This is a genomic window from Streptomyces sp. NPDC085932 (assembly GCF_044540525.1).
GTDB classification, from domain to species: domain Bacteria; phylum Actinomycetota; class Actinomycetes; order Streptomycetales; family Streptomycetaceae; genus Streptomyces; species Streptomyces levis.
The window spans coordinates 745,026-801,889 of record NZ_JBITSJ010000001.1; the positions used below are offsets into that span (position 1 = coordinate 745,026).

48 protein-coding genes (2 of these 48 cut by a window edge) are annotated in these 56,864 nt (G+C 72.5%); 29 read left to right on the forward strand and 19 right to left on the reverse strand.

Translation table 11 applies throughout. The features are described 5' to 3' along the window. Positions 1-939, forward strand: the 3' portion of a protein-coding gene (locus ACIGAQ_RS02945; protein WP_399778701.1) for an MBL fold metallo-hydrolase. 129 nt of this gene lie to the left of the window's left edge; the window shows 939 of its 1,068 coding nt (coding positions 130-1,068); the start codon falls outside the window, past its left edge; its stop codon occupies positions 937-939. A 105-nt stretch (positions 940-1,044) separates the two neighbouring features. On the opposite strand, the gene ACIGAQ_RS02950 is transcribed toward ACIGAQ_RS02945, so the two are convergent. Together ACIGAQ_RS02950 and ACIGAQ_RS02955 are read right to left on the reverse strand one after the other, a co-directional pair. Then, positions 1,045-1,665 carry a DedA family protein gene (locus tag ACIGAQ_RS02950; protein ID WP_399780638.1) on the reverse strand — a complete coding sequence of 207 codons (621 nt, stop codon included), beginning with the start codon at positions 1,663-1,665 and terminating at the stop codon, positions 1,045-1,047. A 29-nt stretch (positions 1,666-1,694) separates the two neighbouring features. Further along, on the reverse strand, positions 1,695-2,468 hold the full coding sequence (locus tag ACIGAQ_RS02955; RefSeq protein WP_311680967.1) for an MBL fold metallo-hydrolase: 774 nt from the start codon (positions 2,466-2,468) through the stop codon (positions 1,695-1,697). An 83-nt stretch (positions 2,469-2,551) separates the two neighbouring features. On the opposite strand from ACIGAQ_RS02955, the gene ACIGAQ_RS02960 reads away from it, so the two are divergent. The 8 genes from ACIGAQ_RS02960 (at position 2,552) to dnaK (ending at position 13,002) form a co-directional block, all read left to right on the forward strand. Next, entirely contained in the window at positions 2,552-2,953 is a 402-nt protein-coding gene (locus ACIGAQ_RS02960; RefSeq protein WP_362279452.1) for a hypothetical protein, read from the forward strand. A 110-nt stretch (positions 2,954-3,063) separates the two neighbouring features. After that, entirely contained in the window at positions 3,064-5,139 is a 2,076-nt protein-coding gene (locus ACIGAQ_RS02965) for a phage holin family protein (protein ID WP_399778704.1), read from the forward strand. Positions 5,140-5,237: 98 nt separating this feature from the next. After that, positions 5,238-6,299: an ATP-binding protein gene (locus ACIGAQ_RS02970; protein ID WP_399778706.1), complete on the forward strand. Its 1,062-nt coding sequence runs from the start codon at positions 5,238-5,240 to the stop codon at positions 6,297-6,299. A gap of 68 nt (positions 6,300-6,367) precedes the next feature. After that, positions 6,368-8,098 carry a hypothetical protein gene (locus ACIGAQ_RS02975; protein ID WP_399780641.1) on the forward strand — a complete coding sequence of 577 codons (1,731 nt, stop codon included), beginning with the start codon at positions 6,368-6,370 and terminating at the stop codon, positions 8,096-8,098. A gap of 73 nt (positions 8,099-8,171) precedes the next feature. Continuing rightward, entirely contained in the window at positions 8,172-8,600 is a 429-nt protein-coding gene (locus ACIGAQ_RS02980; protein WP_309094191.1) for an OsmC family peroxiredoxin, read from the forward strand. Positions 8,601-8,929: 329 nt separating this feature from the next. After that, positions 8,930-10,315 carry a hypothetical protein gene (locus ACIGAQ_RS02985; RefSeq protein WP_399778708.1) on the forward strand — a complete coding sequence of 462 codons (1,386 nt, stop codon included), beginning with the start codon at positions 8,930-8,932 and terminating at the stop codon, positions 10,313-10,315. Continuing rightward, complete coding sequence (locus ACIGAQ_RS02990) at positions 10,312-11,052, forward strand: glycerophosphodiester phosphodiesterase family protein (RefSeq protein WP_399778710.1); 741 nt, start codon at positions 10,312-10,314, stop codon at positions 11,050-11,052. The genes ACIGAQ_RS02985 and ACIGAQ_RS02990 overlap by 4 nt, the downstream gene beginning before the upstream one ends. A gap of 69 nt (positions 11,053-11,121) precedes the next feature. Next, the gene (gene dnaK / locus ACIGAQ_RS02995) at positions 11,122-13,002 is read left to right on the forward strand and encodes a molecular chaperone DnaK (protein WP_399778712.1); all 1,881 of its coding nucleotides are present in this window, start codon (positions 11,122-11,124) and stop codon (positions 13,000-13,002) included. Here the strand turns inward: dnaK and ACIGAQ_RS03000 are convergent. Together ACIGAQ_RS03000 and ACIGAQ_RS03005 are read right to left on the reverse strand one after the other, a co-directional pair. Then, complete coding sequence (locus ACIGAQ_RS03000; RefSeq protein ID WP_311680976.1) at positions 12,999-13,466, reverse strand: molecular chaperone TorD family protein; 468 nt, start codon at positions 13,464-13,466, stop codon at positions 12,999-13,001. The genes dnaK and ACIGAQ_RS03000 overlap by 4 nt on opposite strands. Before the next feature lie 152 nt (positions 13,467-13,618). Beyond that, positions 13,619-14,482: a helix-turn-helix transcriptional regulator gene (locus ACIGAQ_RS03005; protein WP_311680977.1), complete on the reverse strand. Its 864-nt coding sequence runs from the start codon at positions 14,480-14,482 to the stop codon at positions 13,619-13,621. Between the two features lie 305 nt (positions 14,483-14,787). Between ACIGAQ_RS03005 and ACIGAQ_RS03010 the strand changes: the two genes are divergently transcribed. Next, complete coding sequence (locus ACIGAQ_RS03010; RefSeq protein WP_399778714.1) at positions 14,788-15,213, forward strand: hypothetical protein; 426 nt, start codon at positions 14,788-14,790, stop codon at positions 15,211-15,213. Here ACIGAQ_RS03010 and ACIGAQ_RS03015 read toward each other — a convergent pair. Continuing rightward, a complete protein-coding gene (locus ACIGAQ_RS03015) occupies positions 15,195-16,001 on the reverse strand; it encodes a helix-turn-helix domain-containing protein (protein WP_399778716.1) in 807 nt (268 codons plus the stop codon). The two genes, ACIGAQ_RS03010 and ACIGAQ_RS03015, sit on opposite strands and share 19 nt — an antisense overlap. 128 nt (positions 16,002-16,129) lie before the next feature. On the opposite strand from ACIGAQ_RS03015, the gene ACIGAQ_RS03020 reads away from it, so the two are divergent. Together ACIGAQ_RS03020 and ACIGAQ_RS03025 are read left to right on the forward strand one after the other, a co-directional pair. After that, on the forward strand, positions 16,130-16,435 hold the full coding sequence (locus ACIGAQ_RS03020) for a 4a-hydroxytetrahydrobiopterin dehydratase (RefSeq protein ID WP_311680981.1): 306 nt from the start codon (positions 16,130-16,132) through the stop codon (positions 16,433-16,435). A 4-nt stretch (positions 16,436-16,439) separates the two neighbouring features. Next, positions 16,440-17,183 carry a class I SAM-dependent methyltransferase gene (locus ACIGAQ_RS03025; RefSeq protein WP_311680982.1) on the forward strand — a complete coding sequence of 248 codons (744 nt, stop codon included), beginning with the start codon at positions 16,440-16,442 and terminating at the stop codon, positions 17,181-17,183. A gap of 206 nt (positions 17,184-17,389) precedes the next feature. Here the strand turns inward: ACIGAQ_RS03025 and ACIGAQ_RS03030 are convergent, their stop codons facing one another. Further along, complete coding sequence (locus ACIGAQ_RS03030; protein ID WP_399778719.1) at positions 17,390-17,869, reverse strand: hypothetical protein; 480 nt, start codon at positions 17,867-17,869, stop codon at positions 17,390-17,392. A gap of 39 nt (positions 17,870-17,908) precedes the next feature. Between ACIGAQ_RS03030 and ACIGAQ_RS03035 the strand changes: the two genes are divergently transcribed. Continuing rightward, positions 17,909-18,907, forward strand: a complete 999-nt coding sequence (locus tag ACIGAQ_RS03035) for a helix-turn-helix transcriptional regulator (protein WP_399778720.1) — start codon at positions 17,909-17,911, stop codon at positions 18,905-18,907. Here the strand turns inward: ACIGAQ_RS03035 and ACIGAQ_RS03040 are convergent. Together ACIGAQ_RS03040 and ACIGAQ_RS03045 are read right to left on the reverse strand one after the other, a co-directional pair. Further along, on the reverse strand, positions 18,900-21,548 hold the full coding sequence (locus ACIGAQ_RS03040) for a cellulose binding domain-containing protein (protein WP_399778722.1): 2,649 nt from the start codon (positions 21,546-21,548) through the stop codon (positions 18,900-18,902). The genes ACIGAQ_RS03035 and ACIGAQ_RS03040 overlap by 8 nt on opposite strands. Before the next feature lie 238 nt (positions 21,549-21,786). After that, positions 21,787-24,705 (reverse strand): glycoside hydrolase family 48 protein, encoded by a 2,919-nt coding sequence (locus ACIGAQ_RS03045; protein WP_399778724.1) that lies wholly within the window; start codon positions 24,703-24,705, stop codon positions 21,787-21,789. A gap of 398 nt (positions 24,706-25,103) precedes the next feature. Between ACIGAQ_RS03045 and ACIGAQ_RS03050 the strand changes: the two genes are divergently transcribed. From ACIGAQ_RS03050 to ACIGAQ_RS03060, 3 genes are all read left to right on the forward strand, one after another. Then, entirely contained in the window at positions 25,104-26,825 is a 1,722-nt protein-coding gene (locus ACIGAQ_RS03050) for a glycoside hydrolase family 6 protein (protein ID WP_399778726.1), read from the forward strand. Positions 26,826-26,971: 146 nt separating this feature from the next. Further along, entirely contained in the window at positions 26,972-27,877 is a 906-nt protein-coding gene (locus ACIGAQ_RS03055; RefSeq protein WP_399778728.1) for a class I SAM-dependent methyltransferase, read from the forward strand. An 85-nt stretch (positions 27,878-27,962) separates the two neighbouring features. Next, entirely contained in the window at positions 27,963-28,664 is a 702-nt protein-coding gene (locus tag ACIGAQ_RS03060; protein ID WP_311680990.1) for an SDR family oxidoreductase, read from the forward strand. A gap of 89 nt (positions 28,665-28,753) precedes the next feature. Here the strand turns inward: ACIGAQ_RS03060 and ACIGAQ_RS03065 are convergent, their stop codons facing one another. The 3 genes from ACIGAQ_RS03065 to ACIGAQ_RS03075 all read right to left on the reverse strand — a co-directional run bounded on the left by ACIGAQ_RS03065 (position 28,754) and on the right by ACIGAQ_RS03075 (position 32,710). Beyond that, complete coding sequence (locus ACIGAQ_RS03065) at positions 28,754-29,545, reverse strand: aldo/keto reductase (RefSeq protein ID WP_399780644.1); 792 nt, start codon at positions 29,543-29,545, stop codon at positions 28,754-28,756. Positions 29,546-29,703: 158 nt separating this feature from the next. Then, a complete protein-coding gene (locus ACIGAQ_RS03070; RefSeq protein ID WP_399778730.1) occupies positions 29,704-31,530 on the reverse strand; it encodes an AMP-dependent synthetase/ligase in 1,827 nt (608 codons plus the stop codon). 301 nt (positions 31,531-31,831) lie between these two features. After that, a complete protein-coding gene (locus tag ACIGAQ_RS03075; protein ID WP_311680992.1) occupies positions 31,832-32,710 on the reverse strand; it encodes a LysR substrate-binding domain-containing protein in 879 nt (292 codons plus the stop codon). 172 nt (positions 32,711-32,882) lie between these two features. Between ACIGAQ_RS03075 and ACIGAQ_RS03080 the strand changes: the two genes are divergently transcribed. Continuing rightward, positions 32,883-33,899: a bile acid:sodium symporter family protein gene (locus ACIGAQ_RS03080; protein WP_399780647.1), complete on the forward strand. Its 1,017-nt coding sequence runs from the start codon at positions 32,883-32,885 to the stop codon at positions 33,897-33,899. Here the strand turns inward: ACIGAQ_RS03080 and ACIGAQ_RS03085 are convergent. From ACIGAQ_RS03085 to ACIGAQ_RS03095, 3 genes are all read right to left on the reverse strand, one after another. Next, on the reverse strand, positions 33,835-35,076 hold the full coding sequence (locus tag ACIGAQ_RS03085; RefSeq protein WP_399778732.1) for a DUF4185 domain-containing protein: 1,242 nt from the start codon (positions 35,074-35,076) through the stop codon (positions 33,835-33,837). The two genes, ACIGAQ_RS03080 and ACIGAQ_RS03085, sit on opposite strands and share 65 nt — an antisense overlap. Positions 35,077-35,087: 11 nt before the next feature. Beyond that, positions 35,088-36,959, reverse strand: a complete 1,872-nt coding sequence (locus ACIGAQ_RS03090; protein WP_399778734.1) for an exo-alpha-sialidase — start codon at positions 36,957-36,959, stop codon at positions 35,088-35,090. Between the two features lie 139 nt (positions 36,960-37,098). Further along, positions 37,099-38,016, reverse strand: coding sequence for a zinc-binding alcohol dehydrogenase family protein (locus ACIGAQ_RS03095; protein ID WP_399780650.1), 918 nt, complete (start codon positions 38,014-38,016; stop codon positions 37,099-37,101). A gap of 122 nt (positions 38,017-38,138) precedes the next feature. On the opposite strand from ACIGAQ_RS03095, the gene ACIGAQ_RS03100 reads away from it, so the two are divergent. Continuing rightward, positions 38,139-38,576, forward strand: a complete 438-nt coding sequence (locus ACIGAQ_RS03100; protein WP_311680996.1) for a MarR family winged helix-turn-helix transcriptional regulator — start codon at positions 38,139-38,141, stop codon at positions 38,574-38,576. 164 nt (positions 38,577-38,740) lie between these two features. On the opposite strand, the gene fdhD is transcribed toward ACIGAQ_RS03100, so the two are convergent. The 5 genes from fdhD to ACIGAQ_RS03125 are packed head-to-tail and all read right to left on the reverse strand — an operon-like array spanning position 38,741 to position 45,180. Further along, a complete protein-coding gene (gene fdhD, locus ACIGAQ_RS03105; RefSeq protein ID WP_399778736.1) occupies positions 38,741-39,589 on the reverse strand; it encodes a formate dehydrogenase accessory sulfurtransferase FdhD in 849 nt (282 codons plus the stop codon). Positions 39,590-39,596: 7 nt separating this feature from the next. Continuing rightward, complete coding sequence (locus ACIGAQ_RS03110) at positions 39,597-40,457, reverse strand: 2Fe-2S iron-sulfur cluster-binding protein (protein WP_362279249.1); 861 nt, start codon at positions 40,455-40,457, stop codon at positions 39,597-39,599. Next, positions 40,454-42,286, reverse strand: a complete 1,833-nt coding sequence (locus ACIGAQ_RS03115; protein ID WP_399778739.1) for an NAD(P)H-dependent oxidoreductase subunit E — start codon at positions 42,284-42,286, stop codon at positions 40,454-40,456. Before ACIGAQ_RS03115 ends, ACIGAQ_RS03110 begins: the two co-directional genes overlap by 4 nt. 6 nt (positions 42,287-42,292) lie before the next feature. Next, on the reverse strand, positions 42,293-44,212 hold the full coding sequence (locus ACIGAQ_RS03120; RefSeq protein WP_311681001.1) for a molybdopterin-dependent oxidoreductase: 1,920 nt from the start codon (positions 44,210-44,212) through the stop codon (positions 42,293-42,295). Continuing rightward, positions 44,209-45,180, reverse strand: coding sequence for a 2-dehydropantoate 2-reductase (locus ACIGAQ_RS03125; protein WP_399778741.1), 972 nt, complete (start codon positions 45,178-45,180; stop codon positions 44,209-44,211). Before ACIGAQ_RS03125 ends, ACIGAQ_RS03120 begins: the two co-directional genes overlap by 4 nt. A gap of 196 nt (positions 45,181-45,376) precedes the next feature. Here ACIGAQ_RS03125 and ACIGAQ_RS03130 point away from each other — a divergent pair, with 196 nt between their 5' ends. From ACIGAQ_RS03130 to ACIGAQ_RS03180, 11 genes are all read left to right on the forward strand, one after another. Beyond that, entirely contained in the window at positions 45,377-46,714 is a 1,338-nt protein-coding gene (locus tag ACIGAQ_RS03130; RefSeq protein WP_311681003.1) for an OFA family MFS transporter, read from the forward strand. Further along, positions 46,683-46,823 carry a hypothetical protein gene (locus tag ACIGAQ_RS03135; RefSeq protein ID WP_179272410.1) on the forward strand — a complete coding sequence of 47 codons (141 nt, stop codon included), beginning with the start codon at positions 46,683-46,685 and terminating at the stop codon, positions 46,821-46,823. The genes ACIGAQ_RS03130 and ACIGAQ_RS03135 overlap by 32 nt, the downstream gene beginning before the upstream one ends. Positions 46,824-46,972: 149 nt before the next feature. Next, a complete protein-coding gene (locus ACIGAQ_RS03140; protein ID WP_362279240.1) occupies positions 46,973-47,911 on the forward strand; it encodes a beta-ketoacyl-ACP synthase III in 939 nt (312 codons plus the stop codon). Positions 47,912-48,066: 155 nt separating this feature from the next. Next, positions 48,067-48,744, forward strand: coding sequence for a GntR family transcriptional regulator (locus tag ACIGAQ_RS03145; protein WP_311681005.1), 678 nt, complete (start codon positions 48,067-48,069; stop codon positions 48,742-48,744). Between the two features lie 400 nt (positions 48,745-49,144). Further along, entirely contained in the window at positions 49,145-50,326 is a 1,182-nt protein-coding gene (locus tag ACIGAQ_RS03150) for an ROK family transcriptional regulator (protein ID WP_362279239.1), read from the forward strand. A gap of 86 nt (positions 50,327-50,412) precedes the next feature. Continuing rightward, positions 50,413-51,930 carry a sugar ABC transporter ATP-binding protein gene (locus tag ACIGAQ_RS03155; protein ID WP_311681008.1) on the forward strand — a complete coding sequence of 506 codons (1,518 nt, stop codon included), beginning with the start codon at positions 50,413-50,415 and terminating at the stop codon, positions 51,928-51,930. Continuing rightward, positions 51,927-52,946, forward strand: a complete 1,020-nt coding sequence (locus ACIGAQ_RS03160) for an ABC transporter permease (protein WP_094053647.1) — start codon at positions 51,927-51,929, stop codon at positions 52,944-52,946. Before ACIGAQ_RS03155 ends, ACIGAQ_RS03160 begins: the two co-directional genes overlap by 4 nt. A 17-nt stretch (positions 52,947-52,963) precedes the next feature. Next, the gene (locus ACIGAQ_RS03165) at positions 52,964-54,010 is read left to right on the forward strand and encodes a substrate-binding domain-containing protein (protein WP_094053648.1); all 1,047 of its coding nucleotides are present in this window, start codon (positions 52,964-52,966) and stop codon (positions 54,008-54,010) included. 55 nt (positions 54,011-54,065) lie between these two features. Further along, positions 54,066-55,277 (forward strand): Gfo/Idh/MocA family oxidoreductase, encoded by a 1,212-nt coding sequence (locus ACIGAQ_RS03170; protein ID WP_311681009.1) that lies wholly within the window; start codon positions 54,066-54,068, stop codon positions 55,275-55,277. Positions 55,278-55,291: 14 nt separating this feature from the next. Continuing rightward, positions 55,292-56,290, forward strand: coding sequence for a sugar phosphate isomerase/epimerase family protein (locus ACIGAQ_RS03175; protein WP_311681010.1), 999 nt, complete (start codon positions 55,292-55,294; stop codon positions 56,288-56,290). 263 nt (positions 56,291-56,553) lie between these two features. Continuing rightward, a protein-coding gene (locus ACIGAQ_RS03180) for a ThuA domain-containing protein (RefSeq protein ID WP_399778746.1) crosses the window boundary here: on the forward strand, positions 56,554-56,864 show its 5' portion. Its footprint extends 3,412 nt past the window's final position; only the first 311 of its 3,723 coding nucleotides appear in the window; the start codon lies at positions 56,554-56,556; its stop codon lies beyond the right edge, outside the window.

Below are 56,864 nucleotides of genomic sequence, written 5' to 3' on the forward strand. Positions count from 1 at the left end.
GCCGAGCACCGGGTGTGGCCGCGCACCTTCCACGACCGGCTGACCGCCCCGCTCCCCGGACTGAAGGCCATGGCCCGCTTCGCCCGCGAAGGCGCCGTGAGACCCGGCCCCGAAGGCCTGGCCGACATCCCCCGCCTGCCCTACGCCCCGGCCCCGCTGCCCCGGGTCGACGCCCGCACGGTCGCGGTCACCTGGGCGGGACACGCCAGTTGGATCCTGCGCATCGGCGGGCTCACGGTCCTCACCGACCCGGTCTGGTCCCGCCGCATCCTGGGCACCCCGGCCCGCATCACGCCCGTCGGCGTCCCCTGGGAGGACCTGCCGCGCGTCGACGCCGTCGTCATCAGCCACAACCACTACGACCACCTGGACGCCCCCACCCTGCGCCGACTCCCGCGCGACACCCCCGTGTTCGTCCCGGCCGGGCTCGCCCGCTGGTTCCACCGCCGCCGCTTCACCCGCGTCACCGAACTCGACTGGTGGGAGGCGGCCGAACTGGACGGCGTCCGCTTCGACTTCGTCCCGTCCCACCACTGGTCCAAGCGCACCCTCACCGACACCTGCCACAGCCTGTGGGGCGGCTGGGTCCTCACCGACCGGGACGGCCGGCGCGTCTACTTCGCGGGTGACACGGGCTACGGCCACTGGTTCTCCCGTATCGGCCGCCGCTACCCCGGCATCGATCTCGCGCTCCTGCCCATCGGCGCCTACGACCCCCGCTGGTGGCTCCGCGACGTCCACTGCGACCCCGAGGAAGCCGTCCGTGCCGCCCGGGACCTGGGAGCGGCCCGGATGGCCCCCATGCACTGGGCGACGTTCGTCCTGTCCGCCGAGCCGGTCCTGGAACCCCTCGTCCGCGTGCGGGCGGCCTGGGAGAAGACGGGCCTGCCCCGCGAGAACCTGTGGGACATGCCGGTGGGCGCTTCAAGGGTGCTGTAGGGAAAGGCGCCCCCGAAGGGGCGCGGGGAACCGCGCGAGCAACCACCCCGACCCGCTCCCGGCGCACCCCGGGCGCTCCCACGGACGCCGGGGCCGGACGGAGCCCTACCGCACCCGCCGCACCACACTCGGCACCACACTGATCAGCACGGTCAGCCCGATCGCCGCCACGACACCCTCCCACGGCTCGTCGAACAGCGACCCGCCGAGGATCCCGATCAGCTGATACGTCACGGCCCAGGCCAGACAGGCCGGGAAGTTCCCCCGGGAGAACCGCCGCAGCGGCCACTTCGCCAGCAGGCACGCCAGCATCACCGGGATCCGCCCGGCCGGCACCAGGCGGGACAGCACCAGCACGGCGACCCCGTGCCCGGCCAGCTTCTCCTGCGCCTGCTCCAGCCGGTCCTCCGGCGCCCGGGCGCGCAGTGCCTCCAGCCACCTCGACCCGTTCTTCGACTTCAGCCCGCGCCGCCCCAGCCAGTACAGCGCCGCGTCCCCGAGGAACGCGGCCAGCGACGCCGTCACGAACACCATCGCCAGCGAGAAGGGGGCCGTCTGGTGGAACGCCACCACCGCGGCCGAACTCACCAGCGCCCCCGTCGGGATCACCGGCACCAGCGCCCCGGCCAGCACCAGCAGGAAGAGCGTCGGATACCCGATCGCCTGCTGCGTCGCCTCCGGCAGCACGGACGCCGGTGTGACGGCAGGCGCGGCGAGCAGGGGCAGCCCGGCCAGTGCCGCGGGCGCGGACCAGGTCACCGCGCCGCCTCCAGCCGCACGCTCTCGCCGTGCCCGAGCCGGTGCACGGCCGCCTCGGGCGCGTGCCGGGCCGCCAGCCGTACGAACTCGTCCCCCGGCGTGTGGAACTCGTGCGGGCGCACGGCGTCCATTCCGATCGGCCAGTACGTGCCGTAGTGCACCGGCACGGCACTGCGCGCCCCCAGGCGCGCCAGCGCCTGGGCCGCCCGGCCCGCGTCCAGGTGTCCCTCGCCCAGGTACGGCCCCCAGCCGCCGACCGGCAGCAGCGCCACCTCGACGGGTCCGACCTCCTTGGCCATCTCGTCGAACAGGCCCGTGTCCCCGGCGAAGTACGTGCGGGCCTCGCCGGATATGACGTAGCCGAGGGCGGGGGAGCGGTGCGGTCCCAGCGGCAGCCGCCGCCCGTCGTGCCGCGCCGGCACGGCCCGCACGACGACGTCGCCGACCGCGGTCTCGTCGCCGGGCGCCACCTCGCTGACCCGCAGGTGCGTGAGCCGGCGCAGCGCGGGCACCGCCCGGCGCGCGCCCCGGGGCACGAGGAGGCGTGTGCCCGGCGCGAGCCGCATCAGCGACGGCACGTGCAGGTGGTCCGCGTGCAGATGCGACACCAGCGCGACATCCGCGCGATGGGCGCCGGGGGGCGGCAGGGCCCCGCGCCGGCGCCGCAGGTGCGCGAGCCGGCGCGCGAACAACGGGTCGGTGAGCACGCGCACGTTCGAGTCCTCCACGGTGCAAGTGGCGTGACCCCACCAGGTGATCTCCACCGGCACTTCTTTGCCTCCTTCGCGCGACTCCCCGAAGCCTACGTGCAGGAGTAGGGTCGGCGGCGAAACCGGAGGTGAGGGGGGACGCCATGGTGCCGGTGCGGGTCACGGCGATCGCGAGTCTGACGCCGCTGGAGGAGCTGGACGAGGACCCGTTCCTGGTCGACTCCCGCAGCCAGCACGCGATGTGCGCCCGCTGGGCCGCCGAGCGGGGCTACACGGTCAACCGCGAGCTGCTGGTACGGGGACTGCGGCCCGACCACGGCGCCCTGTGGGACGGCGTCCGGCCCGGCCACGACGTGTTCGTGGCACCCAGCCGGCGGGTCCTGGAGAGCGCGCTGGCCTCCGTCGAGGAGTTCACCGCGGAGTGCGCGCGGCGCGGCGTCCGGGTCGAGACGGTGGGGCACGCGGAGCCGGCCTACGACGCGGCGATGAAGGCGTGCGTGCACCGCCGGCTGTCGATGCCGACGGCCGGGTACGACGGCCGCTGAAGTTCCCGGCGAGGGGTATGCGCCGGGGACGAAGGAGCCCTCCCGGGCGTTGTGACAGGGTGGGGGAGGGCCCGTGGACGGCGGCGGGCCGGGACGTGAGGTGGCTGGGCGTGCGGGGCGTGTGGTGGCGGCGGGCCGCCAGTCAGGTCGGGCGGAGCGTCGCCGTGTGGGCGGTCTCCACCGTCACCATGCTCGTGCTCGCCGGGATCCTGCCGGACTTCCGGCTCCGTTCGGCGGACGGTGACAGCGCCACCGACATCGCCGTCACCGCCGCGTTCGGCGCCGGCGCCTTCGGCGTGCTGTCGGCCGTGGTGTGGCCGCTGCTCGTACGGCTGCTGCTGCTGGTGCCGGCGCTCGTGCTGGGCCTGCTGGTGTTCTTCCTGAACGGGGCGCTGCTGCTGCTCGCCCTGAACCTCAACCCCGCCGAGCGCGGCGCCGCCGCCCCGGAGACCGCCGTCGTGGTCGCCGCCGTGATGTCGGCCGTGGCGTCCGCGACCGGCGCCGCCCTGGCCGTCCGCGACGACGACGCCTACCGCCGCCGGCTGTACCGCCTCTCCGACCGCCGCCGCCGGTCCGGACCCCCCTGCCCGCCGAGCCCGGGCACGGTCTTCCTGCAACTGGACGGTGTCGGCCACGACACGCTGCTCGACGCGGTCGGCGAGGGCCTGATGCCCACCGTCGCCCGCTGGCTCGACCCGGGCCCCGGCGGCCGCCCCAGCCACCGGCTCACCCCCTGGCGCACCGACTGGTCCAGCCAGACCGGCGCCAGCCAGCTCGGCATCCTGCACGGCAGCAACCACGACGTCCCCGCCTTCCGCTGGTACGAGAAGGACACCCGCGAGGTCGTCGTCTGCAACCGCCCCACCAGCGCCGCCGAACTCCAGCGCCGCGCCGTCGCCCACGCCGGGCACGGCGGCCTGCTCACCGTCGACGGCGCGAGCCGCGGCAACCTCTTCAGCGGCGGCGCCGACGAACAGGCCCTGGTGCTGTCCATCGCCACCCGCCGCCGCAGCCGCGAGAACCGCTCCCGGGACGGCTACTTCGCCTACTTCTCCGACCCGGCCAACGCCGTGCGCACGGCCCTGTCGTTCCTCGCCGAGGTCGGCCGGGAGATCGGCCAGTCCACCCGCGCCCGCCTGCACAAGCAGCGGCCACGCGTCTCCCGCGGCGGCCTCTACCCGCTCGTCCGGGCCTTCGCGACGGTCGTCGAGCGGGACGTCGTCGTCTCCGCCGTCACCGGCGACATGCTCGCCGGACGCACCGCCGTCTACGCCGACCTCGTGGCCTACGACGAGGTCGCCCACCACTCCGGCCCGGCGAGCCGCGACGCGCGCAAGGTCCTCCAGCGCCTCGACCGCTGCCTCGCCCTGATCGAGAACGTCGCCGAGCACGCCCCGCGCCCGTACCGGATCGTCGTGCTGTCCGACCACGGCCAGAGCCCCGGTGAGACGTTCCGCTCCCGCTACGGCCTCACCCTCGGCGACCTGGTCCGGGCCGGCTGCGGCCTGCCCGTGCCGCGCCGCGCGGAGCGCACCCGCAGCGGGGCCGAGGCCCGCGCCGCCGTCCGCGCCGCGCTGCGCATCCCCGTGGAGAAGGCCGGCGAGCGGCACCGGCCCGGGCGCCGCGAGGAGCCGATCGTGCTGGCCTCCGGCAACCTCGGCCTGGTCTCCTTCCCGGACGTCACCCACCGGATGAGCAAGGAGGAGATCGACGCCCGCCACCCGGCGCTGCTGCCGACCCTCGCCAACCACCCCGGCATCGGCTTCCTGCTGGTGCGCAGCGAGGAGCACGGCGGGGTCGTCCTCGGCGCGTACGGTGCCGAGATCCCGCTGGCCGACCTCGACGACAATCCGGGCCCGCTCGCCGCGTTCGGCCCCGGCGCCGTCGACGCGGTACGCCGTACGCACTCCTTCCCGCACGCCGCCGACATCATGGTCAACTCCTTCCACGACCCGGCCGACGGCGAAGTCCTCGCCTTCGAGGAGCAGATCGGCTCCCACGGCGGACTCGGCGGCGCCCAGGGCAAGCCGTTCCTGCTGTCCCCGCTCGCGCTGTCCCCACCCGTCGAGGAGGGGTCGGAGCTCGTCGGCGCCGAGCGGGTGCACCGGGTGCTGCGCCGCTGGCTGCGCGAGACGAACGGGCCGCAGGTGCCGCTGGAGACCGGCGAGCAGGAGCGGGCCGCCTGAAATTCGGCTGCGCCGCACGGGCCGTATGCCCACACTGTTCGTACCGGACGCCGCACACTTGCGCGTCCTTTTCGAACAACCCCCGAGGAGTCGCTGCTTTGCAGGCAGCCGTCACGGTCACGCCCGCCCGCATCCCCGATCTGCTGCTCGGCCTCGCCACGGTCCGGCCGGTCTTCATCTGGGGCGCCCCCGGCATCGGGAAGTCCTCCCTGGTGCGGAACTTCGCCGCGTCGCTGGGCCTGGAGTGCGTCAGCCTGCTGGGCACCCAGCTCGCCCCCGAGGACCTGATGGGCGTCCCGCAGATCCGCGACGGCCGCTCGGTGTTCTGCCCGCCCGAGGCGATCGCCCGGGACGAGCCGTACTGCCTGTTCCTGGACGAGCTCAACGCGGCCACGCCGGACGTGCAGAAGGCCTTCTACTCGCTCATCCTGGACCGCCGCATCGGCACCTACGAGCTGCCCAAGGGCTCGATCGTCATCGGCGCAGGCAACCGCGCCACCGACAACGCGCTCGCCCGGCCCATCGCCTCCGCGCTGGTCAACCGGCTCACCCACGTGCACCTGGAGGCCTCCGCCGCGGACTGGCTGACCTGGGCGGGCGAGAGCGGCATCCACCCGTGGATCGTGGACCACCTCACCGACCGGCCCGACCACCTGTGGTCCAAGCCGCCGAAGACGGAGGAGCCGTTCTCCACGCCCCGCTCCTGGCACATGCTCTCCGACGCCCTGCACTCCTTCGGCCGGGACCTCGACGAGGAGACGCTGCGGGTCCTCGCGCACGGCACGCTCACCCCCGCCCACGCGCAGGCCTTCTGCGGCTACGTCAAAATCGTGCGCAGCCGGTACGGCATCGAGGCCATCATCAAGGGCGACGCCCGCTGGCCGAACCGCCCGGAGGACCGCGACCTGCTGTACTACCTCGCCGACTCCTTCCGCGGCCGCCTGGTCAAGGACCTGCCCGTCAGCAAGGAGCACATGTCGGCGAACGGCCGGCAGACCGCCTACCGCGCCAAGTCGCTGCTGGTGCAGCTCGCCGAGATCTCCGTCGAGGTCGCCCAGACCGTCATCGCCTCCGACGCCGACGGCAACCCCGTGCTGCCCTCCTGGTTCCTCGTCGAGGCGGCGCGGGACATGCCCCGGCTGGTGGAGGCGCGCCGGTGAGCCGCGGCGCCGGCAAGGACCGGCGCAAGAAGAAGCGCGACCTCGCGGGCGAGGCGTTCGCCGAGGGCATGCGGCTGATGCGGACCAACCCGGCCCTGGCGGCCGTGGAGTTCGAGGTCTGCCGCCAGGAGGAGTGCCGCTTCGCGCCCCGGGACGGCCTCGTCGCGGTCGACTCCGACGGCGACCTGCACGTCCACCCCGACCGGCTCGCCGAGCCGGCCGCCTGGGCCTGGGCGCTCGCCCACGCCGTCCTCCACCTCGGCTTCGGGCACGTCCCCGCGGCCAAGGGCGAGCGCGTCCAGCCCGACCGCTTCGACCTCGCCGCCCGCTGCGTCGTCGTCAACCGCTTCCTGCTGGGCTCCACCGTCGGCGAGACCCCGGAGCACCTGCCGGCCTCCTACCCGGACGGCGACGAGGAGCAGCTCGCCGCCCGCTGGCGGCGCGACGGACTGGCCCCGGTCTACGAGCGCTGCGGCACGGCGGGCGACGAGCCCGACCAGGTGCTGGTGCGGTGGACGGGCTGGTCGCAGCCGCCCGACTGGCAGCTGGCCTTCGCCACCGCACTGACCCGGACCGTGTCCGCCGCGATGGACATGGCAGGCGGCCGCCGCGACAGCCTCACCGGCGAGATCGCCCGGCCGCGGCCCTGGCAGCGGGCGCTGAGCTGGTTCATCTCCTCCTACCCGCTGCTCGGCGGCATCGCCGCCGGCATCAAGCTGGTCGCCGACGCCGAACTCGCCCGCGCCCACGGCATCGCCGTCGCCGCGGTCGACGCCGGGGCGGGCGAGATCTACGTCAACCCGCTGCGTGGTTTCGAGGACGAGGAGTGGCGGTTCGTCCTCGCCCACGAGATGCTGCACGCCGCCCTGCGCCACGGCGACCGCTGCGGCACCCGCGACCCGTACCTCTTCAACGTCGCCTGCGACTACGTCGTCAACGGCTGGCTGACCGAGATGGAGGTCGGCACCATGCCCGAGGGGCTGCTGTACGACCCGCAGCTCGTCGGGCTCTCCGCGGAGGAGGTCTACGACCGCATCGCCGGCGACCTGCGCCGCAGGCGCCGGCTGGCCACCCTGCGCGGCAAGGGCGTGGGCGACATCCTCGGCGGTCCGCTCGGCTCGCCCCGCGACTACGTCGACCTGGACGCGTTCTACCGCCGCGGCCTCGCCCAGGGCCTGGACCTGCATCAGCGCCAGGAGCGCGGTTTCCTGCCCGGCGGGCTGGTCGAGGAGATCCGGGCGCTGAGCCACCCGCCGCTGCCCTGGGACGCGCGCCTGGCCCGCTGGTTCGACGAGTTCGTGCCCCGCCCCGAACCCGTCCGCTCCTACGCCCGGCCCTCGCGGCGCCAGGCGTCCACGCCCGACATCCCGCGCGCCGGGCGGTGGTTCCCGCCCGAGGAGATCGCCCGCTGCACCTTCGGCGTGGTCCTGGACACCTCCGGCTCGATGGACCGCGTGCTGCTCGGCAAGGCGCTGGGCGCGATCGCCTCCTACGCCGAGGCCCGCGACGTGCCCGCCGCCCGGGTCGTGTTCTGCGACGCCGCCCCGCACGACGCGGGCTATCTGCCGGTGACGGAGATCGCCGGGCGGGTGCGGGTGCACGGCCGCGGCGGCACCGTCCTGCAGCCCGGCGTCGACCTGCTGCACCGCGCGGACGACTTCCCGCCCGGCGCGCCCGTGCTGATCATCACCGACGGCTGGTGCGACACCCTGCGGGTGCGGCGCGAGCACGCCTACCTGATCCCGGCCGGGGCGCGGCTGCCGTTCAGCGCCAGAGGGCCGGTCTTCCGCGTGAGTTGAGCGGGAGTGTGATCGGATGGGGGCCGGGAACCCCGATCGACCGGGTTCCGGATACTCATCGAAAGGATGCGTCATGGCAGCCACGCGCTCCGCCCACACCGTGTGGGAAGGCAACCTCTTCAAGGGCAACGGTGTCGTCACCTTCGACTCCTCGGGCATCCTCACCGAGCAGCCGGTCTCCTGGGCGGCCCGTACCGAGGAGCCGGGCGGGAAGACCAGCCCGGAGGAGCTGATCGCCGCGGCCCACTCCAGCTGCTTCTCGATGGCCTTCTCCAACATCCTCGACAAGGCCGGCACCCCGCCGACCAAGCTGGTGACCTCCGCGGACGTCACCTTCCAGCCGGGTGAGGGCATCACCGGCATCCACCTCACCGTCGAGGGCACCGTCCCCGGCATGGACGAGGAGGCGTTCCTCGCCGCGGCGGAGGAGGCCAAGGTCGGCTGCCCGGTCAGCCAGGCCCTGAAGGCCACGCCCATCACCCTGACGGCCAAGCTGGCCTGACCCCGCACCCGAGTCGACGCGGGCCCGTCCCCGAAGCTGACGCGGGCCCGTCCCTCGAAGGCGACGCGGGCCCGCACAGGGCACCGCGGGCCCGCACACCGGGGCGCGGCCCGCGTGACGCCGTAGCACCCACGCGCCGCCGTGACCCGCGTGCCGCCGTGACCCGCGCGCCGCCGTGACCCGCGCGACCGCGCGGGTTCGCACCGGGGACCGGCCGGCGTGAGGCCTCGGGCCCCGTGCGGCCGGTGTCGGATGTGGGGCGTCGGTTCGGTCTGCGGCGCCGGGGTAGGAACCAGTCGTTTCGCCGCCGAGCGGCCGGGAGGGACGCGATGCTGCCGGGAACGTCCACCAGTGCGACGGCGCTCGACTCCGCCGGCCGGGAGCGGACCCGTGTGCTGCTGCTGTTCAGCCTCTCCGGCCGGCTGCGCCCCCGGGACACCGCCCTCGGTGCCCTCGTCGACCGCTACGACTTCGGCCGCTTCGCCTCCCACCTGATGACCAGCCAGGACGTGCTGCCGGTGCCCGTCCTGGACGAACAGGTGGCGCCGGGGCGGCTGCGGCTGCCGCACGGCGATCACGGCCTCGGCCTGGCGTCCCTGCGGATCCTCGTCGTCACCACCCCGCGCGGCGACGCCACCCTCGTCCTGGACTGCGTCTTCGCCGGCGAGACCTCGGCCGGCGACCTCGCCGTCTGGCTGGCCACCACCTGCTTCGACCGCGAGCGCATCGAACTCGACGACCGCCCGCTCCTGCACGCCCTCGCCGCCCCGCTCGGCGGCCGCACGCCGGTCCTGGGCCAGAACGTGCACCAACTCGTCTTCCCCGGCGGCCTCTTGCAGCGGGAACTGCTCGGCGCCGACGCCGCCCGCAGGGCCGTCCTGCTCAACGAGATCGTCTACCGCGGCAGAATGCCGTGGAACCCCGCCGCACCCCACGACACGAGCCTCGCCCCGCACCCGCGCCACCACGGCCTCACCCTCTCCGCCCTCGGCCGGGGCGTCTCCGTCCAGGCCGGCTGGGCCCCGCACGTCGAGAACGGCCTGGCCCTCGTCGCGATCGGCATGATCTCCGCCCAGGCCGTGCTCCAGCGCACCCGCCTCGCGGCCTTCGCCATGATGAAGGCCAACGAGCGCACCCCGACCGACTCGCCCACCGAGATCCGCTCCCTGATCTCCCGCCTGTCCGCCGGCGTCAACGAACTCCAGCTGGACCTCGCCTTCGGCGTCGAGGCCTACGTCGACAGCCTCCTCGTCCCCGAGACGATCACCGAGGCCTTCCAGTCGTCGCTGGGCGAGGCCCTCGGCATCCGCGACAGCCTGGAGAACTCGGCCCGCATGGTCGAGCGCCTGACCTCCGTGATCAGCGCCCGTTCCGCCGCCCTGGACGCCGAACTCGCAGAGCGTGACGAGCGCCGCGACCGCACGGTCTCCGGCCTGGTCGCCGCCGCCACGCTGATCGCCCTGCCGCCGACGCTGCTGCTGGCGTTCTTCGGCGTCAACGGCACGAACGTGGACGAGCACCGCTCCATCCTCGACCTGCGCGCCTACGGAACGGCCTACGCGCTGGCCTGGCTGCCCTTCGTCGCCCTCGTCCTGACCGGCTGGATCCTGCTCAGACGGGTCCGCGCCGGATCCGGCCCGCTGCTGACCGCCCCCGACGACGACGTCGCCCCCGTCCCGCCCCCGCGCTCGCCTCCCCGGAGTCCCCGACCATGACGCCACACCCCGCGGTCTGCGCCCACCGGGGCGGCTCCGAGCGCGCCGGCGCCGCCACCTGGGAGGCGTACGAGGACGCGCTGGAGTCCGGCGCGGAGTACGTCGAGTTCGACATCCGCCGCACGGGCGACGGCGTCCTCGTCGTCCACCACGACCCCCGCGTCGGCCCCGCCGGGCCGCCGCTGTCCGCGCTCGGCCACGCCGAGCTGAACGAGCGCGCGGGGTACGACGTGCCCGTGGTGGACGACGTCATGGCGCTGATCGCCGGGAAGCTGGTGGCGCACCTGGATCTGAAGGAGGCCGGCTACGAGCGGGAGGTCATCGACCGGGCGGTCGCCCTGCTGGGGGAGGACGGCCTCGTCGTGACGACCCTGGAAGACCGTTCCGTCGCCGCCGTCACCCGGTCCCACCCCCGGGTGCGCACCGCCCTGTCCCTGGGCCGGGACCGCGGCGAGCTGGCCCTGGCCCGGCTGCCCGGGACCCGTCTGAGCGAACTGTTCCCGGCCCGCCGGATCCGTGCCTGCGGAGCCCACGGCGTCGCCGTGCACCACCGTCTGGCCAGGGCGAACGTGCTGCGCGAGGCGACCCGGAGCGGCCTGTTCACCATGGTCTGGACGGTCAACGACGACCCCCTCATGCGCGCCTTCCTCGCCCACCCGCGCGTCGACGTGCTCGTCACCGACCGGCCACGGCGGGCCGTGGCGCTGCGCGGACCGGTCACCCCCACGCGGCATTGACAACAGCCCACTCAAGTTTTGTGCTGGAGAGTGCGAGGAGTGCCCTGGCGCAAGCGGAAGGGGACAGCGATGGGACGTGCGGTCGGGATCGACCTCGGAACCACGAACTCGGTGGTCGCCGTGCTGGAGGGCGGTGAGCCCACCGTCATCGCCAACGCGGAGGGGGCCAGGACCACGCCCTCGGTCGTGGCGTTCGCCAAGAACGGCGAGGTGCTGGTCGGCGAGGTCGCCAAGCGGCAGGCCGTGACGAACGTGGAGCGCACCGCCCGCTCGGTCAAGCGGTACATGGGCGACGCGCACTGGCGCTTCCCCGAGCAGGGCGACATCGACGGCACCCGCTACCGCGCGCAGGAGCTGTCCGCGCGGGTGCTGCAGAAACTGAAGCGGGACGCCGAGTCCTACCTCGGCGAGGACGTCACCGACGCGGTGATCACCGTCCCCGCCTACTTCGACGACTCCCAGCGGCAGGCGACCAAGGAGGCCGGTGAGATCGCGGGCCTGAAGGTCCTGCGGATCATCAACGAGCCGACCGCGGCGGCCCTCGCCTACGGCCTGGACAAGGAGAACGACCAGACGGTCCTCGTCTTCGACCTCGGCGGCGGTACCTTCGACGTCTCGCTGCTGGAGATGGGCGAGGGCGTCATCGAGGTCAAGGCCACCAACGGCGACACCCACCTCGGCGGCGACGACTGGGACCAGCGGATCGTCGAGTACCTGATCAAGCGCTTCAAGGGGCAGCACGGCGTCGACCTGGCCAAGGACAAGATGGCCGTGCAGCGCCTGCGCGAGGGTGCGGAGAAGGCGAAGATCGAACTGTCCAGCTCCACCGAGACGACGATCAACCTGCCCTACATCACGGCCTCCGCCGAGGGACCGCTGCACCTGGACGAGAAGCTGACCCGGGCCCAGTTCCAGGAACTCACCCAGGACCTCCTCGACCGCTGCAAGACGCCCTTCCACCAGGCCGTGCAGGACGCCGGGGTGAAGCTCTCGGCGATCGACCACGTGATCCTGGTCGGCGGCTCCACGCGGATGCCCGCGGTGACGGACCTCGTGAAGGAACTGACCGGCAAGGACCCCCACAAGGGCGTCAACCCCGACGAGGTCGTGGCCGTCGGGGCCGCGCTCCAGGCGGGCGTCCTGCGCGGCGACGTCAAGGACGTGCTGCTGCTCGACGTCACCCCGCTGTCCCTGGGCATCGAGACCAAGGGCGGCATCATGACGAAGCTGATCGAGCGCAACACCACGATCCCCACCCGGCGTTCGGAGATCTTCACCACCGCCGCCGACAACCAGCCCTCGGTCGGCATCCAGGTCTACCAGGGCGAACGCGAGATCGCCGCGTACAACAAGAAGCTCGGCGTCTTCGACCTGACCGGTCTGCCGCCGGCCCCGCGCGGTGTGCCGCAGATCGAGGTCGCCTTCGACATCGACGCCAACGGCATCATGCACGTCTCCGCCAAGGACATGGCCACCGGCCGCGAACAGAAGATGACCGTCACCGGCGGCTCGGCCCTGCCCAAGGACGACATCGACCGCATGATGCGCGAGGCCGAGCAGTACGCCGAGGAGGACCGCAAACGCCGCGAGGCCGCCGAGACCCGCAACCAGGCCGAGCAACTCGTCTACCAGACCGAGAAGTTCCTGCGCGACAACACGGACGGGATCCCGGCCGACACCCGGTCGGAGGTCGAGTCGGCCGTCACGGACGTCAAGGCTCTGCTCGACCGGCAGGCCGACACCGCCGCCCTGCGCACCGGCGTGGAGAAACTGGCCTCGGTCAGCCAGAAGATGGGCCAGGCGATGTACGCCCGGGCCCAGACCGGCGCCGAGCGGCCCCCGACGGACGACACCACCGCCTCCGCCCCGCAGGACGAGGAGGGCGTGGTCGACGCGGAGATCGTGGACGACGAGAGGGACCGGCGCGACGAGAGGGGAGGCGCCGCCTAGCGTTGCGCGGCGGCGGGCGGCAGTGTCGCGCACACGGCGTCGAGGACCGTCGCGTACGGCGTGCCGAAGTCGGTGAGACGGGCACGGAGGTGGTCCAGGCCGTCGCGGTGGTCCGCCAGGAGCTGGGAGTCACCGGTGCGGGCCGCGCACTCCAGGACCGCCGGCAGGAAGTCCGGCGGTTCCTCGCCGGTGGTCTCCAGGCCGTGCGATCGGTACAGCTCCTCGGAGGGCGTCGGGGCCGTCTCGCGCCACGCGCTGAGATACAGGCTGTGGTCGGGTTCCGCCTCGAAGACCTCGACGTAGTGGGCCGCCAGCTCGCGCGGCGGGGTCAGTGCCGCGTGGTCGGCGAACTCCCGCAGTTGCGGGGCGGCTTCGCGCAGCAGCGGCAGCCGGGTGCGGAAGTCGTCGTCGGGGAACATCAGGCACAGCGCGGCCGCCTGGTACAGCACCTCGAATCCGGGCATCGGACCTCCTTCGTGTGCGCTCCCTGGGCTGCCCCGTGATGCCGACGCTAGGGGCGGGCCCGGGAGCACACCTGTCGGCGGGGCCCGTACGGGTCAGTACCCGTGCCATGACGTCGTGGCCGGGATGACCTGCGGCGGGACGGGCAGCCGCCTCAGTAGCTGTCGCGGTACTCCCGCAGCAGTTCCTCCGTGCGCTGGGCCGAGCCGGCCCGGGCCGTCATGTGGTCCAGGACCTCCAGGTGCGTCGAGACCTCCTTGCGGGAGTCGAGGTACAGCGCCCCGGTCAGGTACTCGGTGAACACCATGTCGGGCAGTTCCGGCTCGGCGAAGCGGAACAGTGAGAACGGGGCGTACGTGCCCGGATGGGGCCCGTCCGCGAACTCGGCCACCTGGAGCGTGACACGGTCCCGCGCGGCGTACTCCAGCAGCTTGTCCAGCTGCTCCCGCATGACCCGGCCGTCGGCGCTCACCGGGCGGCGCAGCACCGTCTCGTCCATGATCACCCATAGGTGCGGCGGGTCGGGTCGCTCCAGCAGGCGCTGCCGCTCCATCCGCAGCGCCACGTGCCGCTCGACCGCCTCGGGGCCGGCGTTCGCGATGGTGCCGGACTCCAGCACGGCCCGCGCGTATCCCTCGGTCTGCAGCAGTCCCGGCACGAAGTGCGGCTCGTAGCAGCGGATGATCCGGGCGGCGCCCTCCAGGCTGACGTACAGGCTGAACCACTCGGGCAGCACGTCGTGGAACCGCTGCCACCAGCCGGGCCGGTTCGCCTCCTCGGCGAGCTCGACGAACGCGGTCACCTCGTCGTCGGCCACCCCGTACGCGGTCAGCAGGATCTGCACGTACGGGATCTTCAGCGCGACGTCGGCGGTCTCCATCCGCCGCACGGTCGCCGGGGCGACGCGCAGCACGCGCGCGGCCTCGTCGCGACTGAGGCCCGCCGCCTCGCGCAGTTCCTGCAGCCGCTTGCCCAGCACCACCTGGCCCACGGTGGGTGCGGCCCGCCGTTCACTCACGCCACGCCTCCCCAACGTGCCACGTCCGCGATCAGTGTGGCACGCCCGGCCGCCCGCCTCACAGGCCTGACGGCGAGGAGATCGCGCGGAAGGGGGGCGCACGGGGATTACCCCACGGGTAATCGACCGGGCGGCGCCCGGACGGGATCGTGAACACACCGGGTTCCGGGCCGGCGCACTCCGGCCCGGGACCCGGCCGGGCCGTACCACCCCCGGCCGTACCACCCCCGGCCGTACCACCCCCGGGGGACGGGCCCGCACGGGCCGGCCCGGCCGGCAACCGCAACCGACGGAGGATGATGCCCATGTCCGCGACCCAGCTCGCCGCGCTCGCCCGGACCGCCGAGCCGCAGTCCATGCTGCGCCGCTTCCTGGCCCTGGACGCCGTCGTGACCGGCGCCAACGCCCTCGCCTACCTCGCCCTGTCCGGTCCGCTGGGGCGCTTCCTCGGGGCCGACGCCTCGCTGCTGCTCGCGCTGGGCGCCTTCCTCGCCGTGTACACGGCCGGCGTGGGCCTGCTGGCCGCCCGCCGCAGGCCCCCGGCGCTCGGCGTGCGGGCCGTCGTCGAGGCCAACCTCGCCTGGACGGTACTGAGCCTCGTGGCCCTGGCGCTGTGGCTCTCGCCGAGCACCGCCGGCGCCGTGTGGACCGTGCTCCAGGCGCTGACGGTGGCCGGCTTCGCAGCACTGCAGCACATCGCCCTGAAAGCGCGTCAGGAAATGGATTCCTGAAGGTACTTGGCCGTCGCCGGGTCGGCCGGGAGCAGGGTCTCGACGGCCAGTTCGGCGACGGTCACGTCCATCGGGGTGTTGAACGTGGAGATCGAGGAGATGAACGACAGCGTCCGCCCCTCGTGTTCGATCAGCAGCGGCAGCGCGAAGTACGGCACGGGCTCCGCGGGCTCCTCGGCCGGATCCTCGTCCGGCACCGGATACGCCGCCACCTCCTCGTACAGCGCCCGCAGCGGCTCGGAGCGGTGCAGCGCGATCTGCCGTTCCATCTGCTCCAGCAGATGCCCGCGCCAGGCCCGCAGATTCCGGATCCGGGGTGCGAGACCCTCCGGGTGCAGCGCCAGCCGCATGGCGTTCAGCGGCGGCTCCAGCAGGGCCTGCGCGACACCGTCGACCAGCGCCATGACCCCCCGGTTGGCCGCCACCACGTCGTACCGCGCGTCCACCACCAGTGCCGGATACGGTTCGTACCCGCCGATCAGCCGCTCGATGCCCTCGCGCAGCGGGCCCAGAGCCGGGTCGTCCAGCGGCGTCTCGGGGTAGCGCGGGGCGTAACCGGCCGCCAGCAACAGCGCGTTGCGTTCCCGCACGGGGACGTCCAGGTGCTCGGCCAGCCGCAGCACCATCTCCTCGCTGGGCCGGGACCGGCCCGTCTCGACGAAGCTGATGTGGCGGGCCGAGGAGTCCGCGCGCAGGGCCAGCTCCAGCTGGCTGACCCGCCGCTGCTCCCGCCAGGCCCGCAGCAGGGGGCCCACGCCCTGCTGCGCGGTGGACGGGTGAGTGGTCATGCCGGGACCGTAGCCGAGAACCGTCCGCAGCGGACAGGGCACGGCGCTCTGACCAGGGTCTCGGACGGTGCGCTGTGGCAGGCTGAGAGGCGACGAGGACACCCGCAGCGACGGAAGGAGCACCGCCGATGCCCGTCGAACCGCTGTCGCAGAAGGAGATCGAGGACCGGCTGGCCGAACTGCCGGGCTGGACGCTCGACGGGGACCGCCTCACCCGTTCCTACCGGCTCGGCTCGCACTTCGCCGCGACGGCGATGGTCGTGCACATCGCCCAGGTCCAGGAGGAACTGGACCACCACTCCGATCTCACCCTGGGCTACGACACCGTCTCCCTGTCCGTGCACACGCACAGCGCGGGCGGTGCCGTCACCGAGAAGGACTTCGAGCTCGCCCGCAGGGTGGAGGACCTGGCACCCGGACACGGGGCACACTGACCGCGTGCTCGACTACGACAAGGAAGCGGAGCGGTACGACGCCTCCCGCGGCGGTGAGCCCCGGGCGGCCGCCGCCGCGGACGCGGTGCTCGGTCTCGTACCGGAGGGAACACGCGGCCTGCTCGACGTCGCCTGCGGCACCGGCATCGTGACCCGGCGGCTCGCGGCCGCACGCGCCGGCATGCGCGTGATCGGCGTCGACCTGACCCCGGCGATGGCCCGTCAGGCCGCCGCCCGGCTGCCCGGCGCCGTCGTCCGCGCCGACAGCCGCCGGCTGCCCTTCCGGGACGGGGAGTTCGGCGCCGTCTGCACGGTCTGGCTGCTGCATCTGGCCGACGGGCCCGCCGACGTGCGGGCCGTCGTCGGCGAGTGCGCCCGGGTGCTGCGCCCCGGCGGGGTCTACGTCACGACGGTGGACAAGGCCGCCTCCCACAACGTGGGAAGTGACATCGATGTCGTCCTGTCCACGCGGCCGCCCAGCCCGGTCCGTGACGCGGCGGCGGACGTCGAGGCCCACGCCGCCGCCCACGGCCTGGTCCCGGCCGGGCGGGGCCGGTTCACCGGACACGGCCAGGGCCGCAGCCCGCGCCGCACCATCGCCGACCTGCGCCGCGGCTGGTTCGTCACCCTGCCGCCCGGCGAGCCCCTCGCGGAGGAGTACGCCGAGCGGCTCGCGCGACTGCCCGACCAGGACCGGCCGCGCCCGGACCCGGTGTTCAGCCTGCGGGCGTTCCGCAAGCCCGGGTGAAGACCGTGACCCCGTTGGTCAGCCAGGTCGTTCCACCGCCCCGGGAGAGCGCCTGCTCCCAGCGGGCCGTCGTCGCGGAGACGCCCGACCGGACGAACCGCACCCGGACGTCCGGGCCGGCGTGGGTTCCGGGTCGAGGAAGCCGGTGCGGTGACGGTGGCGGACCTCCCGGTCACCGTGGAAGAAGTCGAAGTCGTCGGGGCTGCTCAGGTGCGGTCTCCCGTGGTTCCCTCGGGCAGCGAGTCGGTCAGGTAGGCCCCGAGGTCGGGCACGTCGGGGGCGAGCAGGTGCCGCACCCAGGCGTCCCGCTCGTGCAGGATCGGCGGCAGCTCCCACACGCAGCCGATCCACGGCAGGGCGGGAACGATGAAGCGGGTCGGGTCGCGATCCGGGCAGCCCAGCACCGGCTGGCCCGCCGCAGCGCCCTTGAAGTGCGGGACGTTGTCCCACACCCAGCTGTAGGCGTTCAGATAGGCGCCGTCGTCGCCGCCCCGGTGCAGCACGACGAAGGTCGCAGGCGGCGTGCCGTCCGGCTCCGGCAGCAGCTCGGGCAGGATCGCGCAGGCCGCCCGTTCCACCTCGGGTTCGATGCCCGCGGGGTCCGCGGTGACGTGGTAGCGCTTGACGTGCCGCCCGGCGATCTCCAGAGGCGGGGGCACGGTCAGCAGCTTCTCGCTGAAAGGCATGCCCGGACGCTACGGCCGGTCCACTGACACCATGTGTCAGTGAAATCCAGCCGGCTCGTCTCCCTCCTCCTGCTGCTCCAGACCCGTGGCCGGATGACCGCCGCCCAGCTCGCCGAGGAACTGGAGGTGTCGGTCCGGACGGTCTACCGGGACGTCGAGGCACTGAGCGCCGCCGGTGTGCCGCTGTACGGGGACGCGGGCCACGCCGGCGGCTACCGTCTGCTCGACGGCTACCGCACCCGGCTCACCGGTCTCACCGCCGGCGAGGCCGAGGCCCTCTTCCTGGCCGGTGCCCCCGGGGCCGCCGCGCAGCTCGGACTCGGCTCGGTCCTGGCCGCCGCCCAGCTCAAGGTCCGGGCCGCCCTGCCGCCGGAGCTGCGCGTCCACGCGGACCGGATCAGCGGCCGCTTCCACCTCGACGCGCCCGGCTGGTACGCCGACGCCGACGAGACGCCGTACCTCCCGGACGTGGCCGACGCCGTGTGGCGTGGGCGCGCGGTGCAGGTCCTGTACCGCCGCTGGCGTGAGCCGACCGACGTGGAACGCCGTCTGGAACCGTACGGGCTGGTCCTCAAGGCGGGCCGCTGGTACGTGGTCGCGGGGCCCGGACCGCGCACCTACCGCGTCGACCAGATCCTCCGGCTCTCCGCCACGGACGAGGAGTTCACCCGCCCGGACGGCTTCGATCTCGCCGGGTACTGGGCGGCCTACCAGCGTGACTTCCCCGCACGGCTGCGCACGGGCCGGGCGGTGGTGCGACTGGCGCCGGGCGTGACCCTCCCCGGACCGGTGCAGGACGAGGCCGAGCCGGACCGGGACGGCTGGCGCCGGGTCACCGTCGCCATCGAGTCCGTCGACCACGCCCACGCGGAGTTCCTCCGCCTGGGCACCGGCGTCGAGGTCCTTCACCCACCGGAATTGCGCACACGGCTGGCCCGCACGGTGGCGGAACTGACGGAGAGATACGCCGATGTACGGGACCACGACCGAGGGCGCGACCCGGACCCGGGTCGCGCCTCCCGAGGCCCCGTCAGGTGACCGCGCAGTTCCGGTCGCCCAGGCGGAACGCCGTCGGGTTCGTGTTGGCGTTCGACCGGTTCGCCGTGAAGCCGAAGCTCACCGACGCACCCTTGGCCACCGTGCCGTTCCAGCCGGCGTTCTTCGCCGTGACCGTCGTGCCCGACTGCGTCGCCTCCGTGTTCCACGCCTGGGTCAGCTTCTGGCCGTCGGCGAAGGACCACGTGAGGGACCAGCCGGTCCAAGGGTCCGAGCCGGTGTTGGTGAGCCGCACCTCTCCCTGGAAGCCGCCCGGCCACTGGCTCGTGACCTTGTACGTCACCGCGCAGGTCCCGGTGGGCCCCGGGCCGGGGCCGGGGTCCGTCGTGCCGCCGCCGGAGGTGTCGCCGTAGATCACGCCCCGGCCGTTCGTGGAGACGTAGACCCGGCCGTAGACCCGCGGGTCGCCGGTGATCGCCGCCCCCGTCCAGCCCCACTGGTGGGCGTCGTCGTTGACGCGGGTCCAGCTCGCGCCCCGGTCCGTGGAGCGGAAGATGCCGCGCACCCCGCCGATCTTCGCGCTGGTGTACAGCGTCTGGTAGGAGGCGCCGGGCGCGGCCTTGCCGAAGCCGACGGTGTCGGCCTGCTCGACGCCGGAGAGCCTGGTGAAGCTCACCCCGCCGTCCGTGGAGTGCCACAGGCCGTACGCGCCGTCCGGCGCACCGCCCGCCAGCCATACGTCGCCCTTCCCGCCGGGCAGCGCCTTGAAGCGGACGTCACCGCTGCTCGGCAGGCCGGTGGCCGGGGACTCCTCGAAGGTCGCCCCGCCGTCCGTACTGATGTAGAACCGCCCGGACTTGAAGCCGTAGAAGGTCCTGGGGTCGACCCGGTCCGACTCGACGACCGCCCCGGCGGGGATGCCGCCCGAGGCCTGCCAGGACGTGCCGAAGCCGGTCGTGTGGTGCACGCCGGCGCCGTCGGGACTCCACACGAACCGGCTGCCGTCCGCGGCCGCCGCGACCGTGCCGCCGCCGCTCACGCCCGACGGGTCGGTCCCGCCGAACCAGTCGGCCCCGTTGTCCGTCGAGAACGCGATGTGCGGGCCGGAGTCCAGGTTGCCCACACGGACCACGGTGTCCGGGTTCGACTCGGCGAAGTCCAGGCTGGTGGTCGTGGTGAAGTTGGGCTGGGTGAACATCATCGGGGGGACCTTCGTCAGGTCCGTGTGGCGGAAGCCGCCGATGTCACCGAGCGCGCTCAGCAGCGGGGCCCCGGACGGGGGAGAGGCGAGGTCGTTGACCGCTGTCTCCTCCAGGCCGCGCACCATCGGCCTGACGGTGAACTTCCCGCCGCTGTCCCAGTTCCCGAGGTTCTCCGTGCCGTAGATGGTCGCGCCCGTCCCGTACATCAGGCGGTCGGAGTCGAACGGGTCGATCTCCATGGCCTCGGTCATCCAGCCGAGCTTCGGCGTCTGCTCGGGCGGCTGCGGGTTCGCGCCCCAGGTCAGCCACGGCGAGGACGAGACGTCCATGGTGTAGCGGTTCTCCCGGTTCGGGTACGAGGTGTAGTCCCACGCCTTGGTCCAGGTCGCACCGCTGTCCGTGGAGCGGAAGATCTGCGTGTCCGGCCACCAGGCGCTGTAGGCGGTCGCCATCACCGTGCCCGGCTTCTGCCGGTCGACGGTCAGCCCGCTGAAGCCGTAGAAGGTGTCGGCCTCCGCCACCGGGCTGATGTCCGTCCAGGTGCCCGTCGCCGTCGCGTACCGCCACAGCCGGCCCTTGCCGCCGTCGTACGGGCCGCCCTTGTCGCTGTACGCGAGGTACAGGTAGCCGTTCTCCGCGTCCAGCACGCCCTTGTGGGCGAGGTACCCGGTCGGCTGGCCGGCCAGCCGCTGCCAGGTCGCGCCCGCGTCCGTCGACCGGTACACCGCGTTGTCCTTGTCGGCGACCCCGACGTAGATCGTCTCGGTGGCGCTGCCGGCCGTGCCCGTGGACTCGTCGAAGGTGACCCAGACGATGCCCTGGTTGTCGGAGGAGTAGCCGGAGGTGTCGCTCGGATCCTGCGCGTAGTTCCCGACGTTGGGGAAGTTCGCCACCTGCGACCAGGTCACCCCCGAGTCCGTCGACCGCCACAGGCCCTTGCCGCTGGGGGCGCCCAGGTACAGCACGCTGTTGCGGTGCGGGTCGACGGCCAGCCGCTCGCCCATGCCCCGCCCCGGCATGTTGCCGCCCAGCTTGAACGGCAGATTCGTCTTCTGCCAGCTCGCCCCCCGGTTCGAGGAGCGCATGATCGCGCCGTTCTTCGGATCCCAGCCGTTCGTGTACGTCCCGACCGCCGCGTACACCCGGTCCGGGTCGACGGAGTCGGAGGCGATGCTGACCACGCCCGTGTGCCCCCAGTCGTCCCAGCCGACCGAGTCCAGCAGCGGCGTCCAGGTCTTCGAGGACTCCTGCCAGCGGTAGGCGCCGCCGATGTCGGTGCGGGCGTAGGCCAGGTTCTTCTCGGAGCGGTTGAAGACGATGCCGGGGACGAAGCCGCCCCCGTCGATCCGGGCGTTCTTCCAGGTGTAGGTGTCGGCGGCGACCCTCGGCGCCGGCGGGTCGGCGGCCAGCGCGGTGGGGGCGCCCGACAGCAGCCCTGCGGCCAGCGCGAGCACGGCCGTGAGGACACGGGTTCTTCGCACGGCGGGGTTCCTTCCGGTGAGGGGGAACGTGCGAGAGCCGGGCGGCTCCCGTGCGGGTGGAGCCGCCCGGCTGCGGTGGCCCCGCGTCAGGTGCGGGGCCGCGCACGCGGAGCTTCGGACGCACCTGCTGTCGAAGGGGCGCGGCGCTGCATCCCTGTGCGGCTCCGCCGCGCGGGCGCGACGGCCGCACACGGCCGGCAGAGCACCACGGCCCGACCCGCGGGGCGTCCGGCGGGGGCTATTCGAGAAGCTCCGCGTACGAGCCCATGGCCAGGGCGATGTCCGCCTGGGCCCAGAACCGGTGGTACGTGAACGACGGCACCGCTCCGCCCGCGAGGTAACTCTCGATCTTCGACCACGCGGGGTCGTCCTCGTAGAAGGACCGGATCGAGTCGAACGTCGACGACGAGTTGATCGCGTCACCGTTCGGCATCGTGCCCGTCCAGCCGCTCGGGACGGACACCGGGTCGTCGAACCGGTTGTAGTCGGCCCGGTTCTCCGGGACGGCGATCCCCAGCGCGTCCTGGTGGTTGTCCCACATCCCGTCCAGCAGCTTCTTCGCGGCCGCCGCGGCCTCGGTGTCACCCGAGCGGTCGACGTAGTACGTCAGCGTCTTGGCGTACGCCGCCGCCACACCCACGTCGTTGGTGTAGTCCACGACGCTCACGTGCAGCCCGCTGTTGGAGCCGGGGCTCGACGCGTTCCAGGTGTCGGGCTGGCCCGACCACTGCAGCGTCGACGGGATCCGGAACGTGCCGTCCGGGTTGAACGTGGTCTTGGACAGCGCCCAGTCGACCCACTTGTCGAGGACCGTCCTGGCCTGCGCGTTGCCCGTCTGCTGGTACAGCTCGGCGACCCGCTCCATGGACCACGCCTGGAAGCCGAACCACTGGTTGGACGGCGGGTCGTGGTACACCGGCTTCTCGTCGTAGTACATGCCGTAGAACGTCGACTTGCCGGCGGGCGGGGTCGCGTACCGGCCCGCCCAGCTGTTGGTCGCGCCGCCCGCGATGGCGCCCTCGTCGGACTGCAGCCAGCGGTAGAACTCCAGCTGCCGGTCCATGGACTTGGCCCAGTCCGCCGCACCCGTCGCCGACTTCGGCTTCAGCGGCGCGTAGTTGGCGAGCGCGTACGCGGCCAGCGGGTTCTGGTAACCGCCGTGGGCATGGCTGGAGCCGATGCGCCAGGCCCAGCCGGCGCTGGTGTCGGTGGCGCCGCCCCAGGCGTAGTACCAGGACATCAGGTACATCGAGGCGTCCTTGCCGGTGCCCGCCGGGCAGGTCGACGGTCCGACGCAGTTGCCGATCTTCTTGAAGTACTTGTCGAACATGGAGTAGCGCAGGTAGTCGCCCATCTTGGCCGCCTTGGCGACCGTCGCGGAGACCTGCCCGCCCTTGCCCTGCTCCTTGGCCCACAGGTCCGCCCAGTAGGCGGCCTGCACGGCCCGCGCGTCGGCGTCCGGGGCGTTGGTGAACTTCCACTGCTTGGCGTAGGAGGCGTCACCGGTGAACAGGTCCAGGAAGCCGTTCCTGCCGCCGTACTTGAAGGCGTCGCAGGTCGGCTGCGGCACCGTCTCCCACACCGACTCCTGCGCGCCGCGCTGGAAGGTGTTGATGTACGACGGGCCGGTGTCGGACGGGCCCGCCTCGCACTTGCCGGGCGCGTTGCCGAAGCCGTAGACGTTGTCCACGTCCTGCAGCCAGTGCATGCCGTAGACGTCGTCGGTGCCGTAGGCGCTCTTCAGCTCGGCCGCGATCGGGTCGGGGCCGACCGGGACGCCGGAGTCGAGCCTGGCCGGGTACTCGGCCGGGGTGTCCAGCTCGGGCGCGTAGGTCGCCGGCTTGGACGGGTTGTAGAAGGAGTTGGTCGGCTGGTCGGCCTTGGTGGGGATCATGTACTTCTCCATGAGCTCCCACGCGCCGTTGAACTTCGACCAGTCGCCCGTCACCTTGCCGTACATGGCCTGGAGCCACAGCAGGTAGCTGTACGCCTCCGACGTGGTCTCATGGCCGTGGTCCGGCGCCTCGACGATCAGCGTCTCGACCGAGTGGTACGGGATGCCCTCGGGGGAGAAGTAGCCGTTCGCCGGATTGGTGATCTTCCCGTACAGCTCCAGGAAGCGCGCCTCGTACGCCTTGGTCGCGCCCAGCTGCGTCACCGTGACCGCGGCCTTGGCGTGCCCCGCCGCCGTCGACTCGAACACGGCCGAGCCGGAACCCGAGTTCGCGGCGGTGACCGTCACCTTCTGCGCGGTGTTCCAGTTCTGCGGCGTGAAGGTGAGCGAGGCGCCGGACGAGACCGACAGGTTCGTGTTGCCGCTCGCGCGGGCCGAGGTCACCGTCACGTTCGCGGCGGGCTGCTTGGACAGCTTCACCTCGTACGTGCCCGACTTGCCGGACTGCACGCCCAGTTGGAGCGGGGAGGCGACGACGGCCGGACCGGAGGCGACGGTGATGCCCACCGGCGTGGACCCGGCCGAGGCGCCCATGCTGTCGTACGCCTTCGCCACCAGGGAATGACTGCCCACGGTCAAGCTGGAGACCGAGAGCGCGTAGGGCGCGCTGGTGTCCGTGCCGAGCAGCGTGGTGTCGTCGTAGAACTCCACCTTGCTGATCGTGGCGTTGTCCGCGGCGGCTGCCGTGGCGGCCAGCGGCACGGCCTCGCCCTGGCTGTAGACGGCGCCGGCGACCGGGCTGGTCAGCACCGTGATCGGGGGCTGGTGCGCGCCGGTGCACGGGGTGCCGTTGACCGAGAAGGACGTCGGCGCGGTGTTGGTGCCGCTGTAGCTGAACTGGGCGCCGGTGGAGACGGCCGCGCCCGCCGCGACCCGGGCGTTGTGCGCGGCGTTCTTCACGGTGATGTTCTGCCCGGACTGCGACCAGCTGCCGTTCCAGCCGTTGCCCAGCCGCTGGTTGCCGGAGTAGGCGTAGGTCAGCGTCCAGCCGTCGATGACGTCCGTGCCGCGGTTGGTGAGGGTCAGGTCCACCGTGAAACCGGAACCCCAGTCGTTCGTCTTGTAGTCGACGCTGCACTGGAGCGGCGCCGCCTGGGCGGGCGTCGACCCCGAGGAGAGCATCGTCAGCGGAAGCGCGAGAGCTGCGAGAGCGGCGGTCCACAGGCGTCGCGCGGCTCCGCGTCTCCGGGGTGGGGGATGCATGGTGCTGGTTCCTCCTTGCGGCTCGGAGATGTCAAGGCTTGAACCAGTGGGAGCGCTCCCATAGTGAAGACCCGTCAGGTACCGGTCAAGACGTTCGAAGAGTCGAAAAGATTCGACGCCGCCCGTCGCGGGAAACTCGTCAACTCCCCTGTTCTTCGCCCGCACTTGGCGCTACCTTCCTTGGCACCAGTGGGAGCGATTCCATCAGTCGACGCGTCCGCCACGACGGGCCCGGCCTGCAAGGAGTCGCTCATGCGACACCTCTCGCGTTCAGTACTTTTAGCCGCCGCCCGTGCGGACGTCCCCTGCTGCGCGCCTGCCGGTACCGGGTTCCTCGGGTCCTTGCCGGAGCGCGTCCCGAACGGCTGACACCCCCAGCGAAAGGGACACCCGCACTCATGAGCCGTACCAGAACAGCGTTACTGGCCGCGATGGCCCTGGTCGCCGGCGCGACCGGCACCGCGTTCGCCGTCGACCCCGGCGGCCTCGGCACCGCCGCCGTCCCCTGCACGGTCGACTACAAGATCCAGAACCAGTGGGGCACCGGCTTCACCGCCGCCGTGACCCTCACCAACCACAGCGCCGCCAAGTCCTCCTGGTCGCTGAAGTGGTCCTACGCCGGCAACCAGAAGGTCACCAGCGGCTGGAACGCCAGGATCAGCCAGAGCGGCGCCGACGTCACCGCCGCCAACGAGAGCTACAACGCCCGGCTGGCGACCGGAGCCTCGGTCAGCTTCGGCTTCCAGGGCAGTCACAGCGGCAGCAACGCGATCCCGGCCACCTTCACCCTCGACGGCGTGACCTGCAACGTCGACGACGGCGGGTCCGGCGGACCCACGGACCCGCCGGACCCGGGCGGTCCCGCCAACCGGGTCGACAACCCCTACCAGGGCGCCAAGGTGTACGTGAACCCGGAGTGGTCGGCGAACGCCGCGGCCGAGCCGGGCGGCAGCCGCGTCGCCAACCAGCCCACCGGTGTCTGGCTGGACCGGATCGCCGCGATCAACGGCGCCGGCGGCAAGATGGGCCTGCGCGCCCACCTCGACGAGGCCCTGCGCCAGAAGGGATCCGGCGAACTCGTCGTGCAGTTCGTCATCTACAACCTGCCCGGCCGGGACTGCTCCGCCCTGGCCTCCAACGGCGAGCTGAAGGCCGACGAGATCGACCGCTACAAGACCGAGTACATCGACCCGATCAAGACGATCCTCGCCGACCCCAAGTACGCCTCCCTGCGGATCGTCACCACGGTCGAGATCGACTCCCTGCCCAACCTCGTCACCAACACCGGCAGCCGCCCCACGGCCGTCCCCCAGTGCGACGTGATGAAGGCCAACGGCAACTACGTCAAGGGCGTCGGCTACGCGCTCAACAAGCTCGGCGACGTGCCCAACGTCTACAACTACGTCGACGCCGGCCACCACGGCTGGATCGGCTGGGACGACAACTTCGGCCCCTCCGCCGCCCTGTTCAAGGAGGCGGCGACCGCCGAGGGCGCGACCGTCAACGACGTCCACGGCTTCATCACCAACACGGCCAACTACAGCGCTCTGAAGGAGAACAACTTCTCCATCACCGACAACGTCGCGGGCAAGTCCGTGCGCGAGTCGAAGTGGGTCGACTGGAACCGCTACACCGACGAACTCTCCTTCGCCCAGGCCTTCCGCAACCAGCTGGTCTCGATCGGCTTCCCCTCCGGCATCGGCATGCTGATCGACACCTCCCGCAACGGATGGGGCGGCACCGCCCGGCCCGCCGGCCCCGGTCCGCAGACCTCGGTGGACGCCTACGTCGACGGCGGCCGCTACGACCGTCGCATCCACCCCGGCAACTGGTGCAACCAGGCCGGAGCCGGCCTCGGCGAGCGCCCGCAGGCCAACCCCGCCGCCGGGATCGACGCGTACGTGTGGATGAAGCCCCCGGGCGAGTCCGACGGGTCGAGCAAGGCCATCGACAACGACGAGGGCAAGGGTTTCGACCGCATGTGCGACCCGACCTACACGGGCAACCCGCGCAACAACAACAACATGTCCGGTGCCCTGCCGGACGCGCCGATCTCCGGACGCTGGTTCTCCGCCCAGTTCCGGCAGCTGATGCAGAACGCGTACCCGCCGCTGTCGTGAGCGGCTGACACCCCGTCCCCACGGGTCCGCCGGGGCTGCGAGCCCCGGCGGATGTGTGTGTGCCGTCTTGCGGGAGCGGCAACAACGGTGGCCTTTCGCGGTGCGTCGGCGCACGCTGACCGCATCCGAGCGAGAGGCTGACCACCATGGCGCACGACCACCACGACGACGCACCCGGGCACGGGCAGGGCCACCACCCCGGCCACCCCACGGACATCGACTGGGCCGCGATGGGCCCGATGCTGGAGTCCTCGGCGGAACTGTTCGCGTCCCTGTACGAGCGGGCCCTGGGGTGGCTGGCGCGGGAGGTGACCGAGCCGGGGCTGATCGTCGACGCGGGCAGCGGGCCGGGCGTCGTGGCGTGCCTGTTCGCCGAGACGTTCCCGGGCGCGCGGATCGTCGCGGTGGACGGGGCCGAGCCGCTGCTGGAACGGGCCCGGGCCCGAGCCGAGCGGCAGGGGGTCGCCGACCGCTTCGGCACGATCGCCGGTGAACTCCCCGACGCACTGGACGAACTGGACTACCCGGCCGACCTGCTCTATGCCGGACGCAGCCTGCACCATCTCGGCGACCAGCGGGCCGCGCTCGCCGCGTTCGCGCAGCGGCTCGCGCCGGGCGGCACCCTCGCCCTCATGGAGGGCGGGCTGCCCCCGCGGTACCTGCCGCGGGACATCGGCATCGGCCGGCCCGGGCTCCAGGCGCGCATCGACGCGGTGGAGGCGGAGTGGTTCACGCGGATGCGTCAGGACCTGCCGGGGCATGTCGCGGAGACGGAGGACTGGCCCGCCCTGCTGGCCGCCGCGGGCCTGAAGCCCGCCCGGTCGCACGCCTTCCTGCTGGACCTGCCCGCACCCGCCTCCGACCGGGCGCGCGCCTATGTGGTCGCTTCGCTGACCCACCGGCGGGAGCGGCTCACGCAGGCCCTCGACGCCGAGGACATCGCCACCCTCGACCGCCTCCTCGACCCCGACGACGAGGCGAGCCTGCACCGCCGCCCGGACGTGTTCGTACTGGAGGCCCACACGGTCCACACCGCGGTCCGGCCCGCCTAGCGGCCGCGGGCCCTTGACTTCGAGAGCTCTCCAACTGATGGACTTCCCGGCATCGCGCATCCGACCGCATACGCAGGGGGAATCCATGTCAGAGAACCAGGTGGCACTCATCACCGGCGGGGGCAGCGGGATCGGCGCCGCCGTGGCACGCCGGCTGCTGGACGCCGGGTACCGGGTCGCCGTCACCGGGCGCGGAGAGGAGCGGCTGCGCGCCTTCGCCGAGGAGCTGGGGCGGCCCGGGGAACTGCTGACGATCGCGGGGGACACCGCCGTGTACGACGACGTCCGCTCCGCGGTCGACGCCACCGTGAAGGCGTTCGGCCGACTGGACACGGTCGTCGCCAACGCCGGCTTCGCCACCCACGACTCGGTCGCCGAGGGCGACCCGGCCGGCTGGACCGACATGGTGCTGACCAATGTCCTCGGACCGGCCCTGCTGATCAGGGCGTCCATCGACGCCCTGAAGCAGACGCGCGGCCGGATCGTGCTGGTCGGCAGCGTCGCAGGGTTCGTGCACACGCCGGGCAACATCTACGGAGCCACCAAGTGGGCGGTGACCGGGCTCGCCGAGAACACCCGGCGGCAGGTCACCGAGTGGGGCGTGGGCGTGACCCTGATCGCGCCCGGCCGGACCGAGACGCCCTTCTGGGACTCCTACGGCAGCCTCCCGCCCGGCCATCTCCTCACGGCCGGCCAGATCGCGGACTCGGTGGTCTGGGCGATGCGGCAGCCGGCCGGTGTCGACGTCAACACGGTGGTCGTACGGCCGGTGGGGCAGCCCGTCTAGCGGGCCGGGGCCGGGCCGGCGGGTCCGGGAACGGCGGCGCCCCGGCCCGAGCCGGAAAGGCTGCGGGTCCGGGGCGCCGCCGGAGCGGTTCAGGCGTCGTTGAACTCCGCCGGGTCCGGGCCCAGACGACGGTCCTCGTTCAGCGCGCTGATCGCCGCGAGGTCCTCGGCGTCCAGGCTGAAGTCGAAGACCGCGATGTTCTCCTCGATCCGCGAGGGCGTCACGGACTTCGGGATCACCACGTTGCCCAGCTGGATGTGCCAGCGCAGCACGACCTGCGCGGGCGTGCGGTCGTGCTTCCGGGCGATGGCCACGATCGCCGGGACCTCCAGCAGGCCCTTGCCCTGGCCGAGCGGCGACCAGGCCTCCGTGGCGATGCCCTGCTCCGCGTGGTACTCACGCGCGTCGTGCTGCTGCAGGTGGGGGTGCAGCTCGATCTGGTTCACCGCGGGGACGACCGACGTCTCGGCGATCAGCTTCTCCAGGTGCTCGGGCAGGAAGTTGGAGACGCCGATGGCCTTGATCCGGCCGTCGGCGTGCAGCTTCTCGAACGCCTTGTAGGTGTCGATGTACAGACCCCGCTCCGGCGTCGGCCAGTGGATCAGGTACAGGTCGACGTAGTCCAGGCCGAGCCTGTCCAGCGACGTGTCGAAGGCGCGCAGCGTCGAGTCGTACCCCTGGTCGGCGTTCCAGAGCTTCGTGGTGACGAAGAGCTCCTCGCGGGGGACACCCGAGGCGGCGATGGCCTTGCCGGTGCCCTTCTCGTTGCCGTAGATCGCCGCTGTGTCGATGCTGCGGTACCCGGCCTCCAGCGCCGTCGCGACGGCCGTCTCGGCCTCGTCGTCCGGCACCTGCCAGACGCCGAAGCCCAGCTGGGGCATCTCGACGCCGTTGTTCAGGATGATCGGGGGGACCTTGCTCACGAGCTCTCGATCCTTCGGTATGTGGTCAGTGGCACTCCCATCGTCAACGATCACGAGCCGTGATGCATTCCTGACGGGAGAATTCAGAACCGACGCATGCCCGGAAAGAGCGGACGTCACGCGCGGTACAGCGCCTCGACCTCGTTCTCGTACGCCTTTTCGATCGCTTTGCGCTTGAGCTTCAGCGACGGGGTCAGCAGCCCGTGCTCCTCGGTGAACGGCTGGGCCAGGATGCGGAAGGTGCGGATCGACTCGGCCTGCGAGACCAGCGTGTTGGCGGCGACCACCGCACGCCGCACCTCCGTCTCCAGGTCGGCGTCGCGCACCAGCTCCGCCGGGGACATCCGCGGCTTGTTCCGCATGGTCAGCCAGTGCTCCACCGCTTCCTGGTCCAGGGTCACCAGGGCGGCGATGTACGGGCGGTCGTTGCCGACGACGATGCACTGGTTGACCAGCGGGTGGTCCCGCACGCGTTCCTCCAGCACGCCGGGCGAGACGCTCTTGCCTCCGGAGGTGACCAGGATCTCCTTCTTGCGGCCGGTGATGGTGAGGTAGCCGTCCTCGTCGAGCGAGCCGAGGTCGCCGGTGGCCAGCCAGCCGTCGTGCAGGGACTCGTCGGTGGCCTTGGGGTTGTTGAGGTACCCCTGGAAGACGTTGTGGCCGCGCAGCCAGATCTCGCCGTCGTCCGCGATGTGCACGGTCATGCCCGGGATGGGCTGCCCGACCGTGCCGAACCGGGTACGTCCGGGCGGGTTGGCGGTGGCGGCGGCGGTGGACTCGGTCAGGCCGTAGCCCTCGTAGATGTGCACGCCCGCACCGGCGAAGAACAGCCCCAGCCGCCGGTCCATCGCCGAGCCGCCGGACATGGCGTGCTTGATGCGGCCGCCCATCGCGGCGCGGATCTTGGAGTAGACGAGCTTGTCGAACAGCTGGTGCTGCATGCGCAGGCCCGCCGAGGGTCCGGGCCCGATGCCCCAGGCCCTGGCCTCCACCGCGTCGGCGTACTTGATGGCGACGTCGACGGCCTTCTCGAACGGGCCGGAGCGGCCCTCCTTCTCGGCCTTGCGGCGGGCCGCGTTGAACACCTTCTCGAAGATGTAGGGCACCGCGAGGAAGAACGTCGGCCTGAACGCGGCCAGGTCCGGCAGCAGGGCCGCCGCGTTGAGCTGCGGCTGGTGGCCGAACTTCACCTTGCCCCGGATCCCCGCGACCTGGACCATCCGCCCGAAGACGTGGGCGAGCGGCAGGAACAGCAGGGTCGCCGCCTCGTCGCCCTTCCTGGAGTGGAAGACCGGCTCCCAGCGCTCGATGACCGTGTCCGCCTCGTACATGAAGTTGCCGTGCGAGATGACGCAGCCCTTCGGGCGGCCGGTGGTGCCCGAGGTGTAGATGATCGTCGCGACCGAGTCGGGGGTGACGGCCTGCCGGTGGCGGTGCACCACCTCGTCGTCGAGGTGCGCGCCGGCGTCGTACAGCTCGTGCACGGCCCCCGAGTCCAGCTGCCACAGGCGGCGCAGCTGCGGCAGCCGGTCGATCACGGTGGCGATCGTCATGGCGTGGTCCTCGTGCTCCACGACCGCGGCCGTCACCTCGGCGTCGTACAGCATCCAGAAGCACTGCTCGGCCGAGGACGTCGGGTAGACCGGTACGACCTGGGCGCCGATGGTCCACAGCGCGTAGTCGAACAGGGTCCACTCGTAGCGAGTGCGGGACATGATCGCGACCCGGTCGCCGAACCGGATGCCGCTCGCCAGCAGGCCCTTGGCCAGGGCGAGGACCTCGTCGCGGAACTCGGCGCTGGTGACGTCCCGCCACTGCCCGGACTCGTCCTTGCGGCCGAGTGCGAGGTGCAGCGGGTCCTCCTGGGCATGCTGGAACACCACGTCGGCCAGACCGCCCACCGGAGGTGCCAACGCCAACGGAGGGTTGGAAAACTCGCGCAAACCCCGCTCCCCGCTCCTCAGCGCTTCGGTTGAGTGACGCTCCGCACAGCGCCGTGAAAGCTACCCCAAGCAACCATCGCGCGGGAGGGGGGCCGAAGGTGAGCAGCGCTCTCGTCCTCGCTGGTCAGCGAGGGAAAATGCGCTCACATGGGGAAGGGTCGGACAGAAAACTGACGGTTGAGTAAGTTTCGGTGCCGTAATCTCCACCGAATCTGTACGACTCCAGCGGCAGGATGCCGGGCACCGTCGCGGCGTCTCCTCTGTCAGCGCGGCGACGGCGGATTCTGTCACTCCTGGCTCGTCACAGGCCCTTGCGCGCGGTGCGGTGCAACCGGTCCCCGCCGGACAGCAGCGCCGCGGCCAGGGCGTCCGCGGCACCCTGCGCGGAGGGCCGGCGGCGGCCGTGCACCACGACGAAGTCGACCTGCCCCAGCTCCGGCAGCCCCGCCCGGTCCGGGACCCGGACCAGACCCGGCGGGATGAGACCGCGGGAATGGGCCATCACACCCAGGCCCGCCCGGGCCGCCGCCACGAGGCCGTTGAGGCTGCCGCTCGTGCACACCACGCGCCACTCACGCCCCTGCCGCTCGAGCGCCTCCAGGGCGAGCGCCCGGGTGATGCCCGGCGGCGGATAGACGATCAGCGGCACCGGGCGGTCCGGGTCCAGCCGCAGTCGCTCGGCGCCGATCCACACCAGCCGGTCGTGCCGGACCAGCTCGCCGCGCGGGTCCTCGGGGCGCCGCTTGGCGAGGACGAGGTCGAGCTTCCCGGCGGCCAGCTGCTCGTGCAGGGTCCCCGACAGCTCCACCGTCAGCTCCAGGTCGACCTCGGGGTGCTCGTGCCGGAAGCCCTCCAGGATCTCCGGCAGCCGCGTCAGCACGAAGTCCTCCGAGGCGCCGAACCGCAGCCGGCCGCGCAGCCGCGTGCCGGTGAAGAACGCCGACGCCTGCTCGTGCACCTCCAGGATGCGGCGCGCGAATCCGAGCATCGCCTCGCCGTCCTCGGTCAGCTCCACCGAGTGGGTGTCCCGGCTGAACAGCGTCCGCCCGGTGGCGTCCTCCAGCCGCCGCACGTGCTGGCTCACCGTCGACTGCCGCAGCCCGAGCCGTCGCGCGGCCTGCGTGAAGCTCAGGGTCTGCGCCACCGACAGGAAGGTCCGCAGATGCGAGGGGTCGTACACGCGACCGAGCTTATCGCGGAACGTGATGGCAGTCAGAGCGGTGTACGGGATTCCCGATCGCCGCCCGGGGGAGCAGGATGGAAGGGGGCCGTCCCGGCCCTCGCGGGACCCGCCCGTGATGACCGCACCGAGTGAGTGGAGCCTCGTGAAACGCCTGCGCCGGCCGCGCCGGATGCCGATCGACCCGTACATCCTTCTCCTGCTGGCGACGGTGGGCCTCGCCGCGCTGTTCCCGGCGCGCGGGACGGGCGCCGAGGTGGCCTCCGGAGCCTCCACGGCGGCGATCGCCCTGCTGTTCTTCCTGTACGGGGCCCGGCTGTCCACCCGCGAGGCGCTGGACGGACTGCGCCACTGGCGGCTCCACGTCACGGTCCTGGCCTGCACCTTCGTCGTCTTCCCGCTGCTCGGCCTGGCGTCCCGCGGACTGGTGCCGGTGATCCTGACGGACCCGCTCCAGCAGGGTCTGCTCTTCCTGACGCTCGTCCCGTCGACCGTGCAGTCGTCGATCGCCTTCACCTCGATGGCCCGGGGCAACGTGCCCGCCGCGATCTGCGCGGGCTCCTTCTCGTCCCTCGTCGGCATCATCGCCACCCCGCTGCTCGCGGCCTCCCTGCTCGGCGGCAGCGGCGGCGGCTTCTCCGCCGACGCGCTGCTGAGGATCGTGCTGCAACTGCTCGTGCCGTTCCTCGCCGGGCAGCTGCTGCGCCGCTGGATCGGCGGTTTCGTCACGCGGCACAAGAAGGTCCTGGCCCTGGTGGACCGCGGCTCGATCCTGCTCGTCGTCTACACCGCGTTCAGCCAGGGCATGGTCCAGGGCATCTGGCACCGGGTCAGCCCCCTCCGGCTGGGCGGGCTGCTGGCCGTCGAGGCCGTGATCCTCGCCGTCATGCTGCTGCTGACCTGGTACGGCGGGAAGGCCCTGGGCTTCGGCCGGGAGGACCGGATCACGCTCCAGTTCGCCGGTTCGAAGAAGTCCCTGGCCGCCGGACTGCCCATGGCGAGCGTCCTGTTCGGCGCACAGGCCTCGCTGGCCGTGCTGCCGCTGATGCTCTTCCACCAGATGCAGCTGATGGTCTGCGCGGTGATCGCCAAACGCCGCTCGCACGACCCCGGCGCGGGCGGGGTCAGCGCGCCGGAGCCAGCCGGAGCGTCACGAACCGCGGTCGGTACAGGGACACGTTCCGGCTGAGCTGGGCGGCGGCGCCCGTCGTCTCCAGCCAGTTGACGTCGTAGCTCAGCACGAGCCGCCCGTCGTCACTGAGCACCGGGTGCGTCTGCGGGTTGTAGGCGGCCACCTGGCCCGCCGGCAGCGACGGGCTGAACTCCTTCGCCGGGCCGTGCCACGGACCCTGCGGCGAGCACGCCCAGTACGCGGCCACGGTGGTCAGGCCCTTGGTGCCGGTGGCCATCGTGAACAGCACGTAGGTCCCCTCGTCCCGGACCACCGAGAACGCGCTGCCCACGCCCCGCCGCCGCCCGTCCCCGAGCACCGGCCGGGGGCGGGCACCGGCCGTCCAGGCGGAGCCGTCCCAGTACTGCCAGGCGGCCGGGTCGGCCAGTTCCCCCTCCGGGACCCGGGCGGCGTGGGCGTGCGAGGCCGGGCGGGACGCGGCCCGGCCGTCGTCGCCGCCGAAGACGTACGTCCAGCCGTCCTCCTCGACCAGCGTGGTGCCGAACAGCACGCGCCGGGACGGGTCGGGGACCAGCTGCTGGTCGAAAACCTTGACGATCGACTCCAGGCGCAGGTCGGGCAGGGAGAGGGTGGCGACCTCGGTCGCGGTGGGCACGCCGTAGATCCAGGGGGCGGGACCGGCCGTGCGGACCCAGAGCAGCACGCGGACGACCTGCTCGTCGGCGCCGGGGGAGCGGGGTTCGACGCGGGCCGCGACCGGCCAGCGCCACTGGTTCGGTGCCGGGTCGGCGAAGAGCGGGGCGGGCAGCGTGGATGCGAGCCGGCCGTCGCGCATCAGCACGGCCGAGTTGCGCACCAGCGGCGCGGTGGCGTCCCGCCAGGCGTAGGACTCGCCGTGCGGGTTGGGCGGGCCGTACACCGGGCCCAGATAGGTGTCCGAGAACAGCCACAGCACGCGGCCGTCCGGCAGCCGCACCGAGTGGGTGCCGTCGCCACCGGTCCAGTCGTCGGTGCGGGAGGCGTCGTCGCCGTAGCGGGCGAACTCGGCGGTGAGGCGCTCGTCCGCCTGCCAGGAGCGGACCGTGCGCGCCCGGCAGGCACCGCCGTCGGGCTCCGCGTCCTCGTCGTCCGGCCGGGCGATGAGCAGCGCGGCCCCGAGAACCAGGACCAGCAGCAGGCCGATCCCGGTTCCCGTGCGCTGTCGTGCTCGTGCTGCGGATGCGTCGTCGGGCACGTCCCGTGACGTTAGTTGCTGCCGCTGACCTGGTCCATGGGGAGCCAGGCCACCGTGCCCCGCGCGGCCGCGCCCGAGGCGCCGGAGGCCAGCTCCCGGTCGGACAGAGCCCGGTTCCACACGCGGACGTCGTCGACCGCCCCGGTGAGGAACGCCCTGCTGTCCACGCGCTGCCCGATGTGCACGCCGAAGGGGGAGTTGCGGCTGACCGAACCCGCCACGTCCGCGGTGCTCAGCGCCTCGCCGTCCAGGAAGAGCGTCAGCCGCCCGCCGCCGCGGCGCAGCGCCAGATGGTGCCAGCGGCCGTCGTTGCGCGCGCCGTCGCTCCACACCGAGGCCGTCCGGACGGTCGTGGCGTCCGAGCGGGTGGTGATCAACGCCCGGACCCGGTCGCTCGCCGGCTCGCCGCGCAGCCAGACCTGCGGCTGGGCGCTGCCGATGCCGCCCATCCACAGGAAGGGCTGTTCGCCGGCCGTGGCGGTGTAGCGGAAGAACAGGGAGGCCGTGAAGTCCCCTTCGCCGAGCGGCAGTCCCGCGCGGTACGGCAGCCGTACGGCGTCGTCGGTGCCGTCGAAGGACATCGCGCTGCCGCGTACGCCCGCCGTCCGCGCGGCTCCGCCGAGAACGGCCGCCGGCCTGGCGCCCGCCGCCGCGTCCCGGGTGGTCGGGTCGGCACCCCTGCGGGGCTTGAGCCAGTCCTCGGTGAACCGGGCGAAGCGGATCTCGTCCCGGGCGTCGACCGCGCCGCCCTCGTAGAGCAGGCCCACCGTCGAGCCGTCGACGGCCGCCATGTCGGAGTAGCCGGACCAGTCGGTGGTGACGACCGTGCCCCGGTCCACGCTCTCCCAGGTGCGGCCGCCGTCGTAGGAGGAGCGGACCATCATCGTGCGGCGGCGGTCGGGATCGGCCGGGGCCGACAGCAGCATGCGGTCGCCCAGGCGCAGCGTCGCGCCCTGCACCTGCGGGGTGTAGAGGTCCGGCAGGGCGCGGAAGGGCGTGGCGAAGCTGTCGCCGCCGTCCGTGCTGAACGTCTGGGCGCGATGCCCCAGGTCCGTGCCGTCCTGCTCGCGGCCGCTGACGAGAAGGGCGCCGTCGGCGCGCTCGGTGAGCGTCACCTCGGACGGCTTCTGCCGGAAGGTGCCGTCCTCCCCTATGGGCCAGGAGTCGGTGGCGCCGACCCGCCAGTGGTCGCCGCCGTCGTCGCTGACGATGAGCGCCGCGTGGTTCGCGGAGACCCTGCTGCCGTTCCACGTCTCGGTGTTGACGCCGAACACGAGCCGCCCGGCGTGCTCGCCGCGGGTCAGCTGGACGCCGTGCACGGGGCCGGTGGCGTACCAGGAGTTCCAGTCGTCGGGGAGGATCTCGTCGCTCAGGTCGCGCGGCCGCGACCAGGTCCGCCCGTCGTCGTCGCTGTACTGCAGGTGCGGGGTGCGGTCGCAGGGGATCTGGCAGTTCCCGGCGTCCATACGGCCGGTGTTGTACGTCTCGGCCAGCAGGACGCGGCCGGTGCGGGTGTCCACGAGGGGCGCCGGGTTGCCGTGCGTGTCGCCGGCGCCCTCGTTGACGACCTGGAGCGGGCCCCAGGTGCGGCCGCCGTCGGTGGAGCGCTTGAGGACGATGTCGATGTCGGCGGCGTCACCGCAGTTGAGGACGCGGCCCTCGGCGAAGGCGAGCAGGGTGCCGCTGGTGGTGCGCACGATCGCCGGGATCCGGAAGCAGGCGTACCCGGGGTCCTGGGAGGCCTTGAACAGGACCTGCTGCTCGAACTCCGCCGACGCCGTGGCCGGTCCGGCCTCGGCGGGTGCGGTGGGCGCGAGCAGCGCCGTGGCGGCGAGAGCGGCTGTCAGGGTGGATCTCAGACGGGTGCGAAGACTTGACGGCATGGTGCGACCTGCCCTTCATGCGTCTGTCGGCTGGACCACCGGGCATCAGGGGAGACATCCGGTCATCCGGACATCCCACGTCCCATGTGTGGGCCACAGACGGTACTTGGCTTCTCAGACCCCCCACAAGAACCGCGCGTCAGGGGATCAGGACGACCTTGCCGAGGTTGGACCGCGCCTCGATCTCCCCGTGCGCCTTCGCCGCGTCCGCCAGGGCGAACTCCCCGTGCACGGCCGGCCGGAGCTCGCCGGCCGCGAACAGCCGCCACAGCTCCTCGCGCCACCGCTCGTGGACTTCCGGCCGTCCGCGGGCGACGCGGGCCGTCTGGAAGCCGATGACCGACTTGGCGCCGGCGAGCAGGTCGTACGCCCGGACGGTGCCGCCGCCCGAGCTGTACGCCACCAGCCGCCCCTCCGGGGCGAGCGCGGCGAGGGCCGGGGTGAGCAACTCCCCGCCCACGGCGTCCAGGACGTAGTCGACGGGTGTGCCCCAGCTGTCGTCGCCGTAGGTGACGACCTGGTCGGCGCCGAGGTCCCGGACGAAGCCGGCCTTGGCGGGGTCGGAGACGGCGCCCACGACCCGTCCCGCGCCGCGTGTCCTGGCCAGTTGCACGGCCAGATGGCCGACGCCGCTCGCCGCGGCCGTGACCAGGGCCGCCTCGCCCGGCTCGGGGCGCGCCGCCTCCAGGGCGCCGAGCGCGACCAGGCCGCTGCGGACCAGGGCGACGGCGGTGACGGCGCCGGAGCCGCCCGGGACCGGGGAGGTCATCGCCTCGTGCAGGAGCGCGAAGTCGGCGTAGCCGTGCCCGAGACAGAGTCCGGTCACCCGGTCGCCGGGGGAGAAGCGGGTGACGCCCTCGCCGACGGCCGTGACCTCCCCGGCGATCTCACCGCCGAGCGGCACCGGCTCGGCCGCCTCCGTGACCTTCCGGACCACCGGGAGCGTCACGCCGATCGCCTCCGTGCGCACCAGCAGCTCTCCGGGGCCGGGTGCGGGGACCGGGGCCTCCTCGACGAACAGGGGGCCGCCTCGGGATTCGTAGCGGACGCGGCGCATCGCACCTCCGGGGTCGCTGGTCACCCAGCGGGTCGTTGGTGTTCCCAACGAATTCGTCGGGATGCCCAACGGTATAGGACGATCATAGGGAGGACCAACGATCTCTTGGTTAGGCTGCGGTCATGTCGGAAGCACCCCTGCCCGCGATCCGCTCCCTGCCCAGCTGGCTGCTCGGCCGTGCCGCCGCCCGGGGCCGCGCCCTGGTGGCCGAGGCACTGGCCGGCCAGGACATGCGGATGTGGCACCACGTGGTGCTGTCGGCCGTGCGCGACCTCGCCCCCGTCGCCCAGGCCGACCTCGGCCGCGCGGTCGCGCTCGACCCCAAGGACCTGGTCGGCATCCTCAACGACCTCCAGGCGGCCGGCCTGACGGTGCGCGAGCCGGACCCGAGGGACCGGCGCAAGAACGCGGTGTCCCTCACCGCCCGGGGAGCCCGGCTGCTCAAGCGCTGCGAGACGGCGGCCCGGGCGGCCAACGACGAACTGCTCGCCCCGCTCTCGGCGGCCGAGCGCGAACAGTTCACAGGCATGCTGCGCCGGATATCCGGCACGGGCGACTGACCAGCCGCGGGGCATCCGGCACGGGCTGCTGACGACCCGGTGCGGGCATCCGGCACGGGCTGCTGACGGCCCCGGCGCGGGCCGGGCCGAGACGGGGCCCCTGCGGCGCAGGGGGCGCTCCCCGCCGGTCGGGGCCCCGCCGCCGTGCAGCGGGGCGAACCTGCTCAGCCCTGGGCGGCCGCGGCCCGCACAGCGATCCGGTCCTCACCCGCGTACACGTTCATGGAGCTGCCCCGCAGGAAGCCCACCAGCGTCAGGCCCGTCTCGGCGGCCAGGTCCACCGCCAGCGACGACGGAGCCGACACCGCCGCCAACACCGGGATACCGGCCATCACGGCCTTCTGCGCCAGCTCGAAGGAGGCCCGGCCCGACACGAGCAGGATCGCCCGCGACAGCGGCAGCCCGCCGTTCTGCAGGGCACGGCCGACCAGCTTGTCGACCGCGTTGTGCCGGCCCACGTCCTCCCGGACGTCCAGCAGCTCGCCCTCCTCGGAGAACAGGGCCGCCGCGTGCAGGCCCCCGGTCCGGTCGAAGACCCGCTGGGCCGCGCGCAGCCGGTCGGGCAGGCTCGCCAGCAGTTGGGGGGTGACCCGGACCGGCGGTTCGTCGGCGATGGGCCAGCGGGCCGTGGTGCGCACCGCGTCCAGGGACGCCTTGCCGCACAGACCGCAGGAGGACGTCGTGTAGACGTTGCGCTCCAGGGTGATGTCGGGGATCGCCACGTCCGGGGCCGTCTGCACGTCGACCACGTTGTACGTGTTCGAACCGTCGGCCGTGGCCCCGGCGCAGTAGACGATGTTCCGCAGGTCCCGCTGCCCGCCCAGCACGCCCTCGCTCACCAGGAAGCCCGCCGCCAGCGCGAAGTCGTCGCCCGGGGTGCGCATGGTGATCGCCAGGGGCTTGCCGTTCAGCCGGATCTCCAGCGGTTCCTCGGCGACGAGCGTGTCGGGCCGGCTGGAGACCGCCCCGTCCCGGATGCGGAGCACCTTGCGTCGTTCCGTGACTCGTCCCATGTCCTGATCAGTCCCGGTTCTGTACGTGCTGGTAGCCGAAGCGGCCCTTGATGCAGAGGTTGCCGTGGGTCACCGGATTGTCGTGCGGTGAGGTGACCTTGACGATCTCATTGTCCTGTACGTGCAGCGTCAGGTTGCAGCCCACTCCGCAATACGCGCACACCGTGGTCGTCTCCGTCTGCCGCGACGCGTCCCAGGTACCCGCCGCACGCATGTCGAACTCAGATTTGAAGGACAGCGCGCCCGTGGGGCACACCTCGATGCAGTTCCCGCAGTACACACACGCCGAGTCGGTCAGCGGCGCGTCGTGCTCGACGGCGATCCGGGCGTCGAACCCGCGCCCGGCCACCGAGATCGCGAAGGTGTTCTGCCACTGGTCGCCGCAGGCGTCGACGCACTTGTAGCAGAGGATGCACTTGTCGTAGTCGCGCACGTAGAGGTCGTTGTCCACCCGCGGCTCCTCGTTGAGCCGGGCCGCGTCCGGGCCGAAGCGGTCCGGCTTGGCCTCGTACTCCTTGAGCCACTCGGCGACCCGGGGCGTGGTGGACAGGTCGACGGAGGACGCGAGCAGTTCCAGGACGATCTTCCGGCTGTGCCGGGCGCGCTCGGTGTCCGTGCGGACCTCCATGCCCGGCTCGGCCTTGCGGGAACACGCCGGGACCAGGGTGCGGGCCCCCTCGACCTCGACGACACAGACGCGGCAGGCGTTCTTCGGCCGCAGCGTGTCGCCCTCGCACAGGGTCGGGACGTCCTTGCCCGCCGCCCGGCAGGCGTCGAGGATCGTCGAGCCCTCGGGGACCCGGGCCGGTTCGCCGTCGAGCGTGAACTCCAGCAGCCGGCGCGGGATCCCCAGCGGTGTGACGGTCATTCGTACGCCCCCAGACGGTCGATGGCGGATTCCACGGCGTTCCACGCGGTCTGCCCCAGACCGCAGATCGAGGCGTCCCGCATCGCGCGGCCGACCTCCCGGAGGAGGGCGATGTCGCCCGCGGCGGCGGCGCCCGTGCGCTCTACGATCCGGTGCAGCGCCTCCTCCTGCCGCACGGTCCCGACCCGGCAGGGCACGCACTGCCCGCACGACTCGTCGCGGAAGAACTCGGCGATGCGCAGCAGCAGCCGGGGCAGGGGCACGCTGCCGTCGAAGGCCATCACGACGCCCGAGCCCAGGGTCGTGCCGGCCTCGCGCGTCCCCTCGAAGGTGAGCGGGACGTCCAGTTCGTCGGCGCGTACGAAGCCGCCCGCGGCACCGCCGAGCAGCACCGCCCGCAGCCCGTCCCGTACCCCGGCGAGCGCGAGCACCTCGCCGAGCGTCGCCCCGAACGGCACCTCGTACACACCGGGCCGCTCCACGCTCCCCGACACGCAGAACAGCTTCGGTCCGGTCGAGCGCCCGGTGCCGATCGCGGCGTACGCGGGGGCGCCCATCGTCAGGATCGGCAGGACGTTGACCAGCGTCTCGACGTTGTTCTCGACCGTCGGCTTGCCGAACAGGCCCTTCTCCACGGGGAACGGCGGCTTGGAGCGCGGCTCGCCCCGGTAGCCCTCGATGGAGTTGAACAGGGCCGTCTCCTCGCCGCAGATGTAGGCGCCCGCGCCGCGGCGGATCTCGATGTCGAAGGCGTAGCCCTGGCCGAGAACGTCGTCACCGAGCAGGCCCCGGGCGCGGGCCTGGGCGATCGCGTGCTCCAGCCGGTGCAGGGCGCGCGGGTACTCGCCGCGCAGGTACAGGTAGCCCCGGTGGGCGCCGGTCGCGTACCCGGCGATCGTCATCGCCTCGATGAGCGCGTACGGGTCGCCCTCCATCAGGACGCGGTCCTTGAAGGTGCCCGGCTCGGATTCGTCGGCGTTGCAGACGAGGTAGTGCGGACGGTCCGGCTGGGACGCCGTGGCCTGCCACTTGCGGCCGGTGGGGAAGGCGGCCCCGCCGCGCCCGACCAGACCCGAGTCGGTGACCTCCCGGATGACGCCCGCCGGGCCCAGCTCGAAGGCCCGGCGCAGGGCCGTGTACCCGCCGTGGGCGCGGTAGTCGTCGAGGGACGCCGGGTCGGCCACGCCGACGCGGTGCAGCAGCATCAGGCCGTCCTGCCCGGCCTGGGGCACCGCCAGCGCGGCCGGGGGCTCCTCCGGCGCCGAGTCGGGGGCGCTCGCGGCGAGGACGGCCTCCGCCACGGTCGCCGGTGCCGACACCGCCGTACGGACCGGGTCCCCGGCCCTGATCGCGAGCGCCGCCGGGGCGCGTTCACACAGGCCCAGGCAGGGGCTGCGCTGCACGCTCACCCCGCTGCCGGGGCCCAGCCGCTCCTCGATCCCGGAGCACAGCTCCGGAGCACCGGCCGCCGCGCACGCCAGGTCCGTGCACACGTGCAGCACGGTCGCCGGGCGCGGCTTGACGGAGAACATCGCGTAGAAGGTGGCGACCCCGTACGCCTCCGCCGGCGGCACCGTCAGCCGCCGGCACAGGTAGTCGAGGGCGCCGTCGCTGATCCAGCCGATCCGGTCGTTGATCGCGTGCAGCCCCGGCAGCAGCAGGTCGCGGCGGTCCCGGGCCTCGCGTCCGCCCCGGGCCCACCGCAGGTCGGCGGCCCGCATCTCGTCGCGGGCGGCGCCCTCCCAGGAGGACTCCGGGGGCCCGAGCAGGGCGTCCACGGCCGCCCGTTCCTCGTCCGTCGGTTTGCTGTCGCCGAAGTGCAGGTCCACGGTGCGTCACCCCACGATGGTCGCGATGGGCAGCTTCTCGATCCGGATCGCCGACGCCTTGAACTCCGCCGTCCCCGCGATCGGGCAGTTCGCCTCGATCGTCAGCGCGTTGGTGTCCACCTCGTCCGGGAAGTGCATGGTCATGAAGGCGAGCCCGGGCCGCAGTGCGGGGTCCACCCACACCGGCGCCGTCACCGACCCGCGCCGCGAGGTCACCCGCACCTGCTCCCCGACCACCACCCCGTACCGCTCGGCGTCCTCCGGGGACAGCTCGATGTACTCGCCGCGGCGCAGCGGGGAGGCGTAACCGCCGCTCTGCACCCCGGTGTTGTACGAGTCGAGGCGCCGCCCGGTGGTGAGCCGGATCGGGTACCGCTCGTCGGTGAGGTCCACCGGCGGGTCGTGCTGCACGATCCCGAACGGCGCGAGCCGCCCGCGCCGCGCGGGGTCGGGGTCCCACAACCGGCCGTGCAGGTACGTCGGTTCGAGTCCGTCGGTGCTCGGGCAGGGCCACTGGATGCCCTGATGCTCCTCCAGGCGCGCGTAGGTCATGCCGTAGTGGTCGGGGGAGACCGACCTCAGCTCGTTCCACACGGTCTCGGCGTCGGCGTACTTCCAGTCGTGGCCGAGGCGGGCGGCGAGGTCGCAGAGGATGTCGATGTCCTCGCGGGCCTCGCCGGGCGGGGTGACGGCCCGGCGCACACGCTGGACCCGGCGTTCGCTGTTGGTGGTGGTGCCCTCGGTCTCCGCCCAGCCGGCCGTGGCGGGCAGGACGACGTCCGCCAGCTCCGCCGTCTTCGTCAGGAAGATGTCCTGCACGACCAGGAAGTCGAGCGCCTTCAGCCGCCGTACGGCCTGCTCGCTGTCGGCCTCGGACTGGGCCGGGTTCTCGCCGATGCAGTAGACGGCCCTCAGGGTGCCGTCCTCCATGGCCTCGAACATCTCGGTGAGGTTCAGGCCGTAGTGCGGCTGGATGACCGTGTCCCAGGCCGTCTCGAACTTCAGCCGGGTGTCCGGGTCGAGAATGTCCTGGAAGCCCGGCAGGCGGTTGGGGATCGCGCCCATGTCGCCGCCGCCCTGCACGTTGTTCTGCCCGCGCAGCGGCTGCAGGCCCGAGCCCCAGCGCCCGACGTGCCCGGTGAGCAGGGACAGGTTGATCAGCGCGCGGACGTTGTCGGTGCCGTTGTGATGCTCGGTGATGCCGAGGGTCCAGCACAGCTGGGCGCGCTCGGCCCGGGCGTAGGCGTGGGCCAGCTCGCGGATCGCCGCCGCCGGTACGCCCGTCACCTTCTCGGCGAGGGACAGGGTCCACGGCTCGACCAGGGCCTTGTACTCCTCGAAGCCGGTGGTGGCCCGCTCGACGAACGCCTCGTTGACGAGGCCCGCGTGGATGATCTCGCGGCCGATCGCGTGCGCCATCGGGATGTCCGTGCCGACGTTCAGCCCGAGCCAGCTCTCCGCCCACTCGGCGGTCGACGTCCGGCGCGGATCGACCGCGTACATCCGTGCCCCGTTCCTGATCCCCTTCAGCACGTGCTGGAAGAAGATCGGGTGCGCGAAACGGGCGTTGGAGCCCCACATCACGATGACGTCGGTGTGCTCGATCTCCTCGTACGACGACGTCCCGCCGCCCGAGCCGAACGCCGCCGACAGGCCCGCCACGCTCGGCGCGTGGCAGGTGCGGTTGCAGGAGTCGACGTTGTTGGTGCCCATGACGACCCGGGCGAACTTCTGCGCCACGTAGTTCATCTCGTTGGTGGCGCGGGCGCAGGAGAACATGCCGAAGGCGCCGCGGTGGCGCTCCAGCCCCCGGGCCGCCCGGTCCAGGGCCTCCTCCCAGCTCGCCCGCCGGAACGGCTGGTCCCGCGCGTCCCGCACGAGGGGGTGGGTGAGTCGGGTGTAGGTCTTCGGTTCACGTTTCCTCATGCGGCGCTCCTCAGCGCGAGCAGGTCCGAGATGGCGTGCACGGTGCGCAGGGTGGGCACCTCCACGCCGGTGATCTCCGCCAGCTCGACCACCGCCGCGAGCAGCACGTCGAGTTCGAGCGGCTTGCCGCGCTCCAGGTCCTGGAGCGTGGAGGTGCGGTGGTCGCCGACCCGCTCGGCGCCCGCCAGCCGGCGCTCGATGGAGACCCCGACCTCGCAGCCCAGGGCCTCGGCGACCGCCAGCGTCTCGGTCATCATGATCTCGATGACCCGGCGGGTGCCGCCGTGCAGGCACATCTGCCGCATGGTCGCGCGGGCCAGCGCGCTGATCGGGTTGAAGGAGATGTTGCCCAGCAGCTTCAGCCAGATGTCGTTGCGCAGGTCCGGCTCCACCGGGCACTTCAGTCCGCCCTCCCGCATGGCCTCGCCGAAGGCCAGACAGCGCGCCGAGCGGCTGCGGTCGGGCTCGCCGATGGAGAACCGGGTGCCTTCCAAGTGCCGTACGATGCCCGGGCCTTCGAGCTCGGTCGCCGCGTAGACGACGCATCCGACGGCCCGTTCGGGCGCGAGCACCGCACTGACCGCGCCGTCGGGGTCCACGCTCTCGATCCGGTGGCCGTCGTGGGGACCGCCGTGCCGGTGGAAGTACCACCAGGGGATGCCGTTCTGGGCCGCCACGACGGCCGTGGTGTCGTCGAGCAGCGGCGCGATCAGCGGCCCGCACGCCGCGTACGCGTTGGCCTTCAGGCCCAGGAAGACGTAGTCGACCGGGCCCACTTCGGCCGGGTCGTCGGTCGCGTGCGGGTGCGCGGTGAAGTCGCCGCGCGGGCTGCGCACCCGGACTCCGTGCTGCCTCATGGCCGCCAGGTGCGGTCCACGGGCGATGAGATGCACATCGGCGCCCGCGCGGTGGAGCGCGGCGCCGACGTAGGCGCCGATGGCACCGGCGCCGAGAACTGCGACTTTCATAACGAGGGAGCTCCGTTCGGTCGAGGGTACCGAGGAACTGCCGAGACTCTGTCGACGAAATATTGTCTACAGTATGGAGGTTGGGGCGGCAAGGGTCCGCGCAACGACCGTTCGGCGCATGCTGGATACCGCTCATCGCATACGGTCGACGCACCGCCTTCTCAACAGCCCCACGGATCCCTACCGTCCGGGGTTCATGAGTCCCCCCGTCGCGCCCGTGGGCTGGAGCCGCTGGCTCGTCCCGCCCGCCGCTCTGTCCGTACACCTCTCCATCGGCCAGGCCTACGCCTGGAGCGTGTTCAAACCGCCCCTGGAGTCCGCCCTCGGGCTCAGCGGAACACAGAGCGCGCTGCCCTTCCAGCTGGGCATCGTCATGCTGGGCCTGTCCGCCGCGTTCGGCGGCACGCTCGTGGAGCGCAACGGCCCGCGCTGGGCGATGACCGTCGCCCTGGTCTGCTTCTCGTCCGGCTTCCTGCTCTCCGCGCTGGGCGCGTCCCTGGAGCAGTACTGGCTGATCGTCCTCGGCTACGGCTTCGTCGGCGGCATCGGCCTCGGCATCGGCTACATCTCCCCGGTCTCCACCCTCATCAAGTGGTTCCCGGACCGGCCCGGCATGGCCACCGGCATCGCCATCATGGGCTTCGGCGGCGGCGCGCTCATCGCCTCGCCGTGGAGCGCCCAGATGCTGGAGTCCTTCGGCTCCGACAGCTCCGGCATCGCGCTGGCGTTCCTGGTGCACGGGCTGTCGTACGCGGTCTTCATGCTGCTGGGCGTGCTGCTGGTCCGGGTGCCGCGTGACGCCGCCCAAGAGGCGCCGGGAACCGCGCCGCACACCCCCACCGGCCCGCGGGTGTCGGCGAACCAGGCCATCCGCACCCCCCAGTTCTGGTGCCTGTGGATCGTGCTCTGCATGAACGTCACCGCCGGCATCGGCATCCTGGAGAAGGCCGCGCCGATGATCACCGACTTCTTCGCGGACACCTCCACGCCGGTGTCGGTGACGGCCGCCGCCGGTTTCGTCGCGCTCCTGTCGGCGGCGAACATGGCGGGGCGCATCGGCTGGTCCTCGACCTCCGACCTCATCGGCCGCAAGAACATCTACCGCCTCTACCTCGGCGTCGGCGCGCTGATGTACACGCTCCTCGCCCTGTTCGGCGACTCCTCCAAGCCCCTGTTCGTCCTGTGCGCGCTCGTGATCCTCTCCTTCTACGGCGGCGGCTTCGCGACGATCCCGGCGTATCTGAAGGACCTCTTCGGCACCTACCAGGTCGGGGCCATCCACGGGCGGCTGCTCACCGCCTGGTCCACGGCCGGGGTGCTCGGGCCGCTGATCGTGAACTGGATCGCCGACCGGCAGGAGGCGGCGGGCCGGGACGGCGCGTCCCTTTACGGTCTGTCGTTCGTCATCATGATCGGCCTGCTTGTCGTCGGCTTCGTCGCCAACGAACTGGTCCGCCCCGTCGCCCCCCGTCACCACGTTCCCGCCCCGAGGGAGGCCGCTCATGCCGAGCGACAGCAGTCAGAGTCCGCCTAGCCCCGACCGGCGGTGGCTGATCGCCCTCGCCTGGGTGTGGGTGGGCGTCCCGCTCGCGTACGGGCTGTACGAGCTCGTCCGCAAGGCGACGCAGCTGTTCACCGGGTAGCCGTTCGACAGGTGTCCGGGCGTCCGAGCTCCTGACGGAAGCCGACAACCAGGGCGCCCGTTTCCTGTCGCCTCACCTGCCGTCGTACCCGTGAGTCACTGATCAGACTGGTGGATCCGCTACCCAAGGCAACGAGGGGGATCCACCCAATGAACGGCTCGCGCATCGCCGCCGTCGGCCACTACCAGCCCGCCAAGGTGCTCACCAACGAGGACCTGGCGGGCCTGGTGGACACCACTGACGAGTGGATCAGGAGCCGGGTCGGCATCCGCACCCGCCACATCGCGGGCCCCGACGAGCCGGTCGACGAGCTGGGCGCGCACGCCGCCGCCAAGGCCCTCGCGGCGGCCGGGCTGGCCCCGGCCGACATCGACCTGGTGCTGGTCGCCACCTCCACCGCCGTCGACCGCTCGCCCAACATGGCCGCCCGGGTCGCCGCCCGGCTCGGCGTCCCGCAGGCCGCCACCATGGACCTCAACGTGGTGTGCGCCGGCTTCACCCACGCCCTGGCCACCGCCGACCACGCCGTGCGCGCGGGGGGCGCGGCCCGGGCGCTGGTCATCGGCGCCGACAAGATGTCCGAGGTGACCGACTGGAGCGACCGCACCACCTGCGTGCTCGTCGGGGACGGGGCCGGGGCGGCGGTGGTGGAGGCCGCGGACGAGCCGGCGATCGGACCCGTGCTGTGGGGCTCGGTGCCCGAGATGGGCAACGCCGTACGGATCGAGGGCACCCCGCCGCGCTTCGCGCAGGAGGGGCAGAGCGTCTACCGCTGGGCGACGACCCAGCTGCCGCCCATCGCGCGCCGGGCGTGCGAGCGGGCCGGACTCCGGCCCGCGGACCTCGCCGCGGTCGTGCTGCACCAGGCGAACCTGCGCATCATCGAGCCCCTCGCCGAGAAGATCGGCGCCGTCGATGCCGTCGTCGCCCGGGACGTCACCGAGTCCGGCAACACCTCGGCCGCGAGCATCCCGCTGGCCTTCTCCAAGCTGGTCGAGCGCGGCGAGATCACCACGGGCGACCCGGTCCTGCTGTTCGGTTTCGGCGGCAACCTCTCCTACGCCGGACAGGTCGTGCGCTGCCCCTGAACCCGCCGTCCGCGACAGGGGTGTGACGCGGTCAACTCCGCGCAACCCTGGCTCTTGTGCGCCGTAGACTGTAGACGAAAGACAATCAATACTGACTCTGCGGCGACACCGGCGTCGGCCGCCCGTGCACGGCCCTGCCCAGGAGGGGGACCGCGATGCTGTCGACAGGCCTGCCCCAAGGGGCGGTACCCAAGCTGGAACGCCCGGGTCCGCTGCGCGACCGTGTCTACGAGGCACTCCTCGAACTCATCACCACCCGTGCCCTGCAGCCCGGCCAGCACCTGGTCGAGAGCGAGCTCGCCGGGCATCTGGGCGTGTCCCGGCAGCCGGTGCGCGAGGCGCTGCAGCGGCTCAACACCGAGGGGTGGGTCGATCTGCGGCCCGCCCAGGGCGCGTTCGTCCACGAGCCGACGGAGGAGGAGGCCGACCAGCTCCTCACGGTCCGCACGCTCCTGGAGGCCGAGGCGGCCCGCCTCGCCGCGGCCAACGCCGACAGCGCCGGCATCGCCACCCTGGAAGCGCTCTGCGCGGAGGGCGAGAAGGCCGTGGAGGCGGACGACGTGGACGGGGCCGTCGCCATGAACGCGCGCTTCCACGCCAAGATCATGGAGCTGGCCGGCAACACGGTCCTCGCCGAACTCGCCGCGCAGGTCGACCGGCGCGTGCGCTGGTACTACACGCCGGTGGCCCGCCAGCGCGGCCACCAGTCCTGGATCGAGCACCGCGCACTCATCGCCGCCGTCACCGCCCGCGACGAGCAGCGGGCGACCCAGCTGATGCGCGAACACACCGAGCACACCCGCCGCTCGTACCACGCGCGCGCCCGCTCGTAGGCTCGGCCGGCCGGGTAGCGCGTTGTGAGCCCGTTCGTAGGGCTCGGTCGGCCGGTGGCGCGCGTGAGCCCGCTCGTGAGATGCGGCCGGCCCGCGGCACTGCCTGATCGGCGGCAGTGCCTGATCCGCGGCACCGCCTGATCCGCGACGCCCGGGCGCCTGCGCGCTCCGGGCCGTCGGCGTGCCCCTGCGCGGTGCGCGGACCTCTCGGAACATGCCTGCGGGGGAGGGCCCTGCCCCCGCCTTTGTCCTCTGAGTGGAAAAAGTAGGGGGCAATTCCTGCGCGACTTCTTCCCACTCCCGGCAGCCGCTGCTACGTTCCCTCCGAAAGCCCGCCACCGAGGTGGCGGAAAACCGGCGCGCACAGGCCGATCGAGGCGGGGAGGGGCTCGTGAGACGTATGACCGCACGACCCGGAAACGCCCATCAGGCCCGACTGCTCAAGCTGCTGCGCGACGGCGGCCCCAACTCCCGCGCCCAGCTGGGCGACCAGGTCGACCTCTCGCGATCCAAGCTCGCCGTGGAGGTGGACCGGCTGCTGGAGACGGGGCTGGTCGTGGCCGACGGACTCGCCGCCTCGCGCGGCGGCCGCCGCTCCCACAACATCCGGCTCAACCCCGAACTCCGCTTCCTCGGCGTCGACATCGGCGCGACCTCGGTCGACGTCGCCGTCACCAACGCCGAGCTGGAGACCCTGGGGCACATCAACCACCCGATGGACGTGCGCGAAGGCCCGGTCGCGGTCTTCGAGCAGGTCCTGGCCATGGCCGCGAAGCTGAGGGCCTCCGGGCTCGCGGAGGGGTTCGACGGCGCCGGCATCGGCGTCCCGGGCCCGGTCCGCTTCCCCGAGGGCATCCCGGTCGCACCGCCGATCATGCCCGGCTGGGACGGCTTCCCCGTGCGGGAGGCGCTCAGCCAGGAACTGGGCTGCCCGGTCATGGTCGACAACGACGTGAACCTGATGGCGATGGGGGAGCAGCACGCGGGCGTCGCCCGCACCGTGCCCGACTTCCTCTGCGTCAAGATCGGCACCGGCATCGGCTGCGGCATCGTCGTCGGCGGTGAGGTCTACCGCGGCACGACGGGCAGCGCCGGCGACATCGGGCACATCCAGGCCGTCCCCGACGGCCGGCCCTGCGCCTGCGGCAACCGGGGCTGCCTGGAGGCCCACTTCAGTGGGGCGGCCCTCGCCCGCGACGCCCTGGAGGCCGCCCAGCAGGGGCTCTCGGCCGAACTGGCGTCCCGCCTGGAGACCAACGGCGACCTGACGGCCGTCGACGTGGCCGCCGCGGCCGCCGCCGGCGACGCCACCGCCCTGGAACTGATCCGCGAGGGCGGCAACCGCACCGGCCAGGTCATCGCCGGCCTGGTCAGCTTCTTCAACCCCGGCCTGGTGGTGATCGGCGGCGGGGTGACCGGCCTCGGCCACACCCTGCTCGCCGCGATCCGCACCCAGGTCTACCGCCAGTCGCTCCCGCTCGCGACCGGCAACCTGCCCATCGTCCTGGGCGAGCTGGGACCCGCCGCCGGTGTCACCGGCGCGGCCCGGCTGATCAGCGACCACCTGTTCTCTCCCGCCTAAGCGCACCTCAGCACGTCGGCACCACGCTCGCGGTACCGAGCTTCGCCCTGCCCTGAACCGGCCCGCACGCCCGCCAAGGGGACCTCATGGCACCAGAACCACCGCTGCTCAGCATGTCCGGCATCACCAAGTCGTTCCCCGGAGTCCGGGCCCTGGACGGCGTCGACCTCGACGTCCTGGCCGGCGAGGTGCACTGCCTGCTCGGCCAGAACGGCGCCGGCAAGTCGACCCTCATCAAGGTCCTGGCCGGCGCCCACCAGCCCGACACCGGCACCATCCGCTGGCGCGGCGAGGACGTCACCCTGCGCTCGCCGATCGCCGCCATGCGCCTCGGCATCGCGACCATCTACCAGGAACTCGACCTGGTGGAGCACCTGTCGGTCGCCGAGAACGTCCACCTCGGACACGAGCCGACCGCCGCCGGCTTCGTCGTCCGGGGCAAGGCGGCCAAGGCGTCGACGGCCGCGCTGCTCAAGCGGCTCGGCCACGGGGAGATCGACCCGGGCCGCCTGGTCGGGGAACTCTCCGCCGCGCAGCAGCAGATCGTGTCCATGGCCCGGGCGCTCTCCCACGACGTGCGGCTCATCGTGATGGACGAGCCGTCCGCCGCCCTCGACCCGGACGAGGTCGACAACCTCTTCCGCATCGTCGGCGACCTGACGGCCGCCGGAGTCGCCGTCGTCTACATCTCCCACCGCCTGGAGGAGATCCGGCGCATCGGCGACCGGGTCACCGTCCTGAAGGACGGCCGGGCCGTGGCCAACGGACTGCCCGCGAAGTCGACCCCGACCCGCGACGTCGTCGCCCTGATGACCGGCCGCAACGTCGAGTACGTCTTCCCCGACCGGCCCGCCTCCCCGCCGACCGCGGAACCCGTGCTGAGGGTCCAGGGGCTGTCACGGCAGGGGGAGTTCGAGACACTCGACCTCGACGTGCGGCCGGGCGAGATCGTCGGCCTCGCCGGGCTCGTCGGCTCGGGCCGCTCCGAGATCCTGGAGACCGTCTACGGCGCCCGCAAGCCGACGTCCGGTCATGTGCTGGTCGACGGACGGCCGTTGAAGCCGGGCAGCGTCCGCGCCGCCGTCCGGGCCGGGCTCGGGCTCGCCCCCGAGGAGCGCAAGGCGCAGGCCCTGCTGATGCTGGAGTCCGTCACCCGCAACGTCTCGGTCTCCTCCATGTCCCGCTTCTCACGCGGCGGCTGGATCGACCGGGGCGCCGAACTCGGCGCCGCCCGGGCCGCCACCCGTGAACTGTCGCTCAGGCCCGACAACCCGTCGGTGCCCGTGCGCACCCTGTCCGGCGGCAACCAGCAGAAGGCCGTCCTGGCCCGATGGCTGCTGCGCGGCTGCAAGGTGCTGCTGCTCGACGAACCCACCCGCGGCGTCGACGTCGGCGCCCGCGCCGAGCTCTACGCGGTCATCCGCCGCCTCGCCGACGAGGGCCTCGCGGTGCTGCTGGTCTCCAGCGAGGTGCCCGAGGTGCTCGGCCTCGCCGACCGCGTCCTGGTGTTGCGCGAGGGCCGGGTCGTCCACACGGCACCCGCACGCGAACTCGACGAACACCGCGTACTCGACCTGGTCATGGAAGGAAGCCCGGCGTCATGACGCAGCCCGTCTCCCCGCCGCTGGACAGCAGCACCGACAAGGTGCCCCAGGCCCGACCCCCCGCCTGGCGCGGCCTGCTGTTCCGCGCCGACGTCCGCACCCTGTCCCTGCTCGGCGTGCTCGCCGTGCTGGTCCTCATCGGCGGCATCACCAAGCCCGACGAGTTCCTCGACACCCGCAACCTGCAACTCGTCCTCACCCAGGCGTCCGTCATCGGCGTCGTCACCGTCGGCATGACCTTCGTCATCGTCTCGGGCGGCATCGACCTGTCGGTCGGCGCGATCGTCGCCCTCGCCTCGGTGTGGGCCACCACCGTCGCCACCCAGGAGTACGGCTTCGCCGGCATCCTCTTCACGGCGATCGTCGTCGGAGTCGGCTGCGGCCTGGTCAACGGGGTGCTCATCGCCTACGGCGCGATGGTGCCGTTCATCGCCACCCTCGCCATGCTGGCCTCCGCCCGCGGTCTCGCCCTGCAGATCACCGACGGCAAGACGCAGATCGTCACCGTTCCGTCCGTGCTCGACCTCGGCGAGCGCGACGCCTACGTCCTCGGCATCCCGCCGCTGGTCATGGTGTTCGCCGTCGTCACGGTCATCGGCTGGCTGGTGCTCAACCGCACCACCTTCGGCCGCCGCACCGTCGCCGTCGGCGGCAACCCGGAGGCCGCCCGGCTCGCCGGCATCGACGTCCGCCGCCAGCGGCTCTACCTCTACCTGCTGTCCGGACTGTGCTGCGGCATCGCCGCCTTCCTGCTGATCGTCCTGGCCGGCTCGGGCCAGAACACCAACGGCAACCTCTACGAACTCGACGCCATCGCCGCCGCCATCATCGGCGGCACCCTCCTCACCGGAGGCCGCGGCACCATCACCGGCTCCGTCCTCGGCGTCCTGATCTTCACAACGATCACCAACATCTTCGCCCTGAACAACCTGCAGAGCGACGTCCAGCAGATCGCCAAGGGCGCGATCATCGTCGCCGCCGTGCTGGTCCAGCGCCGTACCGCGAGCACGACCTGAGGAAAGGGTTCACCGCCATGCCAGAGATCACGAGCCGCAGAGGACTGCTCTTCGGGGCCGCCGCCGTCTCCGCCGGCGCCCTCATCACGGGGTGCACCAGCAACGAGCCGTCCGACTCCAAGGACGAGCCGGCCGGCAACAACCAGCCGGCCGCCGACGACAAGCCCGGCAAGCAGGTCACCATCGGCTTCGCCGGACCGCAGGCCGACCACGGCTGGCTCAACGCCATCAACGACAACGCCAAGAGCCGCGCCGAGAAGTACTCCGACGTCACCCTGGAGATCACCGAGGGCTCCAACGACACCGCCCAGCAGATCGGCCAGATCGAGACCCTCATCAACAAGAAGGTCGACGTCCTGGTCGTGCTCCCCGCCGACGGCAAGGCCCTCACCCAGGTCGGCCTGAAGGCGATGCGCGCGGGCATCCCCGTGGTCAACCTCGACCGGATCTTCAACACCCCGCAGGCGTACCGCTGCTGGATCGGCGGCGACAACTACGGCATGGGTCTCAACGCCGGGCACTACATCGGCGAGAAGCTCAAGGACAAGCCCGACGCCCGCGTCATCGAACTGGCGGGCCTCGACAACCTGGAGCTCACCAAGCAGCGCACCAAGGGCTTCGACGACGCCCTGAAGAACTACCCCAACATCAAGAAGGTCGCCCGCCAGGCCGCCGAGTTCACCGTCGAGTCCGGGCAGGCCAAGATGGCCCAGCTGCTCCAGGCGCAGTCGAAGTTCGACGCGCTGTGGAACCACGACGACGACCAGGGCGTGGGCGCGCTGCGCGCCATCGAGCAGGCCGGGCGCGACGACTTCCTGATGGTCGGCGGGGCGGGCGCGCTGTCCGCCTTCCAGGCCATCAAGCAGGACGACGGCGTGCTCAAGGCGACGGTGCTGTACCCGCCGACCATGGCCGCCTCCGCGATCGATCTCGCCCGCGCCCTCGGCCAGGGCAAGGGCATCGGCGGCATGGCCGAGTTCGAGATCCCCGCCTCCATCACGCTCTACTCGGCCGTCGTCGACAAGACCAACGTCGACCAGTACATGCCCACCGGCTTCAAGTGATCCCGCCCGCACCCCCCACGTGCGCCACCCCGACCAGGACGAGGAGGACACCCGTATGGGACAGCCGCAAGCGCCGTCAGATGGGACCGAGGCAGGCAAACCACCCCTGCGCGTGGGGATGGTGGGCTACGCCTTCATGGGCGCCGCCCACTCCCAGGGCTGGCGCACCGCGGGCCGCGTCTTCGACCTGCCGCTGGACCCGGTGCAGGCCGTGATCTGCGGCCGGGACCGGTCCGCCGCCCGGGCGGCGGCCGACCGGCACGGCTGGGCGTCCGTCGAGACCGACTGGCGTGCCCTAGTCGCGCGGGACGACGTCGACCTCGTCGACATCTGCACCCCGGGCGACAGTCACGCCGAGATCGCCCTGGCCGCCCTGGCCGCCGGCAAGCACGTGCTGTGCGAGAAGCCGCTGGCCAACACCGTCGGGGAGGCCACCTCGATGGCCCGGGCGGCCGAGGAGGCGTACGGGCGGGGGCAGGTGGCGATGGTCGGCTTCAACTACCGCCGGCTCCCGGCCACCGCCCAGGCCCGCAGGATGGTCGCCGAGGGCCGGCTCGGCCGGCTGCGGCACGTGCGCGTGACGTACCTCCAGGACTGGCTGGTCGACCCCGAGTTCCCGCTGACCTGGCGGCTGCGCAAGGAGCAGGCCGGCTCGGGCTCGCTCGGCGACCTGGGCGCGCACATCATCGATCTCGCCCAGTACCTCGTGGGGGAGCCGCTGGCCGGCGTGTCCGCCCTGACGGAGACCTTCGTGCGGGAACGGCCGCTGCCCACCGGCGCCAGCAGCGGGCTGTCCTCCGTCTCGGCCGCCGGCAAGGGCGAGGTCACCGTGGACGACGCGGCCCTGTTCACGGCCCGCTTCCCCTCCGGCGCGATCGCCTCCTTCGAGGCCACCCGCTACGCCAGCGGCCGCAAGAACGCCCTGCGCATCGAGCTCAACGGCGAGCGCGGCTCGCTCGCCTTCGACCTGGAGCGGCTCAACGAGCTGTCCTTCCACGACGGCACCCAGCCGGGCACGGAGGCGGGCTTCCGCCGCATCCTCGTCACCGAACCCGACCATCCCTACCTGGAGGCCTGGTGGCCGCCGGGCCACGGCCTCGGCTACGAGCACACCTTCGTCCACCAGGCCCGCGACCTCGTCCACGCCATCGCCGCGGGCAGCCGCCCCGACCCCTCCTTCACGGACGGGCTCCAGGTGCAGCGCGTGCTCGCCGCCGTGGAGGAGAGCGCCGAGAAGAACTCCGTCTACACCCCGATCGCGGTCTGAGGAGGCCCCTTTCCATGCCGCGCACCTTCACGCTCTTCACCGGCCAGTGGGCGGACCTGCCCCTGGAGGAGGTCTGCCGCCTGGCCCGCGACTTCGGCTACGACGGCCTCGAACTCGCCTGCTGGGGCGACCACTTCGAAGTCGACAAGGCGCTGTCCGACCCCGGGTACCTGGACGGCCGCCGGGCCCTGCTCGACAAGTACGGCCTGAAGTGCTGGGCGATCTCCAACCACCTGGTCGGCCAGGCCGTCTGCGACGCCATCATCGACGAACGCCATGAGGCGATCCTGCCGGACGCGGTCTGGGGCGACGGGGACGCGGAGGGGGTCCGGCAGCGGGCCGCCGCGCGTATGAAGGACACCGCGCGGGCCGCGGCCGCCTTCGGCGTCGACACCGTCATCGGCTTCACCGGCTCCGCCATCTGGCATCTCGTCGCCATGTTCCCGCCCGCCCCCGACGCCATGATCGAGCGCGGCTACCAGGACTTCGCCGACCGCTGGAACCCGATCCTCGACGTCTTCGACGCCGAGGGCGTGCGGTTCGCGCACGAGGTCCACCCCAGCGAGATCGCCTACGACTACTGGACGACCCAGCGCGCCCTCGAAGCCGTCGACCGGCGCCCCGCCTTCGGCCTCAACTTCGACCCCTCGCACTTCGTGTGGCAGGACCTCGACCCCGTCGGCTTCCTGTGGGACTTCCGCGACCGCATCTACCACGTCGACTGCAAGGAGGCCCGCAAGCGCCTCGACGGACGCAACGGCCGGCTCGGCTCCCACCTGCCCTGGGGCGACCCGCGGCGCGGCTGGGACTTCGTCTCCGCCGGGCACGGCGACGTGCCCTGGGAGGACGTCTTCCGGATGCTGCGCTCCATCGACTACCAGGGCCCGGTCTCCGTCGAATGGGAGGACGCCGGCATGGACCGGCTCCAGGGGGCGCCCGAGGCGCTGACCCGCCTGAAGGCCTTCGACTTCGAGCCGCCGAGCGCGTCGTTCGACGCCGCGTTCAACAGCTGAACCGCACACCCGGCCCAGGTCGGGGACGGGGACCGGCACCTCCTGCCGGTCCCCCCTCCGACCTGCCCGGATACCGCTTTGTCCTGTGTTGGGAGAAAGCTGAACCGAACCTGGCACAAGGGGTGTTCGCCCCGGACGGAGGCGGTTACCGTCCTTGAAGTGTTCAGGACACACGCACCTCCGGGGTGACGGCGCACCCCGGCGCCCGCACCGCACGTCTTCGTACCCACCCCGTACGGCCCACCCGTTCCCGGAGGGACTTCGTGCACAGAACCAGCTTCACAAGCACCCGCACCCCCAGACGCCCCAAACTGCGCACCACCCTCGCCCTGTTCACCGGCCTGCTCCTGGCCGTGGGCACCCCGGCCGGCGTCGCCGGCGCCCACCCCGGCCACCCGGAGCACGACGAACCGGCGGCCGCCGAGGGACAGTTCCAGCAGGTGCCGCTCGCCAAGGGCGAACCCGAGATGGGCGAGCCGATGTCGCTCGCCGTGCTCCCGGACCGCAGCGTCCTGCACACCTCGCGCGACGGCACGCTGCGCCTGACCGACCAGGGCGGCGTCACCAAGGTCGC

What these genes read in the sequence shown, in the direction of transcription:
- ACIGAQ_RS02990 (WP_399778710.1), top strand. Translation starts at nt 10,312, where the DNA reads ATGACGCCACACCCCGCGGTCTGCGCCCACCGGGGCGGCTCCGAGCGC.
- ACIGAQ_RS03095 (WP_399780650.1), bottom strand. Translation starts at nt 38,016, where the DNA reads ATGCGCCGCGTCCGCTACGAATCCCGAGGCGGCCCCCTGTTCGTCGAG.
- ACIGAQ_RS03055 (WP_399778728.1), top strand. Translation starts at nt 26,972, where the DNA reads ATGGCGCACGACCACCACGACGACGCACCCGGGCACGGGCAGGGCCAC.
- ACIGAQ_RS03125 (WP_399778741.1), bottom strand. Translation starts at nt 45,180, where the DNA reads ATGAAAGTCGCAGTTCTCGGCGCCGGTGCCATCGGCGCCTACGTCGGC.
- ACIGAQ_RS03120 (WP_311681001.1), bottom strand. Translation starts at nt 44,212, where the DNA reads ATGAGGAAACGTGAACCGAAGACCTACACCCGACTCACCCACCCCCTC.
- ACIGAQ_RS03000 (WP_311680976.1), bottom strand. Translation starts at nt 13,466, where the DNA reads ATGCCCGGATTCGAGGTGCTGTACCAGGCGGCCGCGCTGTGCCTGATG.
- ACIGAQ_RS03010 (WP_399778714.1), top strand. Translation starts at nt 14,788, where the DNA reads ATGTCCGCGACCCAGCTCGCCGCGCTCGCCCGGACCGCCGAGCCGCAG.
- ACIGAQ_RS02975 (WP_399780641.1), top strand. Translation starts at nt 6,368, where the DNA reads ATGCGGCTGATGCGGACCAACCCGGCCCTGGCGGCCGTGGAGTTCGAG.
- ACIGAQ_RS03050 (WP_399778726.1), top strand. Translation starts at nt 25,104, where the DNA reads ATGAGCCGTACCAGAACAGCGTTACTGGCCGCGATGGCCCTGGTCGCC.
- dnaK (WP_399778712.1), top strand. Translation starts at nt 11,122, where the DNA reads ATGGGACGTGCGGTCGGGATCGACCTCGGAACCACGAACTCGGTGGTC.
- ACIGAQ_RS03130 (WP_311681003.1), top strand. Translation starts at nt 45,377, where the DNA reads ATGAGTCCCCCCGTCGCGCCCGTGGGCTGGAGCCGCTGGCTCGTCCCG.
- ACIGAQ_RS02960 (WP_362279452.1), top strand. Translation starts at nt 2,552, where the DNA reads ATGGTGCCGGTGCGGGTCACGGCGATCGCGAGTCTGACGCCGCTGGAG.
- ACIGAQ_RS03020 (WP_311680981.1), top strand. Translation starts at nt 16,130, where the DNA reads ATGCCCGTCGAACCGCTGTCGCAGAAGGAGATCGAGGACCGGCTGGCC.
- ACIGAQ_RS03110 (WP_362279249.1), bottom strand. Translation starts at nt 40,457, where the DNA reads ATGACCGTCACACCGCTGGGGATCCCGCGCCGGCTGCTGGAGTTCACG.
- ACIGAQ_RS03090 (WP_399778734.1), bottom strand. Translation starts at nt 36,959, where the DNA reads ATGCCGTCAAGTCTTCGCACCCGTCTGAGATCCACCCTGACAGCCGCT.
- fdhD (WP_399778736.1), bottom strand. Translation starts at nt 39,589, where the DNA reads ATGGGACGAGTCACGGAACGACGCAAGGTGCTCCGCATCCGGGACGGG.
- ACIGAQ_RS03165 (WP_094053648.1), top strand. Translation starts at nt 52,964, where the DNA reads ATGCCAGAGATCACGAGCCGCAGAGGACTGCTCTTCGGGGCCGCCGCC.
- ACIGAQ_RS03135 (WP_179272410.1), top strand. Translation starts at nt 46,683, where the DNA reads ATGCCGAGCGACAGCAGTCAGAGTCCGCCTAGCCCCGACCGGCGGTGG.
- ACIGAQ_RS03080 (WP_399780647.1), top strand. Translation starts at nt 32,883, where the DNA reads ATGCCGATCGACCCGTACATCCTTCTCCTGCTGGCGACGGTGGGCCTC.
- ACIGAQ_RS03160 (WP_094053647.1), top strand. Translation starts at nt 51,927, where the DNA reads ATGACGCAGCCCGTCTCCCCGCCGCTGGACAGCAGCACCGACAAGGTG.
- ACIGAQ_RS03030 (WP_399778719.1), bottom strand. Translation starts at nt 17,869, where the DNA reads ATGCCTTTCAGCGAGAAGCTGCTGACCGTGCCCCCGCCTCTGGAGATC.
- ACIGAQ_RS03065 (WP_399780644.1), bottom strand. Translation starts at nt 29,545, where the DNA reads ATGCCCCAGCTGGGCTTCGGCGTCTGGCAGGTGCCGGACGACGAGGCC.
- ACIGAQ_RS03175 (WP_311681010.1), top strand. Translation starts at nt 55,292, where the DNA reads ATGCCGCGCACCTTCACGCTCTTCACCGGCCAGTGGGCGGACCTGCCC.
- ACIGAQ_RS02980 (WP_309094191.1), top strand. Translation starts at nt 8,172, where the DNA reads ATGGCAGCCACGCGCTCCGCCCACACCGTGTGGGAAGGCAACCTCTTC.
- ACIGAQ_RS03060 (WP_311680990.1), top strand. Translation starts at nt 27,963, where the DNA reads ATGTCAGAGAACCAGGTGGCACTCATCACCGGCGGGGGCAGCGGGATC.
- ACIGAQ_RS03045 (WP_399778724.1), bottom strand. Translation starts at nt 24,705, where the DNA reads ATGCATCCCCCACCCCGGAGACGCGGAGCCGCGCGACGCCTGTGGACC.
- ACIGAQ_RS03100 (WP_311680996.1), top strand. Translation starts at nt 38,139, where the DNA reads ATGTCGGAAGCACCCCTGCCCGCGATCCGCTCCCTGCCCAGCTGGCTG.
- ACIGAQ_RS03015 (WP_399778716.1), bottom strand. Translation starts at nt 16,001, where the DNA reads ATGACCACTCACCCGTCCACCGCGCAGCAGGGCGTGGGCCCCCTGCTG.
- ACIGAQ_RS03155 (WP_311681008.1), top strand. Translation starts at nt 50,413, where the DNA reads ATGGCACCAGAACCACCGCTGCTCAGCATGTCCGGCATCACCAAGTCG.
- ACIGAQ_RS03150 (WP_362279239.1), top strand. Translation starts at nt 49,145, where the DNA reads ATGACCGCACGACCCGGAAACGCCCATCAGGCCCGACTGCTCAAGCTG.
- ACIGAQ_RS03170 (WP_311681009.1), top strand. Translation starts at nt 54,066, where the DNA reads ATGGGACAGCCGCAAGCGCCGTCAGATGGGACCGAGGCAGGCAAACCA.
- ACIGAQ_RS03145 (WP_311681005.1), top strand. Translation starts at nt 48,067, where the DNA reads ATGCTGTCGACAGGCCTGCCCCAAGGGGCGGTACCCAAGCTGGAACGC.
- ACIGAQ_RS03140 (WP_362279240.1), top strand. Translation starts at nt 46,973, where the DNA reads ATGAACGGCTCGCGCATCGCCGCCGTCGGCCACTACCAGCCCGCCAAG.
- ACIGAQ_RS02985 (WP_399778708.1), top strand. Translation starts at nt 8,930, where the DNA reads ATGCTGCCGGGAACGTCCACCAGTGCGACGGCGCTCGACTCCGCCGGC.